The sequence below is a fragment of the Saccharomonospora sp. NPDC046836 genome (assembly GCF_040645195.1).
In the GTDB taxonomy this organism is placed as follows: Bacteria; Actinomycetota; Actinomycetes; order Mycobacteriales; family Pseudonocardiaceae; genus Prauserella_A.
Window position 1 is genome coordinate 544787 of the sequence record NZ_JBEYXW010000001.1, and the last position, 49030, is coordinate 593816.

Genomic DNA, 49030 nt, shown 5'->3' on the forward strand with positions numbered 1-49030 from the left:
TCTGGTTGTTCGTGTTCGCCGCGCTGCGTGTGGTGCGCTCGGATCTCTATGCGGCATCCGGGTTACGCGTCAACGTGCCGAGCTTCCGCAGGGGCAAGGAGCAGAAGAAGTCCCGCGGAGGCAAGATGCCGCGACAGCTCGTGGTGACGCACGGCGCGCTTGCCGGCGCGCGCATCGCGCTCGACGGCAAACCGATCCTGATCGGCCGTGCGGACGACTCCACGCTCGTGCTCGACGACGACTACGCCTCCACCCGCCATGCACGCATTTCCCTGCGCGGTGACGAGTGGTACGTGGAAGACCTGGGCTCGACGAACGGGACCTACCTCGACCGGGCTAAGGTCACTGCACCCCTCCGAGTCCCGCTCGGCGTCCCCATCCGGATAGGCAAGACGGTGATCGAGCTTCGCCCATGACTCTCGTTCTTCGCTACGCGGCCCGCAGTGACCGTGGCCTGGTTCGTTCGAGCAACCAGGACTCGGTGTACGCCGGCCCGCGCCTGCTCGCACTGGCTGACGGCATGGGCGGCCACGCCGCCGGCGAGGTGGCCAGCAAGGTCGTCATCGCCTCGTTGGCTCCACTCGACGACGACGAGCCAGGCGACGACCTGGTGTCGCAGCTGCGCGACGCGGTGTCCCAAGGCAACCAGGCCATTTCCGAGCTCGTCGCGAACGATCCTGACCTCGACGGCATGGGCACCACGCTCACAGCGGTGCTGTTCTCCGGCTCCCGGCTCGGGCTCGTGCACGTCGGTGACTCGCGTGCCTACCTGCTGCGCAACGGCCAGTTCTCGCAGATCACCCGTGACGACAGCTTCGTCAACGAGCTGCTCGAGCAGGGTCGGATCACCGAGGACGAGGCCGCGACGCATCCGCAGCGATCGCTGCTGTTGAAGGCGCTCACCGGCCATGAGGTCGAACCGAGTTTCACAGTGCGTGAGGCTCGGGCGGGTGACCGCTACCTGCTGTGCTCGGACGGGCTGTCCGGCATGGTCAGCAACGAGACGTTGCAGGAAGCCATGCATATCCCGGACCCGCAGGAATGCGCGGACCGGATGATCGAGCTGGCGCTCAAGGGCGGCGGCACCGACAACGTCACCGTGATCGTGGCTGACGTCGTCGACGTCGACTACGGCGACGACGCGCCCATCGTCGGCGGCGCCGCCGGAGACGGCAGCGACGAGGGACCCCAGGGCGACTCCCCGGCCGCGCGGGCGCGGGCGCTCACCGCGCCGCCGACCCCGCCTCCGCAGCGGCTCGAGCCGATGGAGCCGCCACCGGACCCAAAAGCGAAACGCCGTAAGCGGATCCGCCTGCTGATCGCCTTCGGCTTGGCCCTCGTTTTGCTGGCGGCCGCCGCGATCGCGACCCGCTACTTCGTCTTACGGCAGTACTACGTCGGCGTGGGCACCAACCAGGAAGTCGTGATCTTCCAGGGGGTCTCCGGCAGCGTGCTCGGCTTCGACCTGCATCGGCAGGCGGAGGGCTCCTGCCCGCCGGAGGCCAGCCTGTGCGAGCCGCTGCGCCTGCAGGACCTGCAGGAGGACGCGCGTGCTGCCGTGCGCAACGGCGTCAAGCGCGACGGGCTCACGCAGTCTCGCGAATACATCGACACGCTGCGCCGCAACAACATGCTCGAGATCTGCGACGAGGTGCAGCCGCAGGGCGGCGGTGTGGCCGGCGGCATCGGCCAGAGCGGCTCGGCGCAGATCCCGACCACGGCGCCGACGACTCCGGACCAGCGCAGGCAGGAGCCGGGGGTGGACTGCCGCCCGGCGCCCAGCCCAGGCGGTAACTGATGGCGCAGCCCGCAGGGACTCCCGGCGTCGTCGCTCCGCAGTACACGACCAACCCGCCACGCGAACTGCCGCGGCGGCGGGGAACCGAACTGCTGCTGCTCTCCTTCGCCGCGTTCATCGTCACGTCGGCCTTCGTGCTGGTGCAGGCGAACCAGGAACAGGAACTGTCCCTATCGGTCGTCTGGTACGGGCTGGCCTACCTGGCGATCTTCGGTGTGGCGCACCTCGCGGTGCGCCGCTGGGCGCCGTATGCCGATCCGCTGATCCTGCCGTGTGTCGCCCTGCTCAACGGGCTCGGCCTGGTGATGATCTACCGGATCGATCTCGCCCGCGAGCAGCGGGCGATCTCGCTGAGCCAGGAGATCACGGCGAACGCACCGCGCCAGGTGCTGTTCACGGTGTTCGCGCTGTTCCTGTTCCTCGCGGTGCTGACGATCGTGAAGGATCACCGCACACTGACCCGCTACGCCTACACGTTCGGCCTCATCGGCATCGTCGCGCTGGCTCTGCCGGCTGTGCTGCCGGCCTCGCTGTCGGAGGTCAACGGCGCCAAGGTGTGGCTGCGACTGCCCGGCTTCTCGATCCAGCCGGGTGAGTTCGCCAAGATCCTGCTGATGATCTTCTTCGCGTCCTTCCTGGTCGCGAAGCGGGACCTTTTCATGACGGCAGGCAAGCGGGTGCTGAACGTGGAGCTGCCGCGCGCACGGGACCTCGGCCCGATCATCATCGCCGCGGTCGTCTGTCTCGGCATCCTCGTCTTCGAGCGCGACCTCGGTACCGCGCTGCTGTTCTTCGGCATCGTGCTGGTGATGCTCTACGTCGCCACCGAGCGGGTCATCTGGGTGGTCGTCGGCCTGAGCATGTTCTTCGTCGGCGCGCTCATCGCCTACCAGCTCTTCACCCACGTGCAGCAACGCGTGGCGAACTGGATCGACCCGCTGGCCACCTACGACGATCCGGGCGGTGGGTACCAGATCGCCCAGGGTCTGTTCGGCCTCGGCACCGGCGGCATGTTCGGCACCGGGCTCGGCGCGGGCAGGCCGGAGACGGTGCCGGAAGCTAGCACCGACTTCATCAGCGCGGCACTCGGTGAGGAACTCGGCTTCGTCGGGCTCGGCGCGATCCTGATGATCTACCTGATCCTCGCGATGCGCGGTATGCGCAGCGCGCTGGCGGTGCGGGACACGTTCGGCAAGCTGCTCGGCGGCGGCCTGTCCTTCGCGATCATCATGCAGATCTTCGTGATCATCGGCGGCGTCACCAAGCTGATCCCGATGACCGGCGTCACCACGCCCTGGCTGTCCGCGGGTGGCTCGTCGCTGCTGTCCAACTACATCCTCATCGCCCTGCTGTTGCGCATCTCCGACACAGCTCGCCGCCCACAGCAGCCGCCGAAGCCCCGCCCGCAGGTGCAGGCGCCACTGGCCGAGGCCCACACGGTGATGGTGCAGCGACCGCGACCGGCTGCCGACGGAGGGAGCACGCCGTGAACACCCCGCTCCGCAAGGTCGGCATCGCCATGCTGGTCATGGTGACGCTCCTGCTGGCCAACGCCACCTACATCCAGGTCGTGCAGGCCGACGACTACCGCACCGACGGCCGTAACTCGCGTGTGCTGCTCGACGAGTACGCCAGGGAGCGCGGGAAGATCGTGTCCGAGGAGGCCGGCCAGGTGCTGGCCAGCGTCGATCCGACGAACGACACGCTGAAGTTCCAGCGCACCTACCTCAACGGCCCGATGTACGCCCCGGTCACCGGCTACTACTCGGTGCTCTACGGCGCGGGCGGGCTGGAGCGCACTGAGGACGAGTTCCTCAACGGTTCGGACCCGCGGTTGTTCGTGCGCAGGCTCTCCGACATGATCACCGGCCGCGACCCCCGCGGCGGCAACGTGCGACTGACCGTGCGACCGTCGGTGCAGGAAGCCGCCTACAACGCGATGGTCTCCAGGGGTTACACCGGCTCGGTCGTCGCGCTGGACCCGAAGACCGGCGACATCCTCGCGATGGTGTCCACGCCGTCCTACGACCCCGGCAAGCTCGCCTCGCACGACGCCGACAGCCAGCAGCAGGCGTGGAAGACCTACACCGACGATCCCGCCAACCCGATGCTGAACCGGGCCGTAAGGGAGACGTACCCGCCCGGGTCGACGTTCAAGATCGTCACCACGGCCGCGGCGCTGGAGAACGGCATGCGCGCCGACAGCCCGGTCACCAGCGATGCGAACGTCACGCTGCCCGGCACCAACACCACTCTGGAGAACTACGGCGGCGCCACCTGCCCCGGCACCACACTGGCCGACGCGCTGCGGTACTCCTGCAACACCGCGTTCGCCAAGATCGCCGGTGACCTCGGCAAGGACAAACTGGAGGCCACCGCCGCGAACTTCGGCATCGGGATGACCGACCTGGAGGTCCCGCTCGGTGTCGTGCCGTCCGGTCTCGGTGACCTGGCGAGCCAGCCCGCGCTGTACCAGAGCGGCATCGGCCAGCGCGATGTGCGGCTCACGCCGCTGCAGGACGCACTGCTGGCGTCCACCGTCGCCAACAGCGGCGTGGCGATGAAGCCGCAGCTGGTGAAGGCACTGCTCGCACCGGATCTGTCCACGATCGAGGAGTTCAGCCCATCGGAGCTCACCGGTGAGCCCGCGATGTCGGCGGAGAACGCCAAGGTGCTGACGGACATGATGATCGCCTCGGAGGACAACACCAAGGGCGGCGGCAAGGACCCCGCGCTGAAGATCGCCTCCAAAACGGGGACCGCTGAACACGGAACCGACCCGAAGAACACCCCGCCGCACGCCTGGTACACGGCCTTCGCGCCGTACGACAACCCGCAGATCGCCGTGGCCGTGATCGTCGAGTCCGGTGGTAACCACGGGCTGGCCGCCACCGGCGGCACCGTCGCGGCCGAGATCGCCAGGGCCACGATCGCCGCCGGTCTCGGGGGTGGCTAGCGCATGCTGTCGTCGGGGCAACTCATCGCGGAACGCTATCGCCTCGCCAGCCGCATTGCCGTCGGCGGCATGGGCGAGGTGTGGGAGGCAAGCGACACGCGGCTCGACCGCACAGTCGCGGTGAAGATCCTCAAGGCGGAGTTGTCCGGCGACGCCGAGTTCCTGCACCGGTTCCGCGCGGAGGCGAAGACGACCGCCTCGCTCAACCACCACAACATCGCCGCCGTCCACGACTACGGCGAGACGCAGACCAGCGAGTACTCGATCGCGTTCCTGGTGATGGAGCTGGTGGAGGGCGAGCCGCTGGCCGCCATCCTCGCGCGCGAGCGCCGGATCTCCGCCGAGCGCACACTCGACGTCCTCGAACAGGCAGGCAACGCGCTGCAGGCCGCGCACGAGCGCGGGCTGGTGCACCGCGACGTCAAGCCCGGCAACATCATGGTCACCCCGGCCGGCACGGTGAAGCTCACCGACTTCGGCATCGCCAAGGCCGCCGACTCGGCGCCGGTGACCCGCTCGGGCATGGTCATGGGCACCGCCCACTACATCGCGCCGGAGCAGGCGCTCGGCCACGACGCCGAACCCGCGAGCGATGTGTACTCGCTCGCCGTGTGCGGCTACGAATGTCTGGCCGGGCGCAGGCCGTTCCTGTCGGACAACGCGGTGACCGTCGCCATGATGCACATCAGGGACCTGGCTCCGCCGTTGCCGCCCGATGTGCCACCGGGCGCACGTGCGGTGATCGAAGCCACCCTGGTGAAGGATCCCCGGCAGCGGTACGCGACAGGCGGCGAGTTCGCGGCCGCGGTGGCGGCCGTGCGCGCAGGCCACCCGCTGCCGACCCCGTCGGGCCTGGTCAACACGGGATACCCGATGAACCCGATGACCCCGGTCGGGCCAGGGTCGCATCCGTCGATGCAGCCGGTCGCCGCACCGGGCAGCACGCCGGTTCCAATCGTGATGCCTCAGCAGCGGCGCAGGCCCGCCACGTTGTGGATACTGCTTTCGCTGGGGTTCGTGGTCCTCGCCGTTGTGATCACCCTGTTGCTGACGGTGCTGTTGCGGCAGGACGACGACCCGGTGCCCGGCCAGCCGGAGAGTGAAACGACCAACATACGAGACAACTGGTCCGACACCGGGGAGCGTTCCTTCGACGGGGACGGCGGACAAGGCATGATTGGCACGCTCCCGATGGAGAACCGCGGGTGAGAGTCACAGGCAGGCACGCAGTGCCGACACGAGCACCCCGTCTACCGCAATGCGCACGCGCGCTGGAGAAAGCACTGACGGAATGGAACGGCACCGAGCAATGAGCGCACCCCGAATGCTCTCGAACCGCTACGAGCTGGGCGACACGATCGGCTACGGTGGCATGTCGGAGGTCCACCACGCCCACGATGCGCGGCTCGGCCGCGAGGTAGCCGTCAAGATCCTGCGCGCCGACCTCGCCCGCGACCCGCAGTTCCAGGAGCGCTTCCGGCGCGAGGCGCAGAACGCCGCGGCGCTGAACCACCCCGCGATCGTCGCCGTCTACGACACCGGTGAGACGGACACCGAGTACGGTCCACTGCCCTACATCGTCATGGAGTTCGTCGAGGGCAGGACGCTGCGCGACATCGTCAAGACCGAGGGTCCGATGTCGCAGAAGCGGGCCATGGAGGTCATGGCCGACGTCTGCGCCGCCCTCGACTTCTCGCACCGGCACGGCATCGTGCACCGGGACGTGAAGCCGGCCAACATCATGATCACGCGCAACGGCGCCGTGAAGGTCATGGACTTCGGCATCGCGCGTGCCCTGCACGACGGACAGGCCGCGATGACGCAGACCGCGGCGGTGATCGGCACCGCGCAGTACCTGTCGCCGGAGCAGGCCCGCGGCGAGCAGGTGGATGCGCGCAGCGACGTCTACGCAGCCGGATGTGTCCTCTACGAGCTGGTCACCGGGGAGCCACCGTTCACTGGCGACTCCCCCGTCGCGGTCGCCTACCAGCACGTCCGAGAGGACCCGAAGCCACCGTCGGCGGTCAACCCCGCCGTGTCGCCGGAGCTCGACGCCGTCGTGCTCAAAGCGCTGGCGAAGGGCGCCGCGAACCGGTACCAGTCCGCGGCCGAGATGCGCTCTGACCTGGTGCGCACGCTGTCGGGGCAGCGCCCGTCGGCACCCATGGTGATGTCCGACGACGAGCGCACGCAGGTGCTCAACGCCGGCCGCAGCCAACCCGAGTCGTACGGCTACGACGACTACACCCCGGATGCCTACGATGCCGAGGAGGACGCGCGCCGCAGACGCCGCAGGCGCGGGATCATCGCGGCCCTGCTCGTGCTGCTGGCGGTCGGAATGGCCGCCTTCGTCGCGTGGATCATGGGCGCCTTCAACCAGCAGCCCGACCTGGTGGCCGTCCCCGACGTGCGTGGGCAGACCGTCGAGCAGGCGGAGACCCGGCTGCGCGCGGCCGGGTTCAACAACCTGCGCAGGGAGGACGTCGCCTGCCTCGACCGGCCCAGCGCCGACGGCACGGAGGGGTGCACGGCCGACCAGGTCGGCAAGGTGATCAGCACCGCCCCGCAGCCTGACCAGCAGGTGGCGGCGACGCAGGAGATCGTGCTGCGCGTGGGGGCGGCTCCGGCGAAGGTGCAGGTACCCGACCTGTCCGGCCTTGACCGGTCGGGCGCCGAGGAACGGCTGCGCGAGGCCAACCTCGTGCTCGACCAGAACGTCTCCGAAACGGTCGTCAACGACGAGAGCGCGGTCGGCAAGGTCCTCGAGCAGACGCCGGGTGCCGGGACCGAGGTCGAGACGGGCTCCACGGTCCGGATCACCATCGGCAAGGCGCCGGAGACGATCGACGTGCCGAACTTCACCGGTCAGCAGGCCGATGGGGCGCAGTCGCAACTCGAGTCTCTCGGCTTCGCGGTGATCCGCAACAACGTCGACTCGGCGGAACCCGCTGGGCAAGTGGTCAACCAGACACCGAACGCCGGGAGCTTCCCCGCGGGTACGGAGATCACGCTGGACGTCTCCAATGGAGCGAACCAGCAGATCTCGATGCCGGATCTGGTCGGCATGACCGAGGACCAGGCGCTGGCGGAGCTGCGCAACGCAGGCTGGAGCGGCAACGTCCACGTACAGCCCGAAGAGGTGCGCGACAACAAGGACGTCGGCAAGGTGACCAACACGAGCCCCTCGGCAGGCTCGACGATCACCAAGAACCAGTCGATCACCCTGTTCATCGGTGAGGAGAACGGGCAGACCGAGACGTCGGAAACGACGGAGCCATCGATCCCCGGACTCCCCGGGGGCCGCGGCGACGGGAACTGACGTGGTTGCCGGTCAGCGCCGACCGGCAACCACGGTGGCAATGCCGCTCACGGCGAGGGCGCCGACGGACAGCGCCGCACTCACCAGGGCGAGCGTGCCTGGCGCGGTGTCGCCGGCGAGCGCGCGCAGCATCGGATTCACCAGCGGTACCCAGCGCACCAGCAGCACCACGGCGAGTGCGAGCAGTGCCGCGATCACGGTGTAGCCCACGCGAGGGACGACGAGCCGGGAACAGGGCAGGCCGATCGCGGCGCCGGTGCACGCGGCCACGAGGTGAGCAAGTGCGCCCCAGCCGAGTTCCGCGGTCGCGATGCCACCGTGCACCAACGCCGCCCACAGCAGGGACACCGCGGTCAGCGCCACCGCACAGGTGAGCACGGCCAGCACGAGTCCGCCGAGCGCCACCAGTGGCCCACCGGCGCGGCTCACCGTGATCAGCCGTTGCACCGGGTCCTCCGCGTCGGCGAGCGCGATGGTCAGCCAGGTGGTCACCACCACGAGCGCACCCGCGCTGATCGCGAACTCGGGTAGCACCGGCGCGCCCGGACTGGTGTAGAGCACGGCGAGTGTGCCGAGGAATGCGATGAGGGCGGGCAGGTAGCGCTGCGAATGCAGCAGCAGTGCGAGCTCGTACCGCGTCGTCGCGATCATGGAACGTTCGTCGGCCTCTCGACCTGCCACACCGAGCACCCACGCTGCAGCGCGCGCAGCAGGATCGCGTCGCAGCACGTGCCGGAGACAGTGAGCTCGACGTGGTCGGCGGTCTCGACCACGCGCAGTACGTGCTGTTCGGCCCGCCAGGCCACCGGATCGGCACCGGAAAGGACGATCCGTGCCGTGCCGCCGTCGGCTTCCACATCGAGCGGGGCGAGCCTGCCGTCGGCGAGCCGGAACGCACTTGTGGCGTGCTCCTGCGCCAGTTCGGCCCTGTGCTCGCTGAACACCACGCTGGCACCGCGGGCCCGCTGCTCGGCGAAGACCCCGGCGAGCACGCCGTGCGCGTTCTGGTCGAGACCGGAGAACGGCTCGTCGAGCACGAGCAGCCGCGGCTCGGCGAGCAACGCCTGCGCGAGCCCCACCTTCTGGGCGTTGCCTTTCGACAGGTCCCGCAGTTGGCTGTCCGGACCGCCGGCCAGAGAGAAGCGGTCGAGCCAGGCGCCACCCCGGCGCCGCGCGTCCTCGCTCGACAGGCCACCGATCCGTCCCATGTGGACCAGGTAGCCGAGCGCGGTGAAGCGTTGCGCTCCGGGGAACCGGTCCGGGACGTAGCCTGTCGACGGCCTGCCGCTGACCGTGCCGCACGAAGGCCGGGCGAGCCCGGCCACAATGCGCAGGAGGGTCGACTTGCCGCCGCCGTTGCGGCCGACGACGGCTACGACCTGCCCCGGGCTGATGTCCAGGTCCACGCTGGTGAGAACCGGCGCCGCGCGTCCGTAGCGCTTGCCCACCCCAGCCAGGTGCCGCATCGGTCAGACGACTGCCGAGCGCTGTAGTGCGCGGGTTGCGCGTTCGAGGTCGTTGACGATCCTGTCCGGCACGGGGTGGCCCGTCGCGGCCAGCCAGTTGGCGAGCATCCGGTGGCCGCCTTCGGTCAGCACCGACTCGGGGTGGAACTGCACGCCCTCGATGGGCAGCTCGCGGTGCCGCATGCCCATGACCACACCGGATTCCGTGCGACCGGTGACCTCGAAAACGTCCGGGATCGTGTCGGGCAGCACGGTGAGCGAGTGGTACCGCGTCGCCGTGAAGGGGTTCGGCAGGCCGGCGAGCACACCCGTCCCGGTGTGCTGGACCCGGCTGGTCTTGCCGTGCAGCAGCTCGGGGGCGCGGTCGACGGTCGCGCCCCACGCGACGCCGATGGCCTGGTGTCCGAGACAGACTCCCAGCATCGGAACGTTCTCATCGGCGCAGCGGCGCACGACGTCGACACTCTGGCCCGCCCGCTCGGGGGTACCCGGCCCTGGCGACACCAGCACGCCGTCGAACTCGCTGATCGCGTCGAGGTCCACGACATCGTTGCGCCACACCGTGCAGTCCGCGCCGAGCTGGGCGAGGTACTGCACCAGGTTGTAGACGAAGCTGTCGTAGTTGTCGACGACGAGTACGCGCATGCCGGCCAGCCTAATCCTCGACGGAGACGTCGTTGAACGGCAGCATTGGCTCCAACCACGGGAAGACCACGAACATCAGCAGCGCCACCACGCCGAGCAGCAACACCGCGGCGAGCGTGATGCGCACGGCGAGCGGGCCGGGCAGCAGCCGCCAGAGCCAGCCGTACATCAGGCCTCCCCGATCTCTTTCAGCAGCTCGGCGTAGCCGGTCCCGGGCTGCTTCTGGAACTGGTCGGTCAGCACCCCGTGGATGATCATGCGCTCGCGGTCGGAGAACTGCGGGTGGCAGGTGGTGAGCGTGAGCAGTGGAGCCTGGTCGGTCTCGGGCAGGATGTTCGCTGGCTGGTAGGGCACCGGCGCCACGGCGTCGCCGCGGTTCGGCGTGACGATCACCCGCCCGACGGTCTGCCGATAGGCGCTGTTGCGGTCCTGCAGCGGCGCGACGTTCGCGCACTTCGGGTCGCTCCCCTTGCCCTGTGCCCAGCCGGCGACCTCACCGCTCATGGGCAGCACGCGGTAGACATAGAAGCTGTCGGCCGTTTCGATGACGACCGCGTCACACGAGTTGAGCAGGTCCAGGTCGTTGAAGGGCGCGCCCTTGCCGACGCGGTGCCCGGCGATGCCGACGTTGCCAGGCTCCCCCGGCATGGCCGTGCTCTTGTAGTGGCCGGGGCCGACCTCCAACGTGGCCGCATCGACCCCCTGTTGCACCGTGAAGTTCCAGTCGGCGCCGAACACCGGGATGTAGATACGCGCGAAGGCCCTGCCGTCAAGGGGCTCGGTGTGCAGCTGCCGTTCCTGCGGCTGCGACCACTGCTGCTCGAGCTCGGCGCTGGCCTCGTCCTGCAGCCTGCCCGACATCCAGTTGGTGACGTAGAGCTCGTAGACCACGAACAGGAGCATCGTCACGCCGAGCGTGATGAGGATCTCGCCGAAGGTCCGCACGATGGTCCGGCCCACGCCGCCACCCGAGCGCGCAGGCGTCGCGGGTGGTGAGGTCGGGGGCTTGCGCGGCGGCGGCGCCTGCCCGGTCGGGCGCCGGCCGTTGCCGCCCGGCCGCGGCGGCTGGTCTCCTGGCCGACGTGGTGGTCTGGCCGGAGGGCGCTGTGGTGTTCTCGGCGGGCCGGGCGGGCGCCTGCTGAAGTCCGGGACGGCGATCTCACGGGTCTCCGGCTCCTCGTACCTCGACAAGCGAGCTCCTCTCGGATGTTCCGGCGCTCGCTCCCCAGTTCTAGCGCCTGCACCTTTACGTTAACGTGTGCAGGTGGCGGCAGTTTCGCGACTGCCACGGATTGACCCGACAGCACGCGAGGACTCCTATGCCCAAGTCGAAGGTCCGCAAGAAGACGGCGTACACCCCGCCAACCGATCGCCGCACACCGGTCAAGGTGCGCGCGGCGGGCCCTTCGCATCCGGTCTACAAGACCGTGATGTTCGGCCTGATGTTGCTGGGGCTCGCCTGGCTGGTAGTGAACTACCTTGCCGGGTCAAGGATCCCCTTCATGCTGGAGCTGGGCAACTGGAACTTCGCGATCGGGTTCACGCTCATGATCAGCGGCCTGCTCATGACAATGCGCTGGCGCTGACCGCATTGTGGTACGCCGAATGGCGGCTTGACATCGAATTACAACAGTGTGACTAATCCCCATTGTGGACAACCCCTGTGGATAACTCCACCTTGAGTTGGGCGCCAAGCATGCGTCTGGTCGCGGTCGGCTGGCTGCTCGCCGCGGCCGCCGTGGCGGGAAAGGTGGGCACCGCACTCTCCGGGGACCGGCCCGGCACGCTACTGCTCGCGGTCGCCACACTCGCGCTGCTCGCCGCCGCCGCGCATGGGACGTTCCTGCGCCCGCGCCTGTGCGCGGATCACTGGGGTGTGCGCATCCGGACGCTGGGCGGCAGCAAGCGGCTCGCCTGGGACGAGGTCGACGTGCGGTTGACCACAGCGCGCCGGCTCGGCCGCGATGTCGCCGCGCTGGAGCTGGAGGGCGAGGACCTCGTGGTGTTCGGCTGGGTGGAACTCGGCGCCGATCCACGTGACGTCCATGACGAGCTCACGGCCCTACGCCCGGGTTAGACGCAGAGACCGTAGGCGCTGCAGAGCTGGCTGTCGCGGTAGACGAGCAAGCCGATCAGCGCCACCGTGACCAGCGCGAGCGCACCAGCCTGGTAGACGAGCCGGTTCTTCTCAGGGGCGTAGACCATTGCGACCATGGCCAGCGCACCGACCACGAGTCCGCCCACGTGCCCGAGCAGTGAGATGCCCGGGATCGAAATACTGATCACCAGGTTCAGCAGGATGATCCCGACGGCGGGCCCCGGATTGAGCCGGAGCCGCAGCACGGCGACGAAGAGCGCGCCCATCAGGCCGTAGATCGCACCGGACGCGCCGGCCGTGCCGGTGTTGGCGCCCCCGAAGGTGAACACGGCCACCGCGCCGCCGAGCATCGAGACGAAGTAGACGGCGAGATAGCGGGCCCTGCCCAGCAGGAGCTCCAGATCGCGGCCGAGTACCCACAGCGCGAGCATGTTCAGCGCGATGTGGAGCAGGCCATAGTGGAGGAAGCCCGAGCTGAACAGCCGCCACCACTCGTCATGTGCCACGATGCCGAGCGGCCACAGGACGCCATCATCGAACAGTGCCGACCGGTTGTTGTCCATCAGGCTACGGGCCTGGACCACCGTCACCACGTAGACCAGCACGTTGATCGCGATGAGGGCCGGCGTGACGACGGGGCGCTGCGTTACGCGCGCCCCGGCAACCGTCCTGGCGCCATACCCGGCTCGGCGGTACCGCGCGCTATGGGCGCGGTGCTCCCGCTGCGCGGCCTGCACGCAGTCAATGCACTGGTACCCGACGGAGGCCTCACGCAGGCAGTCCGGACAGGCAGGCCGGTTGCACCGCACGCAGCGCAGACCGGTCTGCCGGCTCGGATGCCACCAGCACCCGGGCAGCGCCTCCTGCTGAGGGGGCTGCCCGTACTGAGGCGGATAAGGAGGTTGGCTCACAGTGCTTTCCAACCTACCTGTTCTTCGACGAGGAAAGCCGCCTCGCGCTCAGCTGCGGACGATGGTGATGCGCTCGATGACGACGTCCTCGAGCGGCTTGTCGGCGGGGCCGGTCGCGGTGCGCGCGATCCCGTCGACCACGTTGCGCGAATCCTGGTCGGCGACCTCACCGAAGATCGTGTGCTTGAAGTTCAGGTGCGCAGTGGGCGCGACGGTGATGAAGAACTGCGAGCCGTTGGTGCCGGGGCCTGCGTTGGCCATCGCCAGCAGGTACGGCTTGTTGAACTGCAGTTCCGGGTGGAACTCGTCGCCGAACTTGTAGCCGGGACCGCCGCGGCCGGTGCCCGTCGGGTCACCACCCTGGATCATGAAACCCTCGATGACCCGGTGGAAAATGGCGCCGTCGTAGAACGGGCCCGAGTTCTCCCCCTTCGCATTCGGCTGCGTGTACTCCTTCGTGCCCTCCGCGAGGCCGACGAAGTTCGCGACGGTCTTCGGCGCGTGATCAGGCAGCAGGTTGATCGTGATGTCGCCGCGGTTCGTGTGCAGCGTTGCCTTCATCGTGGCTCCACCGGGGGATTCGTTGCTCTCAGTCACACGACTCATCGTGCCATCCTCGGCGAGATAGCCCGGAAAGGGGCAGGATGGATACCAGCACAGACCTAGACATCAACCGATTGACGAGGTGAACGTGATGGCTCGAACGGCGGAAACGGCGGGTGAGTCCGTCAAGAACGGCTCACGCGCGCTGAGAAAACGTGCTCTCGAAGTGAGCAAGGCAGGCGCCGAGGTGGCCGCACAGGTCGCGCAGGTCGCCGAGCAGCGGCTCAGCGAGAGCACCGAGACCGCGCGCCAGGAGCTTGCGGAGACCTCCCGCCGTACGCGCAAGAAGCTGGCCGCGCAGGCCAAGCGGACCCGCAAGGAAGTCGCGAAGAGCGCCAAGCAGGCCCGCAAGGTGGCCGCGGAGCGCGCGGAGGAGATGCGGGCGCCGGGACGCAAGGCCAAGAAGGCGGCCATCAAGGCGGCCAAGGCCACTGGTCAGTCCAAGCGGCGGGGGAAGAAGGACTTCAAGAACGCCAAGAAGGAATTCAAGGCCGCAATGGCCGAGGCGAAGACAGCTGCCACCGGTGAGAAGAAGAAGCGCCGGAAGCTGCCGTGGCTGCTGGGGATCGGCGCGCTGGCCGGCATCGTGGCCTACGCACTGAGGTCCAAGCCAGAGCCGCCGGTCGCGCCTGCACCGCCGCGCAGCACGGACGCGCCCGCCCCGGCGAAGCCGGCGACGGAGGCGGCGAAGCCGAGCACACCGCCGAGCGCACCGGCCAAGACCACACCGAAACCGGCCCCGCCGGCGAAGCCCGCGCCGAGCGCCTCAGCACAGCGCAACGGCCAGCAGACGTCGTCGAGCAGCCAGCAGCAGCAGAAGAAGAGCTAGCGGCTCGCCACAGCAGAGAAGGCCACCTTCCGTGCATCGAACGCATGGAAGGTGGCCTTCGCTGTAGGACTTGGGATCAGGAAGCGTACTTGTCGATCAGCTGGCCGAGGCGGGGCAGCGCCTCCTCGACGTTCTCCTTGCCCTTCGGGCGGAGCTTGCCGTAGACCTTCTTGATGCTGTCGCGGCTGCTCCTCTCGGCACGGGCGTCGGTGACCGACAGCAGCGCGTTGGAGGCCTCGTCCGCGCGGGTCGGCAGGTAGGCCGCGAAGCTGCCGGCGCCGCTCCTCTTGTACTCGGCGAAGATCGGCTCGAGGGCCAGGACGAAGTCGTCGAGCAGGCTGTCCGCAGCGGAGCCGATGATGCCCGGCTTGATCTTCTTCACGGCGGCGTAGCCGGTCTTGATGACGGCGCCGGAAACACCGCCCTTGGCCGCCACCTCCTCGTCGATCAGGGTCTGCAGGTCCGTCACGACGGCCGGGCGACGGTTCGAGTCGAGCAGCGCTTCCTTGAGGGTGTCAGCCACGAGTACCTATCCTTCGTACTTCTTGATCAACGATTGTGGGGGCGCAGGGAGTCGTCACACCTGCGGTGCGCGCAAGACTAGTACAAGATCAACTTGGCCAACACGCAGTGGTATCTGTCGGTCACTCTCACATGCCAAGACCCGAGATCGCCGCTGTGGCGACCGAGCGGGCCTTCACGCTCTGTTGCTGGTTCGTCGTCACGATCACGGCGCTGTCGCCCTTCGCGACGGCGTAGACGGCGCCGCTGTCGGTGGACTCGTAACCGCCCTGCCAGCCGGGAGGCTGCTCGGTGGGGTTCGACGTGTCGATCGGGGCCGCCTCATCGACGAGCGAGGTCGCCACGGCAGGGTCACCGACGTAGACACGGACAGTGAGCTGGATGTTGCCGTCCGAGCGGTAGAAGAAGCATGAGGGGTGCGGTTGCTGGTCCGCCGAAAGGCGCACCTGGGCCACCCGCTGGCCGTTGGCCCGCGCGACCTCGTCGGTGGCCAGGTACGGGCAAGGTCCGTCGGCCACCGGTTCCGGCGCCGGCGGCGGTTCCGGCGCGGTCGAGCTCTGTGGCGTCGAAGCCGCCGTCGTCGGTGCGGATTCGGCGGGCTGGTCGCCCCCGGCAGAACAGCCGGCGAGCAGCGCGGCAGCCGCGCCGATCATGAGCAGTCGTCGCATAGGTAGCACAGTGAACCAGACGCGCTGCCTGCCTTGACGTCAGCGCGGTTCCTGCTGCCCCGGCGGGGATATGCCACGACGGACATCGCCGGGCAGGTTGCGAGGACGGCGCAGCTCACGGCCCCGGCTCGCGCGCAGCTGCCATGGCACGCTGGCCACCATGACGCCTGGTTCGAACCGCAGCCGAGCCTTCAGCCGGAGCGCGCTCTGGTTGTGGAGCACGTTCTCCCACCAGCGCCCGACGACGTACTCCGGAACGTAGACGAACACGATGTCGCGGGGATTCTCGCCGCGCACGTGCTTGATGTAGCGCAGAACCGGCCTGGTGATCTCCCGGTAGGGAGATTCGAGCACCTTGAGCGGCACCTTGATCCCGTACTCGTCCCATTGCCGTTGGAGTTCGCGGGTTTCGGCATCGTCGATGTTGATCGTGATAGCGGTCAGACTGTCCGGCCTGGTGGCGCGGGCGAAGGCGAGTGCCCGCAGCGTTGGCTTGTGCAGCGTGGACACCAGCACCAGTGCGTGCACCCGGCTGGGCAGCAGGGAACTGGGCTCGTCCGGGCTCAACTCGTCGTGCACCTGCTGGTAGTGCCGGTGAATGGCGCGCATGAGCAGGTACAGCAACGGGATGGCGATGACCACCAGGTAAGCGCCGTGCGTGAACTTGGTCAGCAGCACCACGATGAGCACCAGCCCGGTGAAACAGGCACCGAACGCGTTGATGATCCGGCCCCGCTGGATACGCCGGCGCTGGGCACGGCTGTCCGCGTTGCCGAGTTCGCGGTTCCAGTGCCGGACCATGCCGATCTGGCACAGGGTGAAGGAGGTGAACACGCCGACGATGTAGAGCTGGATCAACCGGGTGGTCGACCCGTCGAAGACGTAGATCAGGACCCCGGCGATCGCGGCCAGCGCGATGATGCCGTTGGAGAAGGCCAACCGGTCTCCGCGGGTGTGCAGCTGCCTTGGCAGGTAACGGTCCTGGGCCAGGATCGAGGCCAGCAGCGGGAAACCGTTGAACGCGGTGTTGGCGGCCAGGATCAGGATCAGCGCCGCGGTCCCCTGCAGGTAGTAGAACAGCACACTGTTGCCACCACCGAACACCGCCGCGGCGATCTGCGCGATCACGGTGCGCTGCGGATCGGTCTGGCAGTTGCCGGTGAAACCGATGAGGTCACAGGTGTTCTCCGCCACCCGGACCTGGGAGATCATGGCCAGCACGGTGATACCGCTGAACATCACGATGGACAACACGCCCATCGCGGTCATGGTGCGGGCGGCGTTGAGCCCCTTGGGTTTGCGGAACGCGGGAACGCCGTTGGAAATGGCCTCAGCACCGGTGAGAGCAGTGCATCCCGAGGAGAACGCGCGCAGCACGAGAAACACCAGCACCAGCCCGCTGAGGCCGACCTCTTCGGGTTGGATGCTCCAGCCTGCGCTCTCCGCGACCGGGGCCGAACCCGCCAGCGTCTGGGCGAAGCCGACGACGATCATCAGCAGCACCCCCGCGACGAACAGGTACGTCGGGATCGCGAAGGCACGACCGGACTCCCGCACCCCACGAAGGTTCAGCGTGGTGAGCACGACGATGAAGCCGATGTTCAGTGGTATCCGGTAGGCGTTCAGTGCGGGGATGGCGGAGATGATGTTGTCCACCCCGGCGGCGACCGACACCGCGACGGTCATGATGTAGTCGACGAGCAGCGCTCCGGCCACAACCAAGCCCGCGGAGCGGCCGAGGTTCTTCGAGGCGACCTCGTAGGAGCCGCCACCACTCGGATAGGCCTGCACCACCTGCCGGTAGGACAGCACGACGACCACGAGCAGCACCACGACCGCGGCGGCCACCCAGGGAGCCAGGTGGAAGAAGGCGAGCCCACCGAGCGAGAGGATCAGCAGGATCTCCTGGGTGGCATAGGTGACCGACGACAGCGGGTCGCTGGCGAAGATCGGCAGCGCGAGCCGTTTGGGGAGTAGCTCCCGGCCGAGCCGGTCGCTGCGGAAGGGACGGCCGACCAGCAGTCGCTTCACGATGGATGTGCTCGCCGCCACACCACCGAGACTAGGCCGCGGAACCGGCCCGCCGCAGCGTCAGACACCCGGCTGAGCAGCGCAAAGGCGTCACCGTCCCACGAAGTTGAGACCGATAGGGTCAGGACCAGCCGAGAGGAAGGGGTCTCGTGCCGACCGACGCGCCGGACATCGTCGCCGCGATCGTGATCGCCGTGCTGTTGCTGGGGTGTTCACTCATCCTGGACGTACTCGCCCGTGCACTGGCGCAAGGCCGGTTCGGGCGCAACGTCGCCGTGGGGATCCGTATCGCCTCGACCCTGCGGTCACCCGAGGCGTGGTCGCGTGGGCACGCGGCAGCCCGCCGCCCTGCCCACCTCACCGCCGTCACGACGGCCGTGATCGCGCTCGTGAGCCCGTTCGCCACGGGCCTGCCAGCGCTGTACGCCGTGACGATCTGTGCCTGGGTCGCGGTGTTCCTGATCGGTGTCGTGGCCAGCACTCTCGCCGCCCACCGAGCCGCGGTTCAGGTGCACCGCGGCAGCTGACGATGAGTTTCGGCGTCGCCGGCTGTCACAACGTCGGTCACCTGGTTTCGACGGAAAGGTAGCCCATGAGCAAGCTGTTGTACTCGGTCACCATGTCGCTGGACGGCTTCATCACCGGCCCCGGCGGGGACATGTCGTGGATGACGGACTACCAGGGACCGAATCCGACGGCGGAGGACCTCGTCGCGCAGATCGGCGCGATACTCGTCGGCAACCGCACCTTCCGCGGCGATGACCCGAACCGGGGCACGGAGCAGGAGGGCGCCTTCGGCGGTGCGTGGAGCGGGCCGCAGTTCGTTCTCACGCACAACCCCCCGGCCAAGTCAGCACCGGACATCACGTTCGTCACCGACCTCGACAGCGCTGTCACGGCGGCGAAAGCGGCGGCGGGTGGCAAGTACGTCAACGTCCTCGGCGCGGACGTCGCGCGGCAGTGCATTGAAGCGGGCGTGCTCGACGAGGTCCTGGTGTTCATCGCGCCGGTCCTGCTCGGCGACGGCGTACGGCTTTTCGACCATCCTGGCGGGTCCACGGTGAAGCTCGAACGGTTGCGGGCGGACCACATGCCGCTGGCAACGATGCTGTGGTTCCGCGTATCTCGCGACTAGGTTCGCCGCACAGGAGTTCCACTATGAACAGTCCGGCGGCGTACGGCCCAGTTGCCCGACTTTAGTTTCTGTTTCGGGGCCGCCGATGATCTTAGGTTGGGCACCGTGAATGCCCTGAAACGGACATCCGCCGCGGCTGGCACCGGCGGGTCATCTCTGAGCTCTCGGTTACGGCGGAGCCTCGCGCTCCCGACGATCGCGCTGGTGGGAATCTCCTGCGCCGCTCTGGTGAGCGCACCGGCTGCGGCACAACCGCTCACCGCGCACTGCGGCACAGAAACCGGTGGCACCTCGGTCGAGGGGTTCATCAGCCATGAAGAGGTCGGCCGCAGCCTGCACCAGATCGAGTACACCAGCGGCGGCAAGGTCGCAGTCGACGTCGCCGGGTACACCAACCAGGGACGCGAGATCTGGTCGGCGCGGGTGGGCGAGGGTGACACCGTCGTCCTCATCCAGAGCCAGATCCACGGCAACGAGATGAACGGCACCGCGGCGCTAATCGAGGTGCTGCGGACTCTCGGTAACAACTCCGCGCGATCGGCACAGATCCGCGAGGAGGTGACCGTGGTGGCCGTGCCGCAGCTCAACGGCGATGGCGCTGAGCTCGATCGCAGGCAGAACGCCACCACCTGGGACGACGTGGCGGGCGAGTTCCCGCAGCTCGCGGGTGCGCAGCCGGCCTGGAACTACAACTCCCGGGTGGGCGGCTTCGACGTCAACCGCGACTTCAACCCGAACCTCGACTACGTTCCGCAAGCAGGCGACTTCCCGGGCAACAGCGCGTCCGTCGGCTGGTACGTCACTCCGGAAGCGCAGACGAGCCGTGACGTGTATCGGGCCCTCGAGCAGGAGTTCGGCACCGTGGACGTCTTCGTCGACCTGCACAACCAGGCGCCCTGCTACACCGGCGAGGGCATGGACGACTACACGACGCTGTCCATCTCGGGCAGGTTCATCGCGGACCCGGAGCAGCACGGGAACTGGCCCAAGTTCGACTACGACGCGTCACGCCGCGTCAACGTCGCCGTGTATGACGCACTCCAGTCCGGCAACGCGCCGCAGAGCAAGGTGACGCTCTACCCACAGGACACCAATCTGCCCGGCACCGCGCTCGGCGCGTTCGCTCTCCGCGGCAGCGCCACGGTGCTGTTCGAGACCCGCGGGCAGACCCAGTCGTGGGGGCAGAAGCAGAACGGCATGCTCAACAAGCAGATCGAGGTGGGCCTGTTCGGCATTCTCGACACCGTCACTGACGGCACGCTGGACGACATCGACCCGCAGCGGTATGAGTCAATCCCCGAGCGGCGCAACATTCCGCAGGGCTGACACCGTCGGGCTCGGTTCCTGCCACCGGCGGGGACCGAGCCCGTATCGCATTCCTCTACGCCCACCGCATACGGTGCGGCCAACCGCTCACCCACTGAGCGCACCCCTTAGCCGGCCAGCCCGTGCGACGCTCCCCGGACCTGGGTCAGACCGCGGCGATCGAGGGCAGCCGCACCGGGTCGGCTGCGCGCAGTGGTCCCAGCGCTGCTCCTCGGTCTCGCCGTAGAGGAGGCTCGGGTGTCGGCGGTGGATTTGGTGTCGATGAGGACCAGCCCGGCGACGCGCTCGGGCGCGGCGCGCAGCACGGCCATGGACACCGCCCATCGAGCAGCCGCCGAGCACGACCTGCTCGAGTTCGAGCTTGTCGAGCAGGTCAGGGGCGGCTGCGGCGAGGCTGGGCTCGCGGTCGGTCCCCGGCAGCGCGGTCCGCCCTTGCCTGTGGTGCACACCATGGCTGTGTGCGGCTGCCTTTCGCTCCCATGATGATTCCCATTCAGCCACCATGCCCAAGCCGCGACATCAGGAGGAACCGTCGGTAAGGGAGTTCGGCCGCGGCACGACTTTGAGTAGTTCCGGCAGGTCAACCGTCACGGTCGACCAGAGGATGTCGAGGTTGATGTCGAAGTAGTGGTGGGTCAGTCGATCACGCATCCGGGCGGCCGCCCGCCACGGCACGTCCGGGTGTGCCTGCTTCCTCGCATTGCTGACCTGCTTGGCGGCCTCGCCGACGATCTCGACAAGCTTGGTCAGCGCCAGGCGGAACAGCTCGTCCTGATCCAAGGCGGCACGGTCGCGCTCGGCAGCGAACGCCACCGCCTTCTCCGCTGCCTCGATGAGATGGGTTATGCGCACCTCATCGTCAAGCGGCGGCATACAGCGGCACCGCCGACGCTCGTACCCGGTCACGGAACAGGTGGCTCAGGTCTTCGTAGGTACGCAGCTCGACCTCGCGCCCCCCGATCAACTCACCAAGCTCGAGTTCCATCTCGGCGAGCCTGAGCAGGCCCGGGGTTTTCCCAGGCGTGAACTCGACAAGGACGTCGACATCACTGTCAGCTGTGAACTTGTCGCCGAGCACCGATCCGAACAGCGCCAGCCGGCGGATGCCGTGCCGACGGCAGAACGCGGCGAGCGCCTCATCGTCAACGGTTAAGTCAGATCGGATCCGCATGACAACATGATGTCACCACAACCAGCGGTGCTGCCGATTGCGATCCCCAGCACACAAGGTGCGACGGCTAGCCGAGGCCTAAAACACCAGGTCAAACTATGTGGAGCTGAGGGGAATCGAACCCCTGACCTCCGCCTTGCAAAAGCGGCGCTCTACCAATTGAGCTACAGCCCCTGACGCGGGCGGTGCGCCCGCGAAAGTTCAGTTCTTGCTGGCGGAGTCGGAACCGGCCTTGGCCGGCGCGCTACCGTTCGACGACACACCGTTCAGCGGACCGTCGGTCGGCGCCGTGGCCTCGCGCCACAGGTCGGCCTCCGCCTTGGCGTCCTTGTTGCGCTTGATCACGAAGAATACGCCACCCGCGATGACCGCGAGCGCCAACAGCTTCTTCATGTGAAGGCCCTCCTCGACAACAACCCTGCTGACCCTGCGACAGCGATGCTACTGCACCGCCGGAGATCGGGTTTACGCCGGTTCGGCACACGGGCTGCCACGACATCGGGCTAATGCGAGGGACCGGCAGTGGCCCAGGACAGCTCGATCTCGATTTCCGACTTGGGTCCGCCGGTCTCGATCTCGATTTCCGCTTGGACCGGGTCGGCGGCCTGCACGGTGACCCGCTGTCCGGCGAGTTCGATCTCCCCGCCCTCTGTCGATGCCAAGGCCCGAGCCAGGGCCATCAGGTACTCCGCCGCCTCACCGCGGGTGACTGTCTGCTTGGTCTTCAGCTTCGTGGTGTCGGACATGATCGGCGCTCCCAGTTCGAATGCATGCCGTATCAATTGTCTGCACGCGACGAACTGCCGAGCAGAGGACGAGGTCCCGACATCGGCGACCAGATGGCTATGGACCCAGGAGGATCTGAACCTCGGCCCTCAAGACCATCACCTCCGGCCTGCAGGCCGGGGCCGACCGGCCGCATCGCGTCGCCTAACCCGAGGAAGACGAGCCATGCTCAGAAGCCAGCTGGAGACGGCGCCTACGCCGCCGTGCATACAGCGCGCCATGGACGGCAGCCGGCACCAACCCACCCAACAGCCACAAGCGGCGTAGTCGCTCACTTAGTCGCACAAAGGCCGCATCCCGGGAGCCCTACCCGTTGACTCCCAGTTTCTCCCACCCAAGTACGTCGCAGAGGACGACTGGAACTTTGGGGCACCAACCTCTAGCTAGTGGCAGAACGCTAACTCAGCCAACCAGGTCCGCGGAGATCGTGTCGGCCAAGCCGTCGAACTGATGGCCGCCAGATGCGTGCTCGCGCACGCGGGCAGAAGGCAACTCGGCGGCGTTCAGCGCGAGATGGACGAACGGCACCACCTCGTCGTCACGGCAGTGGTGCAACGAGAAGGGCAAGAGTGGTTCAGTTCCTCCGAACGCGTAATCCTCGACGTCCCAGCCGTTCGGCCCCCAGTTCGGCATCGCCAGCAGCACCACTTTCGACGGTGCAGGCACACCCTCGGCAAGCACGTGCAGGAGGACCGACGCGCCGAACGAGTGCGCGACGACGGCATCGTCGGCTCTGAGCTCTCCGAGGCTCCGCCGGATCGGAGTTGCCCATGCCTCGAGGGACATGTCCTCGTCTGGAAGGCGCGGCACATTGATCGGTGAACCGAGCGCCCGACCGAGATCGTCGGCGATAGCCCGGTCGTCGTCGAAACCGCCCGCGCCGTGGAAGAACAGAAGACGCACAAGAGGAGGCTAGGCGGTCGATAAGCGAGAACTGCAACACGACACACCTACCACCGACGACGACGTCAGCTCACGACAAGGGACGCTGACCACCCCTTCGAAGGCACGGAAGAGGGCAGAAACGTCTCGACAACGAGCAAATTGGCCACAATCTTGGCCACAAATCGGCCCAACACTCACCTAACACAAAACCCCGGCTGCGCTGTCTTGCCTGTCAGCGCAACCGGGGTGACTGTGGGCCCAGGAGGACTTGAACCTCCGACCTCTTCGTTATCAGCGAAGCGCTCTAACCGCCTGAGCTATGGGCCCTGAGAACGAAAGAAACAGTACAGGACGCCGCGGCGTCGGCCTGCACCGGGTCACTCCCGTTCCGAGAGGGTCACCTCCAGACCACCGGCGAGGTCCGCGGAGACGTTGTAGATGAACGCGCTCACCGTGGCCAGTGCCGAAATCAGCACGATGTTGATGGCACCGACGATCGCGGCGACACCGAACACCCGGCCCGCGCTGATGAGCGGCTCCCCCGCGCTCTCGGCGGTGTCACCCTGCACCAGCGAGGTATAGGTGCCGTTGACCTTGTCCCACACGCCCATGCCGTCGAGCACCGTGTAGAGCACGCCCACGGCCACGAGCCAGATGAAGAACAGTGCGACACCCAGCACGAGCGAGAGCTTCAGTACCGACCACGGGTCGAAGCGCTTGACCTGCAGGCTGGCACGGCGCGGCCCGCGGCCAGGCCTGCGAAAGGCGCTGACCGGGGCCGACCGGCCCTTGCCGACGGCCTGGGGCTGCTCGCGGCCCGACCGGGCCTGGGCGGGCTCGGTCGGCTGCCCGAACAGCTGGTTCGCGGGGTTCCCGGCGACCTGGGTGTCGGCGGCGCCGTTGGCCGGGTAGGGAGCCTGCGGCTGGTACGCGGTGTCCTCGGCTGGCAGCCGGCCTGCCGACCACCGGTCGCCGAACCCGTCACCGTCCTGACCCATGCCGCCGCTACCGGTGTCCTTGGCCACACGCTGCCACGGTGGGGCGACCTCGCCCGCGTTGGTGTCGGTCGCGCCGCCCCGCCGTTCGGTGTTGTCAGGTGGTGTCACAAACGGTCAGTCCCTTGTCCAGATCCGCGCCTACTACTGCTCTAACGTTGTTCCGTTGGTTTCGGATGCCTCGGCAGTCCCCACAGTTTCGGGCGTTTCGTCGCCGTCCTCCCCATTGGGGACGTCCGAGGGCTGGTCCGCGTTGCGTGCAACCGCGAGCAGGGTGGTGCCCTCGTCGAGGTTGATCAAGCGGACCCCCTTCGTCTGCCGTCCCGCCTTGCGTACCTGAACGGCGGGGGTCCGGATGACCCCGCCACTCGAGGTGATGGCGTACAGCTCATCGTCGGCGTCGACGATGAGTGCTCCTACCAGCCTGCCACGTTTCCGGTCGTGCTGGATGGTGAGCACGCCTTTGCCGCCACGACCCTGTACTGGATAGTCCTCGATCGGCGTCCGCTTCGCATATCCACCATCGGTGGCCACGAGCAGGAAGAAGTCCTCCTTCACGACGCTGATGCTCAGCAGCTCGTCACCGTCGTTGAACCGCATGCCCAGCACACCGGAGGTCGCCCGGCCCATCGGCCGCAGCGTCTCGTCGGTGGCGTGGAACCGGATGGACTGGCCTTCGGCCGACACCAGCAGCAGGTCGTCCTCTGCCGCGGCCAGCACCGCACCGACCAGCTCGTCGCCTTCACGGAGGTTGATGCCGATCAGCCCGCCGGCACGTGCCGAGTCGAAGTCGCTCAGTCGTGACTTCTTGACCAGGCCCTTCTGTGTGGCGAGCACCAGGTAGGGCGCGACCTCGTAGTTCGGGATCTCGATCACGCTGGCGATGTGCTCGTCCGGCTGGAAGGCGAGCAGGTTCGCCACGTGCTGACCCCGCGCGTTGCGGCTGGCCTCGGGCAGGTCATAGGCCTTCGCCCGGTAGACCCGGCCCTTGTTCGTGAAGAAGAGGATCCAGTCGTGCGTCGAGCACACGAAGAAGTGCGCGACGATGTCGTCCTGCTTCAGCGTCGCGCCCTGGACGCCCTTGCCGCCACGCCTCTGCGAGCGGTACAGATCGGTTTTCGTCCGCTTGGCGTAACCCGTGCGGGTAATCGTCACGACCACGTCCTCGACGGCGATGAGGTCCTCGACCGACACCTCGCCGTCGAACGGGATGATCTGGGTACGCCGGTCGTCGCCGTGCTTGTCGACGATCTCGACCAGCTCGTCGCGCACGATCGTGCGCTGTCGTTCCGGTTTGTCCAGGATGTCCTTCAGATCCGCGATCTCGAGGTCGATCTTGGCCAGCTCGTCGATGATCTTCTGCCGCTCGAGCGCGGCGAGCCTGCGCAGCTGCATGTCCAGGATCGCGGTCGCCTGGATCTCGTCGATGTCCAGCAGCTCGATCAGGCCGGTGCGGGCCACGTCGACCGTCGGCGACCGCCGGATCAGCGCGATGACCTCGTCGAGGGCGTCGAGGGCCTTCACCAGGCCGCGCAGGATGTGGGCCCGCTCCTCCGCCTTGCGCAACAGGAAGCGAGTGCGCCGGATGATGACCTCGATCTGGTGCTTGACGTAGTGCCGCACCAGCTGGTCGAGCCGCAGCGTGCGCGGCACGCCGTCGACAAGGGCCAGCATGTTGACGCCGAAGTTGTACTGCAGCTGGGTGTGCTTGTAGAGGTTGTTCAGCACGACCTTCGCGACCGCGTCCCGCTTCAGCGTGATCACGATCCGCATACCGCTGCGGCTGTTGGACTCGTCGGCGATGTCGGAGATCCCGGTGAGTTTGCCGTCACGTACGAGCGCGGCGATGCTCTCCACCAGGTTGTCCGGGTTCACCTGGTACGGCAGCTCCGTGACGACCAGGATCGTGCGGCCCTTCGCATCCTCCTCGGCCTCCACGACAGCACGCATGCGCACCGATCCCCGACCGGTGCGGTAGGCATCGGCGATGCCCTGCGTGCCGAGGATCAGGCCCTTGGTCGGGAAGTCCGGCCCCTTGATCCGCTGCATGAGCGCGGCGAGCAGCTCTTCATCGGCGGCGTCGGGGTGCTCCAACGCCCAGACAACGCCGTCGGCGACCTCGCGCAGGTTGTGCGGCGGGATGTTGGTCGCCATGCCGACCGCGATCCCCGACCCGCCGTTGACCAGCAGATTCGGGATGCGGCTCGGCAGGACGTCCGGTTCCTGTGTACGGCCGTCGTAGTTGTCGGAGAAGTCGACGGTGTCCGACTCGATGTCCCGCAGCATCTCCATTGCCAGCGGGTCGAGGCGCGACTCGGTGTACCGCATGGCGGCCGCCGGGTCGTTGCCCGGCGAGCCGAAGTTGCCCTGGCCGTCGATCAGCGGATACCGCATCGCCCACGGCTGCGCGAGCCGGACGAGTGCGTCGTAGATCGCGGAGTCACCGTGCGGGTGGTAGTTGCCCATCACGTCGCCGACGACGCGGGAGCACTTGTTGTAGCCGCGGTCAGGCCGGAAGTTGGAGTCGTACATCGAGTAGAGCACGCGGCGGTGCACCGGCTTGAGCCCGTCACGCACGTCCGGCAGCGCTCGGGACACGATCACGCTCATCGCGTAGTCGATGTAGGAGCGCTGCATTTCCTGCTGGATGTCGACCGGCTCGACGCGGTCGTTCGCAGGCGGCAAGGTTTCCGTCATGGGTCCTTCTCGGTTGGACAGTCCTGTGTGGACGATGAGTTCGGGGTTACACGTCCAGGAAGCGAACGTCCTTGGCGTTACGGGTGATGAACGAGCGGCGTGCCTCCACGTCCTCGCCCATCAACACGGAGAACAGCTCATCGGCGGTGGCGGCGTCGTCGAGCGTGACCTGCAGCAGCACGCGGTTGGCCGGGTCCATCGTGGTCTCCCACAGCTCCGCGGCGTTCATCTCGCCGAGACCCTTGTACCGCTGGATGCCGTCTTCCTTCGGCAGCTTCCTGCCCGCCGCGGCGCCGGCCTCCAGCAGGCCGTCCCGCTCCTTGTCGGAATAGGCGTACTCCGGCTCCGACCGCGGCCACTTGATCTTGTAGAGCGGAGGCTGTGCGATGTAGACGTAACCCTGCTCCACCAGCGGTCGCATGAACCGGAACAGCAGCGTCAGCAGGAGGGTGCGGATGTGCTGACCATCCACATCGGCGTCCGCCATCAGCACGATCTTGTGGTAACGGAGCTTGGAGATGTCGAAGTCGTCGTGGATACCGGTGCCCAGCGCCGTGATCAGCGACTGCACCTCGTTGTTCTTGAGCACCCGGTCGATCCGGGCCTTCTCCACATTGATGATCTTGCCGCGAATCGGCAGGATGGCCTGGAACCGCGAGTCCCGGCCCTCCTTGGCAGAGCCACCCGCCGAGTCACCCTCGACGATGTAGAGCTCGCACTCCTCCGGGTTGGTCGACCGGCAGTCCTTGAGCTTGCCCGGCAGGCCGCCGATGTCCATCGCGCCCTTGCGGCGCACCAGGTCGCGGGCCCGGCGGGCGGCCATCCGCGCCTGCGCGCTGGACACCGCCTTGTTGATGACGACCTTCGCTTCGGACGGGTTGCGCTCGAACCAGTCGGCCAGCCACTCGTTGCACGTCGTCTGCACGAACGACTTCGCCTCGCTGTTGCCGAGCTTGGTCTTCGTCTGCCCTTCGAACTGCGGCTCGGCAAGCTTGATCGAGACGATCGCGGCGAGCCCCTCCCGGACATCGTCGCCGGTGAGGTTGGCGTCCTTCTCCTTCAGCAGCTTCTTGTCCCGGGCGTAGGCGTTGACCACCCGGGTCAGCGCGGCGCGGAAACCCTCCTCGTGGGTGCCGCCCTCGTGGGTGTTGATCGTGTTGGCGAAGGTGTACACCGATGGTGTGAAGCCGTTGTTCCACTGCATCGCGACCTCGACCTCGAGGCCGTCGCCCTTCGCGTCGAACGAGATCACCGAGGGGTGGATCGGGTCCTTGCTGCCGTTGATGTACTTGACGAAGTCCTCGAGCCCACCCGGGTAGTGGTAGGTGCGCTCCTTGATCTGCGCGCGCTCGCCGGTGGCGTCCTCGCCGTTCTCCTCGTTGACCCGCTCGTCGCGCAGGACGATCGTGAGGCCCTTGTTGAGGAAGGCCATCTCCTGCAGGCGGCGGGCGACGGTCTCGGCGCTGTAGTACGTGGTCTCGAAGATGTCCGGATCGGCCCAGAACGTGACGCTCGTGCCGGTGCGGTCGGTGGCGCCCTTCTCGATCAGCTCGCCCGGTTCCGACCTGTCGTAATGCTGCGCCCAGATCTTGCCGTCGCGGTGGATCTCGACGTCGAGTGCCGTGGACAACGCGTTGACCACGGAGACACCGACACCATGCAGGCCACCGGAGACCGCGTAGGACTCGCTGTCGAACTTGCCGCCCGCATGCAGCACGGTGAGCACGACCTCGACGGTTGGTCGCTGCTCCTTCGGGTGAATGTCGACCGGGATGCCGCGACCGTCGTCGATGACACGCACGCCACCATCGGCAAGCAGGGTGACGTCGACCCGGGTGGCGTAACCCGCCATGGCCTCGTCGACGGAGTTGTCGACGACTTCCTGGATCAGATGGTGCAAACCCCGTTCGCCGGTGGACCCGATGTACATGCCGGGGCGCTTACGAACGGCTTCGAGGCCCTCGAGCACGGTAATGGAGGACGCGCTGTATTCACTCTTGTTCTCTGCCACCGGCTGGTTTCTCCTCGTCTCACCCAACGCACACGCGAGGCGTGCCTGTTGTCGGGCACACCAGTTGACACTCGCCCGGTATCAATCCGGCTTACGCTTGCAAGTTTACTTGGCCAACTGTGCTCACATGCACCAAGGACACCCCTGATTTCGTCACAGAGCGCCGAACTCGAGGTCGCACGGGTGGCGTCGTGGTCAACCGGCATGTCGCGCCGTATCGGAGCGTCGAGCGCCTAGCCGTAAGTGTCGCGTGGCCCCCGGCCGGATACATGGCGCGGACCTTTCCGCCAGCTCGGCGCCGCCGGGCCCTGAATCCGCATCCGGGTAACGACACCGTTTCCCACCCCCGCTGCAATCTTCGCCAGCAGTTGACGTTGCAGCAACCGCAGCTGCGTCGCCCAGGCGGTGGAGCTGGCCCGGACGGTCAGCTCACCATCCTTGAGCGCGACCGGCTGCGCGTGCTCGGCCACCTCCTCGCCGACCAGCCGCGTCCACTGGCCGAACACCTGACCGTTGGCGAGCCGGCCACTCCAGCCCAGCTGCGTCGCCATCCGGGAGGCGAGCCGGCCGAGCGGCTGCGGGTCCCGCTCGTCCATTCCCGGACCCGACCAGCGACGGCGACGCGGGTTCTGCCCACGGGGCAGCGGAGGCTTACCGGGTTTGCGGACCCCAGGCTCGTGCCCGCGCGTGGCCGCACGTTCCCTGGCTGCCCGCAGGGTGGCGTGGGCGAGGTCCCGGCCTTGTGGACGGTCCTGCCCCCCGGCCTCAATCGGCCCAAGGCCGCTGTTACGCTCGGTGGCAGCTTGGGGGGAATCACTCGTGGGAGCGCCCACCTCAGGGCTATCGGCTGACTCGTTCGGCCTCACAGTCACACGCGGCGATAGCAAATTCGCCGTGTTATCCACACTATCCACAGACTTATCCCCAGATCGGTGGGTAAACCCTGTGGCCCCGGTCACGCCGCGTCGCTGTGCCGGGTCCGCACCGCGTTGATCAGGCACGTGTCACCTCACCCTCCGAAACCGCGAACCGCACCCCGTCCAGTTCGGTGGGGACGTCTTCTTCCACAGCCGCCGTGACGATCACCTGCCCGGCACTCGCCGCGACCTCCGCCAGACGCGCCCTGCGCCGACGATCGAGCTCGGCGAAAACGTCGTCCAGCAACAGCACCGGCTCACCACCCGTCTCGCCGCGCAACAGCTCATAGGACCCGAGCCGCAGCGCCAGCGCGAACGACCACGACTCGCCGTGACTCGCGTACCCCTTGGCCGGCGCATCGCCGAGCACGAGGTCCAGTTCGTCCCTGTGGGGTCCGACCAGGCTTACCCCACGTTCCAGCTCGGCCGCGCGTGACGCGCCGAGCGCTTCCAGCAGGATGCCGGCGAGCTTCTCCGGATCCGCCCGCTCGCCGTCGGGCACGCCGTAGTCCGCGGGCAGCGCGGCACCGAGGCTCGAGCGGTACCCGATCTTGGCCACCGGCCGCGACTCCGGCGCCACCCCCGCATACGCCGCCGAGGTCAGCGGTCCTAGATCGGCGACCAGGTTCAGCCTCGCGGCAAGCAGCTGCGCACCAGCCGTGGCCAGGTGGTTGTCCCATACCTCCAAGGTGGACAGCGCGTACGGATCCTCGCCGCGTCGCTTGCCAGCAGTCTTCAGCAGGGCGTTGCGCTGCTTGAGCACCTTCTCGTAGTCACTGCGCACACCGGCGTAACGCGGTGCGCGCTGCACCAGCAGCTCGTCGAGGAACCGGCGGCGCTCGCCGGGGTCACCCCGCACGAGCGCGAGATCCTCCGGCGCGAACAGCACCGTACGCAGGATCCCGAGGACATCCCGCGGCCTGCCGACGGCGCCACGGTTGACCCGCGCGCGGTTGGCACGGCCGGGAGCGATCTCCAGCTCGATGGTCAGCTCGCGGCCCTCGTTGACAACGGCGACCCGCACCAGCGCGCGCTCGCACCCGTGCCGGACGAGTGGTGCGTCGGTCGCGACACGATGCGAACCCAGCGTTGCCACGTAACCGATCGCCTCGACGAGGTTCGTCTTGCCGCGACCGTTCTGCCCGACCAGGACGGTCGGGCCGGGTTCCAGGGGCAGGTCGACGTGCTCCCACGAGCGGAAGTCGGTCACCTGTAGGTGACGGAGGTACACGTCGCGCCGTACCTATTCGCCGACCTTCTTGACGGCGTGCCCGCCGAACTGGTTGCGCAGCGCCGCGACCGCACGCATGGCCGCGGAGTCCTCCTGGCGTGAGGCGAACCGCGCGAACAACGCCGCCGAGATCACCGGCGCAGGCACCGCGTGGTTGATCGCCTCCTCCAGAGTCCACCGGCCCTCGCCGGAATCCTCGACATAGCCCTCGAGATCGTCGAGCTCCGGGTCCTCGTCGAGCGCGCGCACCAGTAGATCGAGCAGCCACGACCGCACCACGGTGCCGCGCTGCCACCCCTTGATCACAGCGGGGACGTCGTCGACGATCTTCGCCGCCTCGAGCAGCTCGAAGCCTTCGGCATAGGCCTGCATCAAGCCGTACTCGATACCGTTGTGGATCATCTTCGCGTAGTGGCCGGCCCCGGCCGAGCCCGCGTGCGAGAAGCCCTCCTCGCGCGGCCCTTCCGGGCGCAACGCGTCGAAGATCGGCATCGCACGTTCGACGAGCGCCGCGTCGCCGCCGACCATCAGGCCGTAGCCGTTGTCCTTGCCCCACACGCCGCCGGAGACGCCGGCGTCGAGGTAACCGATCCCCTTCGTCGCAAGCAGATCGGCGTTCTTCTTGTCGTCGGTGAACCGCGAGTTGCCGCCGTCGATCAGCAGGTCGCCCTCGCTGAGCAGGTCACCGAGCTCGGCGACTGTCTGCCGGGTCGGCTCGCCCGCAGGCACCATGACCCAGACGATGCGCGGGGCCGCCAGCGCCGACGCCAGCTCCGCAAGCGATCCGCAGTCGGTGACCGCGGAGTTGCGGTCGTAGCCGACGACCTCGTGCCCGGCGGCCCGCAGCCGCTCGCGCATGTTGAAACCCATCTTGCCGAGGCCGACAAGTCCAAGCTGAACCATCGGAATGTCCCCTTGTCTCGCGTGTCGTACTCAGCCGGGAAGCCGCACGGGCATCAGCAGGTACAGGTAACCGGCGACGACCTCACCGTTCTCGTCGGCCGGCTTGATCAACGCCGGACGGTTCGGTGTGGTGAACGTCAGTTCCGCCCGCTCGACGTGCAGTGCACCCAGCCCGTCCACGAGGTAGCCCGGGTTGAACGCGATGGTCACCGGCTCGCCCTCGTAGTCGACCGGCAGTTCTTCCTCGGCGCTGCCCTCGTCATCGCCACCGGCGGACAGGCGCAGCGTGCCTTCGGAGAACTCCAGCCGTACCTGGGTGCCCCGCTCGGCGACCAGCGACACACGCTTGATTGCCTCGGTCAGCGCCGAGACGTGCAGCACGGCGCGCGAGGTGTGCTGCGCCGGAAGCAGCTGCCGGTACGGCGGGAACTCCGCGTCGAGCAGGCGGGTCGTCGTGTAACGGCCGGAACCCGCCAGCCCCAGTAGCCCGTCGCCACTGGCGAGACCGATCTGCACGGTCGAGCCGCCCGCGCCGAGCGACTTGGCGGCATCGGCGAGTGTGCGAGCGGGCACCAGCACCGCGGCGTCGGCGAGGCCCTCGGCAGGCGACCAGCTGAACTCGCGCATCGCGAGGCGGAACCGGTCGGTGGCGACGAGGGTGAGCGTGCTGCCGGATATCTCCAGCCGCATGCCGGTGAGCATCGGCAGCGTGTCGTCCTTGCCCGCAGCCACCGCGACCTGCGCGACGGCTTGCGCGAACGCTTCGCCGGTCACCTCACCGGCGAGACTCGGCTGTGCCGGTAGCTGCGGATAGTCCTCGACCGGCATCGTCGGCAGGCTGAAGCGAGCGTTACCGCAGGTGATCGACGCGCGCGCACCGTCGACGGAGATCTCGACCGGCTGGGCAGGCAGCGCCTTGGTGATGTCGGCCAGCAACCTGCCGGAGACGAGCGTGCGTCCCCCGTCGGCGATGGTGGCCGGGACGCCGACGGTGGCCGAGACTTCGTAGTCGAAACCAGACACGGTCAGCGCGTCGGAGCCGCCATCGGCACCGGCGTCGAGCAGCACACCGCCCAGTACGGGAACCGGCGGCCTGGCGGGAAGGCTTCGTGCGACCCAGGCGACGGCGTCAGCGAGCCCATCACGCTCGACGCGGATTTTCATGGCGCCCATCCTTTCGACGGCCGAGCCGGTTCGGCTCGAAAGACGACAAACCACCCCGGCAACGCCCCCAATGGGCAGGGGCGAGGCGAGGTCATGGCTGTGTGGGTTCGTTCGGTTGCGGTGCGTCGCACGCTGACGACACCGGCCACCGAGCGGACCGGGTGTGGCTTTCCACGTTAGAGCGTCGGCGGTGGTGCCGTCATCTCGACCCTGGCGTGGGTCCGAGCGACTTGTCCCCAACTTCGCAGCTCGCTTGTTTTTGTTCTGTTCTTCTTCGAGAAGAGTTTGTTCAGTCGTAGTAGTAAGGGCTGTGGGTTGTGTGGACAGCCGTCGTCAGCGCAGGTCCGACGGCGCGCCGTGGTGTGGACAGGTGTGGTGGTAGCTCGGTGGAGAACTCGGTGCCATCGGTGGAGAGTTTTGGCCGTCCTCAACTACTCCACAGTTGTCCCCACCTTTCCACAGCTTTGTCCCCAGCTGTGGGTGGAGCTGTACCCAGGCAGTGCACGGGCAATGCACGTCCGAAACGTGACCCGGATCGCCCTCGTGAGTGAAGAAACCCAGGTCTCAGAACGGTTTTCCGGCCTCGTGCGCACACGAAGAAGCGCGCTCACGCCGGTGTTGCGGGAGAGCGCGGGCAGCACAATGTCGCCGTGGCAACGAGGTGTGCCCGGCGTCTGACCGAACTGGACACTCTGTAAGAGGGCGCGCGGAACCCGCTGTACAGCAGGAAAGAGTGGTGACCGCTACGGCGGTCACTGACCGAATCGGACGGTGTGTGGGACCTGTTACGAGCGAGCGCTACTGACGCGCGCGCTGCTTGATTCGCGAGGTGAGTTCCTGCACCTGGTCGTAGATGCGGCGCCGCTCGGCCATTTCCTTGCGAATCTTCTTGTCCGCGTGCATGACGGTGGTGTGGTCACGACCACCGAAGGTCTGGCCGATGCGCGGCAACGACATGTCGGTGAGCTCACGGCAGAGGTACATCGCGATCTGCCGCGCTGTCGCCAGCGCCTTCGTCTTACCGGGACCGCACAGATCTTCCAGCGTCACATCGAAGAACTCCGCTGTGACACCCATGATCGTCGACGCGCTGATCTCCGGCGCCTGTGAGTCGGGGATCAGATCTCGCAGCACGATCTCGGCCAGGCCGACGTCCACCGGCTGCTGGTTGAGCGAAGCGAAAGCGGTGACCCGGATCAGCGCACCCTCGAGTTCGCGGATGTTGGCCTCGATGCGCGCCGCGATGAACTCGAGCACGTCGCCGGGAACCGCGAGCCGATCCTGTGCCGCCTTCTTGCGGAGGATGGCGATGCGGGTTTCCAGCTCGGGTGGCTGGATGTCGGTGATCAGGCCCCACTCGAAGCGAGTGCGCAGCCGGTCCTCCAGCGTCTCCAGCCGTTTCGGCGGACGGTCGGAGGACACGACGATCTGCTTGTTGGCGTTGTGCAACGTGTTGAAGGTGTGGAAGAACTCCTCCTGAGTTCCTTCCTTGCCCTCCAGGAACTGGATGTCGTCGACAAGCAGGATGTCGATGTCGCGATAGCGCCGCTGGAACGCGACCTTGCGGTCATCGCGCAGCGAGTTGATGAAGTCGTTCGTGAACTCTTCGGTCGAGACGTAGCGCACGCGCATGCCGGGGAACAGCCGCTGGGCGTAATGACCGACGGCATGCAGCAGGTGCGTCTTCCCCAGACCGGACTCGCCCCAGATGAACAGCGGGTTGTACGCCCGCGACGGCGCTTCGGCGACCGCGACGGCCGCGGCGTGGGCGAACCGGTTGGACGCGCCGATGACAAAGGTGTCGAAGGTGTACTTCTCGTTGAGCCGGGTCTTGGAGGTCTGCGGCTGCGCGGGCGCGGTGTAGGGCTGCCCGGCGAGCGGTTGGCCGGAGAAGGTGGGCCAGATCTCGTGCACGGCGGCGAGCGCCTCGCCTTCTTCGTCGACCTCTTCGTCGCCGTCGTCGAACTGGTCCGCGAGCGGCTTCTGGCGCGGGGGCGGTGGCACGACACGGTCGACACTCTCGGCGCGGCTGTGTCGTACGGCGGTGGGCATGGTGATCGTGTCGTCGGAGTGCGGCAGCGGCGGTCCGTCCGGCCGGGGACTGTTACCGACATCTCTCCGCGCGGGTGAGCTGACGTATCGGGGAGGTGTGGCCGGGGTGGGAGCACTGTCGGCGGCGTCGACCTTCACGGCGAGTGAGACGGCGCGGCCGAGCCGACGGGACAGGGCCGCGGTGATCGGTTCGCGGAGCGCGCGCTCGATCGCCTCCTTGGCGAAGTCGCTCGGCGCGGCGAGCAGCGCGGTGCCATCGAGTAGACCGATCGGCCGGGTGACCCGCATCCACGCTCGCTGTTGGGGGGACAGTGTGCCGTCCGAAAGTTCTCTGACGACCTGTTCCCAGACGACAGCCAGGTTCAGCTGGTGCTCAGACACCCTGCTCCGCTCCCCTCCCCTCGACCCTCGGCCTGCCTGAACATCCGGCGGCGCTGCATAGCAGGTCGGCGTGGCCACCCGCGCAGCAGGTATCCACAAAGTTGTCCACAACTGTGTATCAATGTACGGCGACCCGCGGGTACGCGGCGCCGCAGGATCAAAGTACGCCTGCCGAAGTCTCCCAACCCTCCGGCGGCGTGATCGCACCCCTCGTTGGTCATGTTGAGAAGGGGCACGCTAACAAGCCCGGCTACTTGCCACAAGACATCCTTCAGGTCAAGCATTCCATGATGTACGGCGCGTGGCCATTCAGCGATCCTGCGTACTGTTGATCAATAGTCACGGGTGCGGGCACGCGCTACTCGAGGGGCCGGTTTCGGTGTCACCGGACCGGGTGCGTAACCTTGCAGGGTCTGCCGCTGACAGCGGGCCTGTTTTGCTTGCCCACCTTCCCAAGGCGAAGGCGAGGGCGCGCACCTGTGTCGGCCGAGGACACGACGAAGCGACGTTGAGACCAGGAGAACAACAGCTGTGAGCAAGGGCAAGCGCACCTTCCAGCCGAACAACCGCCGACGCTCGCGGACCCACGGGTTCCGGCTGCGCATGCGTACTCGGGCAGGCCGTGCCATTATGGCGGCTCGCCGGCGCAAGGGCCGTCAGCGGCTTTCCGCCTGATTCCGCCGAGCTGCGAGGCTTGGCGTGCTTCCGGCCAACGCTCGCTTGCGGCGGAGTGAGGAGTTTCGTGCCGTCATGCGCGGCGGCGCCCGAGTGGGGCGTCGCCGCCTTGTGCTGCACGCGCTCGCCCGATGCGGCGAGCACACTAAGGCAGGGTTGGTCGTGAGTAAGGCCGTCGGCAATTCCGTGGTGCGGCACCGCGTGAGCAGGCGCCTGCGGCACCTGGTCGCCGCACGTCTCGGAACCCTGCCGCCCGGTAGCGCGTTGGTAATTCGAGCCTTACCCGCCGCGGCCACCGCGACCAGTGCGGAGCTCGGCGCGGATCTCGACGCGGCGCTGCGGCGGTTGAGTCTCGCGCCGTCCCTTCGCCACGACAATGGACCAGCGGTGTGAGTACAGAGCATGTGGCCGGCACTGAGGCGGCCGAACCCCAGGAGCCCGCGACCCGCACGCGGCCGACGCCGGTGGCCTGGGTCCTTCTGCTGCCGATTCGGTTCTACCGGAAGGCCATTTCCCCGTTTCTTCCCCCGATGTGCCGGTTCTACCCGAGCTGCAGCACGTACGCGGCCGAGGCGCTGATGCGGCACGGCGCCGCACGCGGTTCCTACCTCGCGATACGCCGGTTGCTGCGGTGCGGCCCATGGACCCCGCCGGGACGAGACCCCGTGCCGGAGAAGTTCAGCTTCCGGCACCAAAGCCCTGGTATGTCTACCGAGGAGTAGCTCAGTGCTCGATTTTATCTACTACCCTGTGTCGTTCATCTTGTGGTGTTGGCACCAGGTCTTCGGGTTCATCTTCGGCCCAGACAATGCCATCGCCTGGATCCTGGGCATCATCTTCCTGACCTTCACGGTCCGCGGCATCATGTTCAAGCCGTTCGTGAACCAGGTCCGGTCGATGAAGAAGATGCAGGACTTCGCGCCGGAGATCAAGAAGCTCCAGAAGAAGTACGCGAACGACCGGCAGCGGCAAGCGGCGGAGATGCAGAAGCTCCAACGCGAGCACGGGGTCAATCCGCTCGGCAGCTGCCTTCCGATGCTGCTTCAGATCCCGGTGTTCATCGGCCTCAACCACGTGCTGCGAATGTTCGCGCCGGGCAGGGAGAGCAACTACTTCTTCGACGCCGAGGGCGTGCGGTCCTACGTCGACGCGAAGATCTTCGGCGTCAACCTCGGTGACGCCATCAACCACGTGTCGGCGCTCGGTGGCGGCGCCGCGGCGGCGGAGCCCGGCTGGCACTGGTACGTCGCACCGGTCGCGATCCCGCTGATGATCGTCGCCAGTGTCGCCACACACTTCACGGCCCGGCACTCGGTGGCGAGGCAGAACCCGGAGTCGGCGACGGCGCAGACCGCGATGATGAACCGGCTGACCCTGTGGATCTTCCCGGCGGGTGTGCTGATCTTCGGTGCGTTCTTCCCGATCGGTCTGTTGATCTACTGGCTCGCGAACAACATGTGGACGCTGGGCCAGCAGCGTTTCGTGTACACCAGGATTGACCAGGAAGAAGAGGCGAAGAAGGCCGAGGCCAAGGAGAAGCGGAACAGCTTGGCCCCGAAGCCGGGCCAGAAACCTCAGGTCGGGCAAAAGCCCCAGGTCGGTCAGAAGCCGAAGCCACAGGAGAAGAAGCCTGCGAGCGCGCAGGGCAAGAGCGACACCAGTTCGGCCTCCCCTACCGAAGCGAAGGATGGCGGGGCCGCCAAGAACGGCAAGTCCCCGAAGGGTGGCAGCAGCGCCCGCGGTGGCGCCTGGGCGAAGAACGGCGGGAACCAACAGCGACCCGCCACCCAGAGCAAGAAGACGCAGGGACGCAAGCGACGCTGACGCCACGGGGCTGGAGAGGAGAAAGACATGTCGGAGACAGCCGAGGTGATCGGCACCGAAGAGGACAAGCCGGTTCCCGCGCCCACGGACGACGCCGGCGAGACAGCGGAGAATGATGACGACCTGCTGGTGCAGGAAGGTGACATCGCTGGCGACTATCTGGAGCGCTTGCTCGACATCCTTGACTTTGATGGAGACATCGATCTCGACGTCGAGGCCGGCCGCGCGATTGTGAGCATTGACGGTGGCGAAGACCTGGACAAGCTCGTCGGCCCACGAGGCACTGTCCTCGAGTCGCTGCAGGAGCTGACCCGGCTGGCCGTGCAGCAGGAGACCGGTGGCCGGAGCCGGCTGATGCTGGACATCGCCGGGTGGCGTGCGGGCCGGCGCGAGGAGTTGCGCGAGTTGGGTCGGACTACCGCGGAGTCAGTCGCATCGACTGGTGAACGGATCCGGCTTCAGCCAATGAGCCCGTTCGAGCGCAAGGTCGTCCACGACGCGGTCGCGACGGTCGACGGCGTCACGAGCGAGAGCGAGGGCGAGGAGCCGAAGCGACGCGTGGTGGTACTGCCCGCGTAGCGACAAGCTCAACACGAAGCGGCCCACCCATGGTTGGTGGGCCGCTTTTTTACTGCCTGCGTTTCACGTGAAACGCAGGCAGTGATTTTGATCTGCCGCGCGGGTTCACGGAGAGCTATCGGGGACAATCGACGGCAGCCGAGTTTCACGTGAAACGGCGACCTATGAGGAGTTGAATCAGTGGGCCTGGATGGATCGGAGTCCACCATCGCGCGAGACGCTGCGGTCGCCGTATTCGGTGACCGAGTCGAGCAAGCTGAACGGTTCGTGGAGCTACTGGCTCAGCACGGCGTCGAACGCGGGCTGATCGGCCCGCGAGAGGTCGACCGTCTATGGGATCGGCACATCCTGAACTCGGCGGTGATCGGTGAGCGCATCCCGGCCAGCGCACGTGTCGTGGATGTGGGCTCGGGCGCGGGGCTTCCCGGAGTGCCGCTCGCGATCAGTCGCCCGGATCTCGATATCGTGCTTCTCGAGCCGATGGCGCGTCGCGTCGAGTGGCTGTCGGAGGTGGTGGCCGAACTCGGGTTGCCCACCAAGGTCGTACGGGGACGTGCTGAAGAGAAAGCAGTACGGGAGCGGCTGGGCGTCGCCGACGTGGTGACGGCTAGGGCCGTTGCTCCCCTGGGCCGTCTCGCCACGTGGTGCCTTCCGCTTGTGCGTCGATCTGGGACGCTCGTGGCGCTCAAAGGTGCGAGCGCGGCGGAGGAGATCGAACGGGACCGCGACGACGTGCGGGCAGCGGGTGGCGGCGAGCCGCGGCTTGCTGAATGCGGTGTCGGGGTGCTGGAAACCCCGACGACCGTGGTAGTGATCGAACGCGTGGGGACACGCAAACCGGCACCCGGCCGGCGGCGTCCGGGGACGCGGTCGAGGTGAAAGGATTGGCCGAGCGAATGACGATCAGTACGGAGCGGCGAATGTTCCACGTGAAACGGTGTACCGGTGACCACGTGACAGTCGAAAGGGGTGGCGCGCGGTGACCCGGTCGCAGGAGACCAGCACGGGAAGCGGAATCGGCTGGACCCCGATCGCCGAGGAGGCCGAGCGGGCAGCCCGGGTGCTGCACCCCGACGCCAACTCGATGCCCCGTCCCACGCATCGCCGCGTGCTGACGGTCGCCAACCAGAAGGGCGGCGTCGGCAAGACCACGAGCACGGTCAACCTCGCTGCCGGGCTCGCGCTCCACGGTGTCAAGACGCTCGTCGTCGACCTGGATCCCCAGGGCAACGCGGGTACCGCGCTCGACGTCGATCACCGGTCAGGAACACCATCGGTCTATGAGCTCCTCATTGGTGAGGTGTCGCTGATCGAGGCAACGCAGGTGAGCGAGCAGTCCCCCAATCTCTTGTGCGTGCCCGCCACCATCGATCTCGCAGGTGCCGAGATCGAACTCGTCTCGATGGCCTCGCGGGAGTCACGGCTCAAGGAAGCCCTCTCCGCGGAAGCACTTGACCAGCTCGGCGTCGACTACGTCTTCATCGACTGCCCGCCCTCGCTCGGTTTGCTCACGGTGAATGCGATGGTGGCCGCGCACGAGGTGCTCATTCCTATCCAATGCGAGTACTACGCCCTTGAAGGGCTGGGGCAGCTGCTCAGCAACATCGAGCTGGTCCAGCAGCATCTGAATCCGGCACTGTCGGTGTCGACGATCCTGCTCACCATGTACGACGGCCGCACCAAGCTGGCCGACCAGGTGACGCAGGAGGTGCGCAAACACTTCGGCGACGTGGTTCTGAAGACCGTCATCCCGCGCAGTGTGAAGGTCTCCGAAGCGCCGGGATACGGGCAGACGGTTCTGGCCTACGACCCCGGTTCCCGGGGGGCGATGAGTTACTTGGATGCCGCACGAGAAGTGGCCGAGCGTGGAGCGACGAGGGGGCGGCGATGAGCGAGCGCAGAGGTGGACTTGGCCGCGGCCTGGCAGCGCTGATTCCGACTGGCCCGCCCAGCTCGGACGGCCCGGCGGCGGCTGAGGTGCGCACGCCTTCGCCGACCGAAGACGGTGACAAGGGCTGGTTCGCTGCCAACGGCGCGGTGAAGAGCTACAGCGGCGAGGTAGCCGGGGCCGTGTATCGCGAGGTCCCGGTCAACGCCATCCAGGCCAACCCGAAGCAGCCACGCCAGGTCTTCGACGAGGAGGCGTTGGCTGAGCTGGAGCACTCCATCCGCGAGTTCGGGCTGATGCAGCCCATCGTTGTCCGGCAGTTGCCCGGTGACGCGTACGAACTCGTCATGGGTGAGCGGCGACTGCGTGCCTCCCAGCAGGCTGGGCTGGAGCGGATTCCGGCGATCGTCCGGCAGACCGCCGACGAGGCGATGCTGCGTGACGCGCTGCTGGAGAACATCCACCGCGTTCAGCTGAACCCGCTGGAGGAAGCGGCGGCCTACCAACAGCTGCTCGAAGAGTTCGAGGTGACGCACGATGAGCTCGCCTCACGGATCGGGCGCAGCAGGCCCGCGATCACCAACACGATCCGGTTGCTCCGACTGCCCCTCCCCGTCCAGCGGCGGGTCGCCGCCGGTGTGCTGTCGGCAGGGCATGCTCGGGCGCTGCTCTCGCTCGAAGATCCCGACAGTCAGGAGGAGCTGGCCGCTCGGATCGTTGCCGAAGGTCTGTCGGTGCGAGCGACCGAGGAGGCCGTGACCCTCGCCAAGGGAGCGGTCAAGAAGAAGGAGAAGCCGCCGGCGCGCAAGCCCATTCAGGCGCCGGGGTTGCAGGACCTTGCCGAGCGGCTCTCCGACACGTTCGACACCCGCGTCAAGGTGGACCTCGGCCGACGCAAGGGCCGGATCGTGGTCGAGTTCGGATCGATCGACGACCTGGAGCGTATTGTGTCGATCATGGACCCAAATCGGTCAAATCAGGCATGAAAACGGATGACCCATCACACCAGGCCATTTCGTCACGGTGATGAATTCCCGAACGGGTGATTCAGCTGCCGCGCTGGATCGCTCGGGACACCAGATCGGCGAACACGGCTCCGAGTGACGTGCCGGCGGCTTCCATCGCCATCGGCACCGTGGATGTCTCGGTCAGCCCCGGAGAGAGGTTCACCTCGAGGAAGTGGACGGTGCCGTCCTTGGCCACGACGGCGTCGGTTCGCGAGATGTCGCGCAACCCCAGCAGCCGGTGGGCGCCGACAGCCAGTTTGCCGACCGCCTTCTCGATGTCGGGAGTGAGCCGAGCCGGCGAGAAGAAGTCGGTGAGGCCGGCGGTGTAGCGAGCCGTGTAGTCGTAGACGCCGCTTTCCGGGACGATCTCGACCGCGGGCAGCGCCTGCGGGCCGCCATCTCGCTCGACAACGGTGACGGCCACCTCGATGCCGTCGATGAACCGCTCCGCGAGCACCGTGTCGCCGTAGGCGAAGCACCCGACCATCGCGGTCGGTAACTCGGCGGCGTCACGAACGACCTGCGTACCGAGCGCGGACCCACCCTGGTCGGGCTTGAGGATCAACGGCAACCCGAGCCGTTCCACCATCGCGTCCAGTACTGCCTGGGCACCCAGCTCCCGGAACGTGCTGTGCGGCAGCACTACCCAGTCCGGCGTGGTGAAGGCGGCTTCCGCGACCAGTGCCTTGGCGATCGGCTTGTCCCAGGCCCTGCGGCAGCCACGCGAACTGGTGCCGACGAACGGAATGCCCAGCATCTCCAGCACGGTCTGTACCGAACCGTTCTCGCCCTCTCCCCCGTGCAGCGCGACGACGGCGGCATCAGGCCGTTCGTTCCGTAGCCGGGTGAGCAGGCTGGCGTCGGTGTCCCATTCGTCGACGGTCAGACCCTGGTCGCGCAAGGCGACGGACAGCCGCCGACCGGAGCGCAACGATACGTCCCTCTCGTGGGACAGACCACCGGCGAGCACGGCGACAGTACGATCGGCCACCCGGAAACTCCTAGTGTTGCAGGGAAAAGCGAGAGTGGATACTCAGGCCGTGTCCGGCCCGGGGAACTGCGGCCCCGAAATGGCGCGGGTCGTGACGTTACCGAACGTCCGCACAAGGTCCATTTCGGACGCGAGAACGCCGGCGAGGCGGCGAACGCCCTCGCGAATGCGCTCCGGCGTCGGGTAGCAATAGGACAGACGCATCTGTCTGCTGCCGAAACCATCGCCGTAGAAGCCGGTGCCCGAGGCGTAAGCCACCCGCGCGGTGACAGCACGCGGCAGCATGGCCTTGGTGTCCACGCCTTCCGGAACGGTTACCCACACATAAAAACCGCCGTCGGGGCGGGTCCAGGTGCAGCCGGCCGGCATGTGTTGCTCGAGCGCGGAAAGCATGGCGTCACGCCGTTCGCGGTAGTTCTCCCGGAAGGTCTTGACCTGCCCCTTCCAGTCGTGGGTCGCCAGGTAACGGGAAACCACCAGCTGGTTGAGGGTGGGCGGGCACAGCGTTGCCGATTCCGCTGCCAGCACCAGCTTTTCCCGTACAGCGTGCGGTGCGAGTACCCACCCGACGCGCAGCCCGGAGGCGAACGTCTTGGAGAACGACCCGAGATACACGACGTTGTCGGGATCGAGGGAGCGCAGCGCTGGATAGGTCTGCCCGTCGAAACCCAGCAGCCCGTACGGGTTGTCCTCGACGACGAGCACGTCATGCGCCGCGCAGATCTCCAGGATCTCGGCGCGTCGCTCGACGGCGAGCGTGACACCGGCGGGGTTGTGGAAATTCGGGATCGTGTAAAGGAACTTGACCCGCCTGCCCTGCTGCTTGGCGTGCGCGAGCGCCTCGCGAAGAGCTTCCGGCAAGAGGCCGTTGTCGTCCATCGCGACGTGCACGACCTGTGCCTGGTAGGCGGCGAACGAACCGAGCGCGCCCACATAGGACGGTCCCTCGGCGAGGACGATGTCGCCGGGATCGCAGAACAGCCGCGTCACCATGTCCAGGCCCATCTGGGAGCCAACGGTGACCACGACGTCGTCGGGATGCCCGGTGATGCCTTCCATCGCCATGATCTCGCAGATCTGCTCGCGCAGCGCCGGCACGCCGTGTGCGGAGCCGTACTGCAACGCGACCAGACCATCGTCGGCGATCAACTCGGCCATCTGGCTGGACAACGAGTCCAGTGGCAGCGCGGCGAGGTTGGGCATTCCCCCGGCCAGGGAGACGACCTCGGGGCGGCTCGCGACCGCGAACAACGCTCGGATCTCCGACGCCGTCATGCCGGCGGTGCGCGCGGCGTAACGGTGCAGGTGCGGATCGAGGTTGTGGCGGCCCGGCACGGACCCTGGTCTGTGCTCCGGTGGCTGGGAGGCAGTCATGGTGTACTTCCGTCTGCTTCGGAAACGCTCGGCAGTTGGTCCTTCTACCTGCGGGTAGATCTCAGGCGAGTGTAACGGCACGCGACCGCGGCCCTCCCGGGTTTCCGGCCGTCGTCACACCGGCCTATGCTGAAAGAGCTTTTTCAGTCGGCGCACGTTTCCGGGGGAGGTTTGGTGTCGCGGTCCGTCGTGGGCATCACGCTGGACAACCTGGAGCAGTTGCCGCTGCACTGCCGGCGATGCGTGTACTGGGAGCTCGCTCCGCACCTCAAGGAGCAGGCCGAGGAGTTCGGCGAGACCGAGGTCGAGAAGGAGGCCTGGGTTTCCGGCATCCTGCTCGAGTGGGGCTCGTGCGGGCGGATCATCTACAGCGGGAACATCCCGGTCGGTTTCGTGTTGTACGCGCCGCCGAGCGCGGTGCCGCGGTCTGACGCGTTCCCCACTTCCCCGCCCAGTCCCGACGCCGTGCTTCTGACGGCCTTCCATGTGGCGCCTGAGTTCCGCGGTGGCGGCCTGGGACGCGCGCTGATACAGGCGGTTGCCAAGGACCTCACGCGGCGCGGCGTACGGGCCATTGAGGCCTTCGGAGACGCCAAGCCGGACGCGGGACCCGATGGGCACGCTTGTGTGGTGCCTGCCGCCTTCCTGCAGCGTGTCGGTTTCAAGACCGTGCGCCCGCACCCGCTGTGGCCCCGGCTGCGCCTGGACCTGCGGTCGGCGAGCTCGTGGAAGGAAGACGTCGAGGCAGCGCTGGAGAAGCTGCTCGGCCAGGTCACCATCACGACCGCGGTACCGAGCACCACCCGTGTCTAGCGCGGTTGTCCACAGTTCTGTGCACAACTAGCCGAGTTATCCACACCCAGTGGTGGTCCCACCACCGTGAGCGGTCACTCCGCCTTGGCGAGCTCGTGAGCGAGTACGTCGGCGAAGGTGAACGTGCCGGTCGGCTGGTCGTTCTCGCCGAGTAGGTACAGCCGCTTGACGGCCACGAGGATGCCCTCCGCGACCACGTCGCGGAATGCCGGGTCGGACAGGCGGCGACGGTCCATGTCGTTGGACAGGTAGCCGATCTCGAGGCGCACCGCCGGGCACCGGGTGCGGGTGAAGATCTCCCACGTCTTCGGGTGCGTGCGGCAGTCGAGCAGGCCGGTACGTGCGGCCAGCTCACGCTGGATGTAGCCGGCGAGCAGCTCGCCGACCGTCGAGGTCGTGCCGTTGCCGGTGCCGAAGTGGAAGCTCGCCACACCCTGCGCGAACGGCGAGCCGTTGCCGTCGCAGTGCAGTGACAGGAACAGGTCCGCGCCGGCCTCGTTGGCGAACTCGGCGCGTTGCAGCTCGGAAGGGCTCTGGTCGGGCCCACGCGAGATGAGCGCCTCCATGCCGGTGGCCTTCATCCGGCCCTCGAGTCGGCGCGCCAGGTCCCACACGATGTCGACCTCGCGCACACCATCGACGACCACGCCGAGGTCGGAACCACCATGACCGGGGTCGATGACGATGCGCTTGCCGCGCAGGCGCGGTCCCGCCCTGCGGACCTGCTCCTGCTCGCGCAGGAACACCGGCCGGCCGCCACGCGCGCGCGGTGACAGCTGTCGCAACGCCCGCACGGTCGCCGAACCGCAGATGCCGTCCACGACGAGGCCGTAGTCACGCTGGAAGTTCCGCAGTGCGCGTTCGGTCTGTGGCCCGAAACCGCCGTCAGGGCGGCCCGCGTCGTAGCCGAGTTCGGTGAGCCGCTCCTGCAATGCGAACACATCGTCACCGTGCACAGGTGAGGAGATCAGGTACGCCAGCGGCCTGCTGCCGAGGTGGTAGCTCGAGCCCCGTAGCGCGCGATACGTCGCCGGGCCGACGATGCCATCGGTGATGAGACCCCGCCGCTGCTGGAAAGCGCGCACGGCGTGCTCGACCACGGTGTCGAATGCTGCATGGCCGCCGGTCCCGGCACCGGGAGGTAGCAGGTCCAGGCTCGCGAGCATGGACCTGATTTCGGCGACTTCCGGGCCAGCGTCGCCGCGGCGGAGTACCCGCATGCACTCCTCGCTCTTCCTTGGGCGCCAAATGCGCTCGGTGCTGTGCAGTGGCTGTGGGCCGGTCGGCCCGCGGCACCTATTGTGCCTTGCGGACTCTCCGTAACCGCGTAGGCCCACTCCGTACGTTATCCGGCCGATACGGGCCCGTAGACGCGAAAGCCCGGGAGTGCGACCACGGCGCACCCCCGGGCTGAAGCATCGGTCATCGACGTGATCAGAGCACGTCCGCGAGGTCCTGGAGCAGGGCGGACTTCGGCTTGGCGCCGACAATCTGCTTCACCGGCTTGCCGCCCTGGAACAGGATCAGCGTCGGGATCGACATGACCTGGTAGTCGCGGGCGGTCTGCGGGTTCGCGTCGACGTCCAGCTTGCCGATCTTGAGCTTGTCCTTGTGCTCGCTGGCGATCTCCTCGAGCACTGGGGCGACCATCTTGCACGGCCCGCACCACGTGGCCCAGAAGTCCACCAGTACCGGCGTGTCGCTGGCGAGCACGTCGTCGGCGAAGCTCGCGTCGGTCACCTTCACGGTGTCGGTCATCATTACTCCTGTCGTGTGTTGACCGGCTGGTCAGTTGACGCGGGTCGCGTAGCCGCCACCCACTAGTTCGGATGCCTCGTGTGCCTCGCCCACTCCGGCGTTCTCGGCAAGCCAGCGCTCCGCGTCGATGGCGGCGCTGCAGCCGCTGCCCGCGGCGGTGATCGCCTGCCGGTAGGTGTGGTCCACCAGGTCGCCTGCTGCGAACACGCCATCGAGGTTGGTGTAGGTGGTACGGCCCTTGGTGACCACGTAGCCTTCGTCGTCAAGGTCCACCTGGCCGCGCGCCAGCTGGCTACGCGGGTCGTGCCCGATGGCCACGAAGAACCCGGAAACGTCCAGCGTGGACTCCTCGCCGGTGACCGTGTCCTTGACCTTCAACCCGGACACCTTGCCCTCGCCGAGCACCTCGGTGACCTGGGCGTTCAGCTTCCAGCGGATCTTCTCGTTCGCCTGGGCCCGCTCCAGCATGATCTTGGAGGCCCGGAACTCCTCGCGGCGGTGCACGATGGTGACACTGCGCGCAAACTTGGTCAGGAAGGTCGCCTCCTCCATCGCCGAGTCACCACCGCCGACGACGGCGATGTCCTGGTCGCGGAAGAAGAATCCGTCACAGGTGGCACATGCCGACACGCCACGGCCCAGCAGCTCCTGCTCGCCCGGCACACCGAGGTAGCGAGCCGCCGCACCCATCGCCAGTACCACCGCGCGCGCCGCATAGCGTGTGCCGTTCGCGGTGACGTACTTCACCGGCCCGGTCAGCTCCAGCTGCTCGACGTCCTCGGCCCGCAGCTCGGCTCCGAAGACCTTGGCCTGCTCGCGCATCTCCTCCATGAGTTCGGGGCCCTGGATGCCCGACCGGAACCCGGGATAGTTCTCGACCTCGGTCGTGGTCATCAGTGCGCCGCCGTACTGCGTCCCCTCGAACACCAGCGGTTCCAGCTGGGCCCGTGCCGCATACACGGCCGCGGTGTACCCGGCGGGACCCGACCCCACGATGATCAGGTTCCGAACGTCCTCTGCAGCCACCCGTGACCTCCGCTTCGCCAACGCCTGACTACCAGGCTCAACACGATCGTAGGTGCGGGTGTTCCCGACGTGATGTTGGCCGCAACGAAAGGGGCCTGTCGCTTCCGCCTCACGGAAACGACAGGCCCTTGCGGAAAAGTCAGCCGCCGATCGTCCTGTTGACCAGTAGTCCGGGGTTGTCCGGGCCACAGTCCGCGGCAACCGCGACGAGCTGGTACTGCGCGAGCCGGCCCGTGGTGTAGAGGACGATCACGGCTTCCTGACCGTCGATCGTCGCCGGGCGGATGCCGATCGCCTTACGGTCGGGGTCGATGCCGTTCGCCTCGAGACAGGCGTCGAGCCGCTGCTCGTTGCCGAGCGGGCCGAAGTCACGGACGCCGTTGATCTCGCCGACCGCTCCGCCGAGGTTGCCGCTGCTCAGCGAGAGCGACGGAGCGCCGGCCGCTGGCGGGGCCGGCTGCGCGACACCGTCCGTCTGGTCGTTGGTGGTGTTCGGCACCGTGATCACGACTGCGGCGACCACAGCCGCCGCGGCTGCGAGGAAACCGGCCCCCCAGCCGATGGCCCGGTTCCGCCGCTTGCGTGCGGCCCCGATGCTCACGACGTTCGAGCCGCGCGCCTGCTGCTCCTGCGCCAGTGCCGCGTCGATCCTCGCCGCGACGTCGGCCGGCATGGGCTCGATCGGTGCGGACGCCAGGTTCGCGAGATCGGCACTCGTCGCGTCGAGTGCCTCGATGATCGCGCGTGCCTCCGGATCGGCGTTCACCCGCGGCCAGAGCTCGGCGGCTTCGCTTTCGCTAAGAACGCCGGCGTGCAGATCGGCGAGCACGTCGACAGACCACGGGGGGCCGACGGCCCCGCCGAACCCCCTGCTTTCGTCCGTCATCGTCCCTCCCCGGGTTTGCTTTCGTGAGTTGGGACGTCACCTTCAGGTTCAGGGTTCCGCAGATGTCCGAGAAGTTTCGCGAGCTTGCCGCGCCCCCGTGCACATCTGCTTTTCACTGTGCCCTCGGCGATGTTCAGCATCTTCGCGGTCTCGGCAACGGAGTAACCCTCGACGTCGACCAGCACGATCGGCACACGTTGTTCCTCGGGTAGCTGGTCGAGTGCCGCCTTGATGACCAGCCGGGTCTCGCGTTCGGCCATCGAGTCGCGGGGCACGGCCGGTTCGTTGTGGCCCTGCTCGGGCAGTGGCACGGTGGGCCTGGCCTGCCGCCTGCGGACCCGGTCGAGGCAGGCGTTGACGACGATCCGGTGCAGCCAGGTGGTGACCTGCGACTCGGCGCGGAAGTTCGCGGCGGCGCGGAACGCCGAGATGAATGCGTCCTGCAGAGCGTCCGCGGCCTCCTCGGGATCGCGGACGGTGCGCAGCGCGACTGCCCACATCCGATCTCGGTGCCGCCGCACTAATTCGTTGAACGCGTGTGGATCCCCTGCGGTATGTGCCGCTATGAGATCGGCATCAGTGGGCGCTGCTGCGGTCACCGGGAGAGACTACTAAGAGCGCGTCTGAGAACCATCGCGTACCGGCTGCGCGGTGCCCAGATGGCGCCTCGCCGCGTTGTCGTCGGTCACCATGACTCCGTCATGGCTCC

Annotated in this window: 51 protein-coding genes, 2 tRNA genes and 1 pseudogene (1 of these 54 only partly in view); 21 read left to right on the top strand and 33 right to left on the bottom strand. The window is 67.5% G+C overall.

The window, feature by feature from the left end; translation table 11 throughout:
- The 6 genes from ABZ863_RS02730 to pknB all read left to right on the top strand — a co-directional run.
- Positions 1-416 carry the 3' portion of an FHA domain-containing protein gene (locus ABZ863_RS02730; protein WP_358530514.1) on the top strand. 49 nt of this gene lie to the left of the window's left edge, so 416 of the gene's 465 nt are visible here — the last part of the coding sequence; its start codon lies beyond the left edge, outside the window; it ends in the stop codon at positions 414-416.
- Complete coding sequence (locus ABZ863_RS02735) at positions 413-1798, top strand: PP2C family serine/threonine-protein phosphatase (RefSeq protein ID WP_358530185.1); 1386 nt, start codon at positions 413-415, stop codon at positions 1796-1798. The genes ABZ863_RS02730 and ABZ863_RS02735 overlap by 4 nt, the downstream gene beginning before the upstream one ends.
- Positions 1798-3288 carry an FtsW/RodA/SpoVE family cell cycle protein gene (locus tag ABZ863_RS02740; RefSeq protein WP_358530188.1) on the top strand — a complete coding sequence of 497 codons (1491 nt, stop codon included), beginning with the start codon at positions 1798-1800 and terminating at the stop codon, positions 3286-3288. Before ABZ863_RS02735 ends, ABZ863_RS02740 begins: the two co-directional genes overlap by 1 nt.
- The gene (locus ABZ863_RS02745; RefSeq protein ID WP_358530190.1) at positions 3285-4754 is read left to right on the top strand and encodes a penicillin-binding protein 2; all 1470 of its coding nucleotides are present in this window, start codon (positions 3285-3287) and stop codon (positions 4752-4754) included. Before ABZ863_RS02740 ends, ABZ863_RS02745 begins: the two co-directional genes overlap by 4 nt.
- A 3-nt stretch (positions 4755-4757) precedes the next feature.
- Positions 4758-5963: a serine/threonine-protein kinase gene (locus tag ABZ863_RS02750; protein WP_358530193.1), complete on the top strand. Its 1206-nt coding sequence runs from the start codon at positions 4758-4760 to the stop codon at positions 5961-5963.
- Positions 5964-6063: 100 nt separating this feature from the next.
- Positions 6064-8073 carry a Stk1 family PASTA domain-containing Ser/Thr kinase gene (pknB, locus tag ABZ863_RS02755; protein ID WP_358530196.1) on the top strand — a complete coding sequence of 670 codons (2010 nt, stop codon included), beginning with the start codon at positions 6064-6066 and terminating at the stop codon, positions 8071-8073.
- Between the two features lie 12 nt (positions 8074-8085).
- Here the strand turns inward: pknB and ABZ863_RS02760 are convergent, their stop codons facing one another.
- From ABZ863_RS02760 to ABZ863_RS02780, 5 genes are read right to left on the bottom strand one after another with little or no spacing between them, the layout of a single operon-like run.
- Positions 8086-8724 carry a hypothetical protein gene (locus tag ABZ863_RS02760; RefSeq protein ID WP_358530199.1) on the bottom strand — a complete coding sequence of 213 codons (639 nt, stop codon included), beginning with the start codon at positions 8722-8724 and terminating at the stop codon, positions 8086-8088.
- The gene (locus ABZ863_RS02765; RefSeq protein ID WP_358530201.1) at positions 8721-9539 is read right to left on the bottom strand and encodes an ABC transporter ATP-binding protein; all 819 of its coding nucleotides are present in this window, start codon (positions 9537-9539) and stop codon (positions 8721-8723) included. Before ABZ863_RS02765 ends, ABZ863_RS02760 begins: the two co-directional genes overlap by 4 nt.
- Positions 9540-9542: 3 nt before the next feature.
- Positions 9543-10184, bottom strand: coding sequence for an aminodeoxychorismate/anthranilate synthase component II (locus tag ABZ863_RS02770; RefSeq protein ID WP_358530204.1), 642 nt, complete (start codon positions 10182-10184; stop codon positions 9543-9545).
- 10 nt (positions 10185-10194) lie between these two features.
- Positions 10195-10353, bottom strand: a complete 159-nt coding sequence (locus tag ABZ863_RS02775; RefSeq protein WP_358530207.1) for a hypothetical protein — start codon at positions 10351-10353, stop codon at positions 10195-10197.
- Positions 10353-11375: a class E sortase gene (locus ABZ863_RS02780; RefSeq protein WP_358530210.1), complete on the bottom strand. Its 1023-nt coding sequence runs from the start codon at positions 11373-11375 to the stop codon at positions 10353-10355. The genes ABZ863_RS02775 and ABZ863_RS02780 overlap by 1 nt, the downstream gene beginning before the upstream one ends.
- Before the next feature lie 128 nt (positions 11376-11503).
- Here ABZ863_RS02780 and crgA point away from each other — a divergent pair, with 128 nt between their 5' ends.
- Together crgA and ABZ863_RS02790 are read left to right on the top strand one after the other, a co-directional pair.
- Positions 11504-11770: a cell division protein CrgA gene (crgA, locus tag ABZ863_RS02785; RefSeq protein ID WP_358530213.1), complete on the top strand. Its 267-nt coding sequence runs from the start codon at positions 11504-11506 to the stop codon at positions 11768-11770.
- Between the two features lie 110 nt (positions 11771-11880).
- Positions 11881-12261: a PH domain-containing protein gene (locus tag ABZ863_RS02790; RefSeq protein WP_358530216.1), complete on the top strand. Its 381-nt coding sequence runs from the start codon at positions 11881-11883 to the stop codon at positions 12259-12261.
- Here ABZ863_RS02790 and ABZ863_RS02795 read toward each other — a convergent pair.
- Both ABZ863_RS02795 and ABZ863_RS02800 read right to left on the bottom strand, forming a co-directional pair.
- A complete protein-coding gene (locus ABZ863_RS02795; RefSeq protein ID WP_358530219.1) occupies positions 12258-13193 on the bottom strand; it encodes a rhomboid family intramembrane serine protease in 936 nt (311 codons plus the stop codon). The genes ABZ863_RS02790 and ABZ863_RS02795 overlap by 4 nt on opposite strands.
- A 48-nt stretch (positions 13194-13241) precedes the next feature.
- Complete coding sequence (locus ABZ863_RS02800; RefSeq protein ID WP_358530221.1) at positions 13242-13799, bottom strand: peptidylprolyl isomerase; 558 nt, start codon at positions 13797-13799, stop codon at positions 13242-13244.
- An 88-nt stretch (positions 13800-13887) separates the two neighbouring features.
- Between ABZ863_RS02800 and ABZ863_RS02805 the strand changes: the two genes are divergently transcribed.
- Positions 13888-14625, top strand: coding sequence for a hypothetical protein (locus ABZ863_RS02805; RefSeq protein ID WP_358530224.1), 738 nt, complete (start codon positions 13888-13890; stop codon positions 14623-14625).
- Between the two features lie 76 nt (positions 14626-14701).
- On the opposite strand, the gene ABZ863_RS02810 is transcribed toward ABZ863_RS02805, so the two are convergent.
- From ABZ863_RS02810 to ABZ863_RS02820, 3 genes are all read right to left on the bottom strand, one after another.
- Positions 14702-15148 carry a hypothetical protein gene (locus ABZ863_RS02810; RefSeq protein ID WP_358530227.1) on the bottom strand — a complete coding sequence of 149 codons (447 nt, stop codon included), beginning with the start codon at positions 15146-15148 and terminating at the stop codon, positions 14702-14704.
- 127 nt (positions 15149-15275) lie between these two features.
- A complete protein-coding gene (locus tag ABZ863_RS02815) occupies positions 15276-15815 on the bottom strand; it encodes a DUF2020 domain-containing protein (RefSeq protein ID WP_358530230.1) in 540 nt (179 codons plus the stop codon).
- A gap of 39 nt (positions 15816-15854) precedes the next feature.
- A complete protein-coding gene (locus ABZ863_RS02820; protein ID WP_358530232.1) occupies positions 15855-17867 on the bottom strand; it encodes an APC family permease in 2013 nt (670 codons plus the stop codon).
- 128 nt (positions 17868-17995) lie between these two features.
- On the opposite strand from ABZ863_RS02820, the gene ABZ863_RS02825 reads away from it, so the two are divergent.
- The 3 genes from ABZ863_RS02825 to ABZ863_RS02835 all read left to right on the top strand — a co-directional run bounded on the left by ABZ863_RS02825 (position 17996) and on the right by ABZ863_RS02835 (position 20307).
- The gene (locus tag ABZ863_RS02825; RefSeq protein ID WP_358530234.1) at positions 17996-18373 is read left to right on the top strand and encodes an SdpI family protein; all 378 of its coding nucleotides are present in this window, start codon (positions 17996-17998) and stop codon (positions 18371-18373) included.
- A 65-nt stretch (positions 18374-18438) separates the two neighbouring features.
- The gene (locus tag ABZ863_RS02830) at positions 18439-18981 is read left to right on the top strand and encodes a dihydrofolate reductase family protein (RefSeq protein WP_358530236.1); all 543 of its coding nucleotides are present in this window, start codon (positions 18439-18441) and stop codon (positions 18979-18981) included.
- 204 nt (positions 18982-19185) lie between these two features.
- A complete protein-coding gene (locus ABZ863_RS02835) occupies positions 19186-20307 on the top strand; it encodes a M14 family zinc carboxypeptidase (protein ID WP_358530239.1) in 1122 nt (373 codons plus the stop codon).
- Between the two features lie 236 nt (positions 20308-20543).
- Here the strand turns inward: ABZ863_RS02835 and ABZ863_RS02840 are convergent.
- From ABZ863_RS02840 to dnaA, 16 genes and pseudogenes are all read right to left on the bottom strand, one after another.
- Positions 20544-20739, bottom strand: a pseudogene (locus tag ABZ863_RS02840) (alpha/beta fold hydrolase); the annotation flags it as partial.
- 87 nt (positions 20740-20826) lie between these two features.
- Positions 20827-21180 carry a HepT-like ribonuclease domain-containing protein gene (locus ABZ863_RS02845; RefSeq protein WP_358530242.1) on the bottom strand — a complete coding sequence of 118 codons (354 nt, stop codon included), beginning with the start codon at positions 21178-21180 and terminating at the stop codon, positions 20827-20829.
- The gene (locus ABZ863_RS02850) at positions 21167-21478 is read right to left on the bottom strand and encodes a nucleotidyltransferase domain-containing protein (RefSeq protein WP_358530244.1); all 312 of its coding nucleotides are present in this window, start codon (positions 21476-21478) and stop codon (positions 21167-21169) included. The genes ABZ863_RS02845 and ABZ863_RS02850 overlap by 14 nt, the downstream gene beginning before the upstream one ends.
- A gap of 101 nt (positions 21479-21579) precedes the next feature.
- Positions 21580-21652: transfer RNA gene (locus ABZ863_RS02855), tRNA-Ala, on the bottom strand.
- Positions 21653-21679: 27 nt separating this feature from the next.
- The gene (locus ABZ863_RS02860; RefSeq protein WP_358530247.1) at positions 21680-21871 is read right to left on the bottom strand and encodes a DLW-39 family protein; all 192 of its coding nucleotides are present in this window, start codon (positions 21869-21871) and stop codon (positions 21680-21682) included.
- Between the two features lie 110 nt (positions 21872-21981).
- A complete protein-coding gene (locus tag ABZ863_RS02865; protein WP_358530250.1) occupies positions 21982-22224 on the bottom strand; it encodes an amphi-Trp domain-containing protein in 243 nt (80 codons plus the stop codon).
- 442 nt (positions 22225-22666) lie between these two features.
- Positions 22667-23167, bottom strand: a complete 501-nt coding sequence (locus ABZ863_RS02870; RefSeq protein ID WP_358530252.1) for an alpha/beta hydrolase — start codon at positions 23165-23167, stop codon at positions 22667-22669.
- 235 nt (positions 23168-23402) lie between these two features.
- Positions 23403-23476, bottom strand: a tRNA-Ile gene (locus tag ABZ863_RS02875).
- 50 nt (positions 23477-23526) lie between these two features.
- Positions 23527-24255 (bottom strand): DUF3566 domain-containing protein, encoded by a 729-nt coding sequence (locus tag ABZ863_RS02880; RefSeq protein WP_358530254.1) that lies wholly within the window; start codon positions 24253-24255, stop codon positions 23527-23529.
- Between the two features lie 33 nt (positions 24256-24288).
- The gene (gene gyrA / locus ABZ863_RS02885) at positions 24289-26841 is read right to left on the bottom strand and encodes a DNA gyrase subunit A (protein ID WP_358530255.1); all 2553 of its coding nucleotides are present in this window, start codon (positions 26839-26841) and stop codon (positions 24289-24291) included.
- A gap of 46 nt (positions 26842-26887) precedes the next feature.
- Positions 26888-28852 carry a DNA topoisomerase (ATP-hydrolyzing) subunit B gene (gene gyrB / locus ABZ863_RS02890; RefSeq protein WP_358530258.1) on the bottom strand — a complete coding sequence of 655 codons (1965 nt, stop codon included), beginning with the start codon at positions 28850-28852 and terminating at the stop codon, positions 26888-26890.
- A gap of 233 nt (positions 28853-29085) precedes the next feature.
- Complete coding sequence (locus ABZ863_RS02895; RefSeq protein ID WP_358530516.1) at positions 29086-29622, bottom strand: DciA family protein; 537 nt, start codon at positions 29620-29622, stop codon at positions 29086-29088.
- A gap of 223 nt (positions 29623-29845) precedes the next feature.
- The gene (recF, locus tag ABZ863_RS02900; RefSeq protein WP_358530260.1) at positions 29846-31000 is read right to left on the bottom strand and encodes a DNA replication/repair protein RecF; all 1155 of its coding nucleotides are present in this window, start codon (positions 30998-31000) and stop codon (positions 29846-29848) included.
- A 12-nt stretch (positions 31001-31012) separates the two neighbouring features.
- Positions 31013-31903, bottom strand: a complete 891-nt coding sequence (gene gnd / locus ABZ863_RS02905; RefSeq protein ID WP_358530263.1) for a phosphogluconate dehydrogenase (NAD(+)-dependent, decarboxylating) — start codon at positions 31901-31903, stop codon at positions 31013-31015.
- A 30-nt stretch (positions 31904-31933) separates the two neighbouring features.
- On the bottom strand, positions 31934-33067 hold the full coding sequence (gene dnaN / locus ABZ863_RS02910) for a DNA polymerase III subunit beta (RefSeq protein WP_358530265.1): 1134 nt from the start codon (positions 33065-33067) through the stop codon (positions 31934-31936).
- Between the two features lie 798 nt (positions 33068-33865).
- Complete coding sequence (dnaA, locus tag ABZ863_RS02915) at positions 33866-35500, bottom strand: chromosomal replication initiator protein DnaA (RefSeq protein WP_358530268.1); 1635 nt, start codon at positions 35498-35500, stop codon at positions 33866-33868.
- Between the two features lie 531 nt (positions 35501-36031).
- Between dnaA and rpmH the strand changes: the two genes are divergently transcribed.
- The 8 genes from rpmH (at position 36032) to ABZ863_RS02955 (ending at position 41452) form a co-directional block, all read left to right on the top strand.
- On the top strand, positions 36032-36175 hold the full coding sequence (rpmH, locus tag ABZ863_RS02920; RefSeq protein ID WP_358530271.1) for a 50S ribosomal protein L34: 144 nt from the start codon (positions 36032-36034) through the stop codon (positions 36173-36175).
- Between the two features lie 24 nt (positions 36176-36199).
- On the top strand, positions 36200-36568 hold the full coding sequence (rnpA, locus tag ABZ863_RS02925) for a ribonuclease P protein component (protein ID WP_358530274.1): 369 nt from the start codon (positions 36200-36202) through the stop codon (positions 36566-36568).
- A gap of 11 nt (positions 36569-36579) precedes the next feature.
- Complete coding sequence (gene yidD / locus ABZ863_RS02930; protein WP_358530518.1) at positions 36580-36897, top strand: membrane protein insertion efficiency factor YidD; 318 nt, start codon at positions 36580-36582, stop codon at positions 36895-36897.
- 4 nt (positions 36898-36901) lie between these two features.
- Complete coding sequence (yidC, locus tag ABZ863_RS02935; protein ID WP_358530277.1) at positions 36902-37999, top strand: membrane protein insertase YidC; 1098 nt, start codon at positions 36902-36904, stop codon at positions 37997-37999.
- 27 nt (positions 38000-38026) lie between these two features.
- The gene (locus ABZ863_RS02940; protein WP_358530278.1) at positions 38027-38578 is read left to right on the top strand and encodes a R3H domain-containing nucleic acid-binding protein; all 552 of its coding nucleotides are present in this window, start codon (positions 38027-38029) and stop codon (positions 38576-38578) included.
- A 180-nt stretch (positions 38579-38758) separates the two neighbouring features.
- A complete protein-coding gene (gene rsmG / locus ABZ863_RS02945) occupies positions 38759-39457 on the top strand; it encodes a 16S rRNA (guanine(527)-N(7))-methyltransferase RsmG (RefSeq protein WP_358530281.1) in 699 nt (232 codons plus the stop codon).
- Positions 39458-39557: 100 nt separating this feature from the next.
- The gene (locus ABZ863_RS02950) at positions 39558-40469 is read left to right on the top strand and encodes a ParA family protein (protein ID WP_358530283.1); all 912 of its coding nucleotides are present in this window, start codon (positions 39558-39560) and stop codon (positions 40467-40469) included.
- Complete coding sequence (locus tag ABZ863_RS02955; protein WP_358530286.1) at positions 40466-41452, top strand: ParB/RepB/Spo0J family partition protein; 987 nt, start codon at positions 40466-40468, stop codon at positions 41450-41452. The genes ABZ863_RS02950 and ABZ863_RS02955 overlap by 4 nt, the downstream gene beginning before the upstream one ends.
- 61 nt (positions 41453-41513) lie before the next feature.
- Here ABZ863_RS02955 and ABZ863_RS02960 read toward each other — a convergent pair whose 3' ends face one another.
- Both ABZ863_RS02960 and ABZ863_RS02965 read right to left on the bottom strand, forming a co-directional pair.
- On the bottom strand, positions 41514-42464 hold the full coding sequence (locus ABZ863_RS02960; protein ID WP_358530289.1) for a D-alanine--D-alanine ligase: 951 nt from the start codon (positions 42462-42464) through the stop codon (positions 41514-41516).
- A gap of 42 nt (positions 42465-42506) precedes the next feature.
- On the bottom strand, positions 42507-43838 hold the full coding sequence (locus tag ABZ863_RS02965) for a PLP-dependent aminotransferase family protein (protein ID WP_358530292.1): 1332 nt from the start codon (positions 43836-43838) through the stop codon (positions 42507-42509).
- Between the two features lie 174 nt (positions 43839-44012).
- On the opposite strand from ABZ863_RS02965, the gene ABZ863_RS02970 reads away from it, so the two are divergent.
- Complete coding sequence (locus ABZ863_RS02970; protein ID WP_358530294.1) at positions 44013-44651, top strand: GNAT family N-acetyltransferase; 639 nt, start codon at positions 44013-44015, stop codon at positions 44649-44651.
- A gap of 74 nt (positions 44652-44725) precedes the next feature.
- Here ABZ863_RS02970 and ABZ863_RS02975 read toward each other — a convergent pair whose 3' ends face one another.
- The 5 genes from ABZ863_RS02975 to sigM all read right to left on the bottom strand — a co-directional run bounded on the left by ABZ863_RS02975 (position 44726) and on the right by sigM (position 48920).
- The gene (locus ABZ863_RS02975; RefSeq protein ID WP_358530297.1) at positions 44726-45871 is read right to left on the bottom strand and encodes an N-acetylmuramoyl-L-alanine amidase; all 1146 of its coding nucleotides are present in this window, start codon (positions 45869-45871) and stop codon (positions 44726-44728) included.
- Positions 45872-46085: 214 nt separating this feature from the next.
- Positions 46086-46409 carry a thioredoxin gene (gene trxA / locus ABZ863_RS02980; RefSeq protein WP_358530300.1) on the bottom strand — a complete coding sequence of 108 codons (324 nt, stop codon included), beginning with the start codon at positions 46407-46409 and terminating at the stop codon, positions 46086-46088.
- Between the two features lie 30 nt (positions 46410-46439).
- Positions 46440-47435 (bottom strand): thioredoxin-disulfide reductase, encoded by a 996-nt coding sequence (gene trxB / locus ABZ863_RS02985; RefSeq protein WP_358530303.1) that lies wholly within the window; start codon positions 47433-47435, stop codon positions 46440-46442.
- 139 nt (positions 47436-47574) lie between these two features.
- Positions 47575-48321 carry a hypothetical protein gene (locus tag ABZ863_RS02990; RefSeq protein WP_358530306.1) on the bottom strand — a complete coding sequence of 249 codons (747 nt, stop codon included), beginning with the start codon at positions 48319-48321 and terminating at the stop codon, positions 47575-47577.
- The gene (sigM, locus tag ABZ863_RS02995) at positions 48318-48920 is read right to left on the bottom strand and encodes an RNA polymerase sigma factor SigM (RefSeq protein WP_358530309.1); all 603 of its coding nucleotides are present in this window, start codon (positions 48918-48920) and stop codon (positions 48318-48320) included. The genes ABZ863_RS02990 and sigM overlap by 4 nt, the downstream gene beginning before the upstream one ends.
- Positions 48921-49030 lie beyond the last annotated feature (110 nt).

Coding starts and splice junctions, on each gene's coding strand:
- ABZ863_RS02735 (WP_358530185.1), top strand. CDS start 413: ATGACTCTCGTTCTTCGCTACGCGGCCCGCAGTGACCGTGGCCTGGTT.
- ABZ863_RS02740 (WP_358530188.1), top strand. CDS start 1,798: ATGGCGCAGCCCGCAGGGACTCCCGGCGTCGTCGCTCCGCAGTACACG.
- ABZ863_RS02750 (WP_358530193.1), top strand. CDS start 4,758: ATGCTGTCGTCGGGGCAACTCATCGCGGAACGCTATCGCCTCGCCAGC.
- pknB (WP_358530196.1), top strand. CDS start 6,064: ATGAGCGCACCCCGAATGCTCTCGAACCGCTACGAGCTGGGCGACACG.
- ABZ863_RS02760 (WP_358530199.1), bottom strand. CDS start 8,724: ATGATCGCGACGACGCGGTACGAGCTCGCACTGCTGCTGCATTCGCAG.
- ABZ863_RS02765 (WP_358530201.1), bottom strand. CDS start 9,539: ATGCGGCACCTGGCTGGGGTGGGCAAGCGCTACGGACGCGCGGCGCCG.
- ABZ863_RS02770 (WP_358530204.1), bottom strand. CDS start 10,184: ATGCGCGTACTCGTCGTCGACAACTACGACAGCTTCGTCTACAACCTG.
- ABZ863_RS02775 (WP_358530207.1), bottom strand. CDS start 10,353: ATGTACGGCTGGCTCTGGCGGCTGCTGCCCGGCCCGCTCGCCGTGCGC.
- crgA (WP_358530213.1), top strand. CDS start 11,504: ATGCCCAAGTCGAAGGTCCGCAAGAAGACGGCGTACACCCCGCCAACC.
- ABZ863_RS02790 (WP_358530216.1), top strand. CDS start 11,881: ATGCGTCTGGTCGCGGTCGGCTGGCTGCTCGCCGCGGCCGCCGTGGCG.
- ABZ863_RS02800 (WP_358530221.1), bottom strand. CDS start 13,799: ATGAGTCGTGTGACTGAGAGCAACGAATCCCCCGGTGGAGCCACGATG.
- ABZ863_RS02805 (WP_358530224.1), top strand. CDS start 13,888: ATGGCTCGAACGGCGGAAACGGCGGGTGAGTCCGTCAAGAACGGCTCA.
- ABZ863_RS02815 (WP_358530230.1), bottom strand. CDS start 15,815: ATGCGACGACTGCTCATGATCGGCGCGGCTGCCGCGCTGCTCGCCGGC.
- ABZ863_RS02830 (WP_358530236.1), top strand. CDS start 18,439: ATGAGCAAGCTGTTGTACTCGGTCACCATGTCGCTGGACGGCTTCATC.
- ABZ863_RS02845 (WP_358530242.1), bottom strand. CDS start 21,180: ATGCCGCCGCTTGACGATGAGGTGCGCATAACCCATCTCATCGAGGCA.
- ABZ863_RS02850 (WP_358530244.1), bottom strand. CDS start 21,478: ATGCGGATCCGATCTGACTTAACCGTTGACGATGAGGCGCTCGCCGCG.
- ABZ863_RS02860 (WP_358530247.1), bottom strand. CDS start 21,871: ATGAAGAAGCTGTTGGCGCTCGCGGTCATCGCGGGTGGCGTATTCTTC.
- ABZ863_RS02865 (WP_358530250.1), bottom strand. CDS start 22,224: ATGTCCGACACCACGAAGCTGAAGACCAAGCAGACAGTCACCCGCGGT.
- gyrA (WP_358530255.1), bottom strand. CDS start 26,841: ATGACGGAAACCTTGCCGCCTGCGAACGACCGCGTCGAGCCGGTCGAC.
- gnd (WP_358530263.1), bottom strand. CDS start 31,903: ATGGTTCAGCTTGGACTTGTCGGCCTCGGCAAGATGGGTTTCAACATG.
- dnaN (WP_358530265.1), bottom strand. CDS start 33,067: ATGAAAATCCGCGTCGAGCGTGATGGGCTCGCTGACGCCGTCGCCTGG.
- ABZ863_RS02940 (WP_358530278.1), top strand. CDS start 38,027: ATGTCGGAGACAGCCGAGGTGATCGGCACCGAAGAGGACAAGCCGGTT.
- ABZ863_RS02955 (WP_358530286.1), top strand. CDS start 40,466: ATGAGCGAGCGCAGAGGTGGACTTGGCCGCGGCCTGGCAGCGCTGATT.
- ABZ863_RS02965 (WP_358530292.1), bottom strand. CDS start 43,838: ATGACTGCCTCCCAGCCACCGGAGCACAGACCAGGGTCCGTGCCGGGC.
- ABZ863_RS02975 (WP_358530297.1), bottom strand. CDS start 45,871: ATGCGGGTACTCCGCCGCGGCGACGCTGGCCCGGAAGTCGCCGAAATC.
- trxA (WP_358530300.1), bottom strand. CDS start 46,409: ATGACCGACACCGTGAAGGTGACCGACGCGAGCTTCGCCGACGACGTG.
- ABZ863_RS02990 (WP_358530306.1), bottom strand. CDS start 48,321: ATGACGGACGAAAGCAGGGGGTTCGGCGGGGCCGTCGGCCCCCCGTGG.